This is a genomic window from Paenibacillus sp. JDR-2 (assembly GCF_000023585.1).
GTDB lineage: Bacteria > Bacillota > Bacilli > Paenibacillales > Paenibacillaceae > Pristimantibacillus.
Genome location: NC_012914.1, coordinates 4,967,501 through 5,025,171, shown reverse-complemented (window position 1 = coordinate 5,025,171; position 57,671 = coordinate 4,967,501). Strand labels below are relative to the sequence as shown.

The following is a 57,671-nucleotide window of genomic DNA, read 5'->3' as shown; positions in this document are numbered from 1 at the left end:
GCAGTCATAACGCCTACCGGAACCTCTCGCGGCATTGCAATGTAGCGGGAGCCGATGTCGGCTGCAACCAGCAGCACGCCGCCAAGAACGGCGCAATAAGGGATAACCCAGCGATAATCCGCGCCAACGAAATAACGGACGATATGCGGAATAATGATACCCACGAAAGCGATCGGGCCGGCAACGGCTACCGATGCGCCTGTCAGCAGAACAACCGCCGCGGAAGCGAGCCATTTCACAAACGCGGTCCGCTGGCCCAACGTCTGGGCAATGTCGTCGCCCATGCCAAGGACGTTCAAATGACGGGATAGTGCCATACCAATGACAAGGCCAACCGCCATGTAAGGGAGCACGCTGACGAGCATATGCATGTCACGGCCGGCAACCGAACCCACGAGCCAGACAAGCACCTGGTCGAACATTTTCCCGCTGGAGAGCATAAAGCCTTGGGTGAGCGACGCGAAGAAAGCGGCGATCGAAGCGCCGGCCAACGTGATTTTGACGGGCGTCATACCGTCCCGCCCAATGCTGCCAAGGACGAATACGATAGCGCCGCTGATTGCCGAGCCGAGCAGGGCAAGAAGAGTAAGAGGCTGCATGCCGTTAACGCCAAGCCAGCCGGACGCCACAACAACCATGAAGGAAGCCCCGGAATTGACGCCAAATACGCTTGGCGAAGCAATCGGGTTGCGGGTAACGACCTGCATCAGGGCGCCTGCAACAGCCAAGCTGGCACCGGCAGCAGCTGCGACTAGAGCCCGCGGAACCCTTGCCGTCTGTATGATCAGATGCTCTTGGTTAGTGGGCTGATAATGAAAGATAGCGTCAAAGACCGTTGCAAGCGGGATATCGGTTATGCCGAATGCAACACTGCATATAATCGCTGCTCCAAGGAGCAGGAGGGATAGTATGAATCCTAATAGTCTCATGGCTGTTTGCGAACTCCTTTATCTCGGATGACAACTTATTATATTTATGTACCTAGTGAATTTTAATAGAGGAGTTATAGCCTGTCAATGAATATGAGAATCGTTATCAAAATTATGTTGACTATGTCGCGCTTTTCTTTTATATTGTCCAAGTGAGAAATATTATCATCGGGAGGCACTCATTCACATGAAGAACCGTTTTAACGGAAAGAAAATGATTTGGCTGATGCTTTGTACAATGATTATCGCTGTTCTGGCAGCAGGCTGCGGATCGAATTCCAAAAATAATGCAGGATCGGATACATCCAATAACCAAGCAGGAAATTCGGAGCAGGCCGCTTCGAACGAGACTCGCATCGTGAAGCACGCAATGGGCGAGACCGAGATTAAAGGCACTCCGAAGCGGGTTGTTGTTCTTACGAATGAAGGGACGGAAGCCGTATTGGCGCTTGGCGTGAAGCCGGTTGGCGCAGTTAAATCATTCACGGGCAATCCGTGGTACGACCATATCGCGGCGGACATGGAAGGCGTGCAAGTAGTAGGCGAAGAAGGTCAGCCGAATCTGGAGCTTATCGCCGGACTGCAGCCGGATCTAATTCTCGCGAACAAAATGAGACATGAGGAAATCTATGAGCAGCTGAAAGCTATTGCGCCAACGGTGGAAGCTGAAACGCTTCGCGGCGCATGGAAGGATAACTTCAAGCTGTATGCGGAAGCGCTAGGCAAAACCGAAGAGGGCAACAAGCTGATTGCCGACTTTGACGCCCGCATTGAAGATTTCAAATCGCAAGCTGGAGACAAATTGAAGGAAACCGTATCGTTTGTCCGTTTCATGGGCGGAAAAACGCGGGTCTATCACACGGATACCTTCTCCGGTGTTATCGCGGCTCAGCTTGGACTGGCGCGTAACGAGATGACGCTGAATTCGAAAGAAACGTTTGCCGACGAAATTACGAAGGAACGCCTGCCGGAAGCGGATGCGGACCGGATCTTCTACTTCACTTACGATACGGGTGACGGCAAAGGCTCCGCTCAAGAGCAGGAGTGGACAAACGATCCGATCTGGAAAGGTCTCAGCGCGGTAAAAGCAGGCCATGCCTACCGGGTAGACGACGCGATCTGGAATACGGCTGGCGGCATCAAGGCGGCTAACCTGATGCTTGATCAGCTTGCTGAAAACTATGGCATTAAGCTCTCGAAATAGAGCGGATTCATACGCAATAAAAAGAAGCTCTTCATTCACCTTGGTGAACGGGGAGCTTCTTTATTATTTATTCGAATGTAATCACGACTTTGAAATCGCCATGTTTGCCGGATGCGTATTCGAAGGCTTCTTCCCACTGCTCGATTGGGAATTGCCTTGTCACGACACCGCTTGTTTTCAGATTTCCGCTCGCAATGTTTTCAATCACAAAGGGGAAGCAATACGGGCTCAAGTGGGAGCCAAGGATGTCGAGCTCCTTCCGGTCGCCGATAATCGACCAGTCTACCGTGGTAGGAGCGCCGAATACGCTGAACTCAACGAAGCGCCCAAGCTTTCTGATCATGTTAAGTCCTTGCGTAACGCTGGAAGGATGACCCGTAGCCTCGATATAAATATCGCAGCCGTATCCTTCGGTCATGTCCAGGATAATCTGATTAACATCCTGTTTAGTAGGATTAAGAGCGATATCCGCGCCGAACTCCGTGGCTTTATCAAGACGGCTGTCGATCAAATCAAGCACAATCAGCTTTTTCGGATTTTTCATACGCGCGTAAGTAATCATTCCAAGTCCTAAAGGACCTGCGCCCGAAATGACAACGATATCCTCGCAGCCAATCTGCGCCCGGTCAACGGCATGCTTGGAGCAGGCATAGGGTTCGATAAGCACGGCATCCTCCAGCTTCATGGCATGGGGAACCTGGTGAATAACCGAAGTTTTCGGGTAACGCACATATTCTGCCATGCCGCCGTTATTCTCGGTCTGGAAGCCTAGAATATTGTGAGGCTGGCACATCCAATACTGTCCTCTCTTGCAGAACCTGCAAGTTTCGCAAGGTACGATCTGATCGGCCGTTACGCGGTCTCCGACAGCAAATTCACGAACATTCCCGCCAACCTGTACTACCGTGCCAAGAAACTCGTGGCCGGGGATAAAAGGCGTTTTTACCCACGGTGCCTGATTCTCGTCGCCCCAGAACATAGCCGCTCCATGAAGACATTTCAGGTCCGATGCGCATACACCGCAAGCTTCCGTCTTGATAATAATGTCATCGGGACCGCAGATGGGGGTAGGGAAGCTTGGCTCAAAGCGGTAATCATCCTTCCCATAAGCCACCAGAGCTTTCATTGTTGGAGGTACAGTTATTACCGGATTCATGAGTTCATCACCTTTTTTAAGTAGTTTTATAAAACGGTTTTAAAAAACTAATTATGGTAAGTCTAGCGCCATATGCCCTAAGTTGTCAATAAAAAAAGCGCATGGAGCTAGTGCTCCAAACGCTTTAAGAAAACACGGTCAAATTTGATTCATGAACTGGTCAATAAACGGCAGTGCGGCACCGGCGGCGATAGCTTCCGTTTTGTAACGGCAAACACGCAAATATTCGGCCTCGTTCTCGAAGGAATTCCGTGAAATGACGAGTTTTTTCAAGTCATCCATATAATCATCCATGTAAGCTCCGACATATCCTCCGATGATGATGTCACAATCAAACAGCAGGCGGATATTGTTAATGGCAATGGACAGATGATTCAAATAAGCTTTCCATATGTGAACGATTTCTGGCTTCCCGGCCTTAAGAAGCTCGAAAAATTGGGACAGATCGCCGCCTGCCGCTTCCGATAACCGATCGGCGGAGCAATAAGCCTCCAGACAGCCTTTCTGCCCGCAGTAGCAGGGCAGGCCGTCCGGAACAACCGTGACATGCCCGATTTCGGCGCTTTTTTGATTGGATCCGGCAAATACCTGATTGCCGATATAGACAGATCCTCCAATATTATTGCTTAAAGAGATGTAGAAGGCATGATTGATGTCGGGCGTAACCCGTATCTCGGAAAGACCCGCTGCATCGGCATCGTTTATGAGGATAGCAGGGTAAGAAATGTATTTACCGAAATTTTGCGCGGTCTCTCCCGTGAAATCCAGAATTTTGCCGTAAAAGACAGTTTGATGATCCTCCGTAATGAGGCCCGGAACGCCAATTCCGACGCCTAGAACCTTGGAGGAATCCAAATGAGCCGTCCGGATGAGCTCCTGAACAAGCTCTCCTAGAAAACGAAAGTATCGTTCGGATCGTTCGAATGTCTGCTTCGACCTTATCATTTCAAGGATATTGCCGTTTAAATCGACGGCAACCGCAGTTACATGATGTTTGGTTACGTCTAGTCCAATCCCCGCTTTGGCATCGCTAATATAAGAGAAGGCTTGCGCATTGCGCCCTCCCGTATTTCCGATTGTACCCGTATTCTCGATCAAATGCTGCTCAAGCAGGAAGTTTAGATTCTGGGTTACCGTCGGAAGACTTAACTGCAATTGATAGACGATATCCTGCTTGGAGAGGTTTTGTTTCTCTCTCAGCAGCTTATAGATACGATTTCGATTGAAATCTTTAATATTAACTGATTTATCTTCCACCGGAGTCCCACCTTATTGAAACCACTTTTATAAAATTAGTTTCATTTTAACCAATACCGAACATCAGAGCAAAGTAACCAAATACCGTCGTGAGCAGTCCCATAATAAAAGCCGGCAAAATTTTGTTTTCTTTGTACATCTGAATGAGCCCGTAGATCATGACGAGAGCCGCGGCAAGCATAAGAACGCTGTCCAGGCCGATGGAAAGCTTCAGGGACAGATCCGGACTGAAATGCCCGTTGTAGACGGTTGTGAACAGCTTCGAAGGAGATACCGATTGCAGCGTTTCCTTCACGTTATGGGGAGGCGTCTGCTGGCCCAGCACTCCGGTGACGATAAAGAGAAGCAAAGCAATGACACTCTCCGCTTTAAGCCACGGGAGGGGATTAAAGCTGCTGTTCTCCTTAAGCCTGTTCCGGTAGCCAAAACCGTTCGTATAGGCAAATAAAAGCAGCGGCGCAAGGAGCAGATGCTTCAGCAGAAGCATCTGCCCGTAAGGAAGCATCCACGAATTGACATACTGCGGCGTAGTAAAGGTCATAAGCGTAATGCCGGCGACAAAAGTGATCAGCATGCAGCCGATTGCAAGCGGCGAGAACCAGGCCAGGAAAGCCTCCCAGTTGCGACTGCTCGTAGAGAACCAGCTGGCAATCAACAGCACGCCAATCCACACGGTTACGGAAAGGAAATGGGCGGAGTGGACAAGCCAGCCCTTGGTGCCGTAAAGCGAAGTCGCATGGCTGGCATAACCAAGCCAGAGAATTAACAGGAACATGATGAACAGGCTGACCTTCGGCATATGCTTATCGTTGCGGAAGGAGGGCAGGCCAAGCAGGAAAGCAAGGCCAACGGAAGCAACAGCCGACCAGATCCAGGCCTTGCCGTTGTTCAGCTCCAGCAGGATGCTTTTCACCATTTCACCGTACGTAACGTCCGTATCCTTGGCAAACAGCACCGCAGAATCATGTATAGGCACAAATTCGAGTACAGGAATCGCAAGCGCGCAAACGAGCAGAAGCCAGTTCGGCGTATGTATGTCCGGACGTCTATTCTCCGGGACCACCCGCAGAATAAACGTTCCGGTCAGAATGGCGAAGCAGACATAGAGAAGAGCCTCGCTGACATAACTCATTTGCGGCTCCTCCGGATTACGATAACAACCGCTGCAGCTACAATAATGCCGGCAATAACCCAAATCGCGGTATTTACGCCATTGTTCTTGCCGGACTCAGCAATGTCTTCTGCCGGAGCTGCAGGAGCGGGCACCTCGGAGAGGTTATCATCAGCCGATGCGCTTGCATCGGGTGCTTCCGTAACTTCGGCGCTTGGAGAAGGAGACGATTCTGCCGGAGATGCAGCGGCTTCCGGTGTTGGGGAAGGCGTAGCTTCGGCGGCATCAACCGTAAAGGCGTATTCACCGTCAACCGCATGACCGTCAGCCCCGATGATCGTCCATTTTACCGTGTAAGCGCCATTCTTCAGAGGCTCGGTTACCGAACCGCTCATGGTCGCCTTACTTACGGTAATATCACCGGTCTGAACCTGATTGCCGGATTCATCGAGCAGCTTGAATTGACTCAGCTTTTCGATATTGGTATTAAAGGTCATGGTTATCTCGGCGGGAGAAACGGTAACGGTCTCCTCCTTGGCAGGGGTGGATACGGTAATCTTGGAATGGGCCATTGCGATACCCGGCAGCAGGAACAGGGCGGCCAGGCAGATAAAAAGGATACGTTTCATTAGGAAATTCCCCTTTGTTTATTGGATTAATTGATGTCATTATAACAGATCGGGCATTCGTTTCGACTTCGCCTTTTTGAACAATATTCGAAGGCAATAAATCGTCATAATGCAAGGTTTACATGGAATAAACTTGAATTACCGTATCTTTACAGAATCGCAAATTCCCTTCTCGAAGGAGGTGCACCTGCTGCTGTGCAGGTCGCACGGCTGCAGGGGACAGTATTGAGTGATCCGCTTCCGATGGTTATGCAGCTGGTTCTTATTGTTTTTCTGGTGTTTATGAACGGTCTGTTTGTTGCCGCGGAATTCGCCATGGTCAAGGTCCGGGGCACCCGGATTGAAACGCTGGCTGCCGAGGGTCATATGCGGGCGAAGCTTGCCTCGCATTTGACGAGTAATCTTGATGCTTATTTGTCTGCGTGCCAGCTGGGGATTACTCTGGCTTCGCTTGGTCTTGGCTGGATTGGGGAACCGGCGATCAAGGATTTAATCGAGCCGTGGTTTCTTGCGCTTGGCTGGGGCAATCCGGTATGGATTCATTCGATTTCCTTCGTTATCGCCTTTTTATTCATTACCATTCTCCATATTGTCCTCGGTGAACTCGCCCCCAAAACGTTGGCCATTCGCAAAGCAGAAAGCGTAACCCTGCTTACCGCAACGCCTCTTGTTATGTTTCACAAGCTGATGTATCCGTTTATCTGGGTATTAAACGGTCTGGCGAACCAACTCCTGAAGCGGCTGGGCGTCGAGCCGGCATCCGAGCAGCATTCCGCCCATACGGAGGAAGAAATACGCATCCTCATGCAAGAGAGCCACAAGAGCGGATTGATCAACAATACGGAGCTGACTCTTGTCGATAATATTTTTGAATTTGCCGAGACCAATGCCCGAGAGATTATGATTCCGCGTACGGAGATGGTCTGCCTGTATGTCCATCTATCTCTGGAAGACAACAAGGCTATCGCATTAAACGAGATGCATACGAGATATCCCGTCTGCGACCATGACAAGGACAATATAATCGGTTTCGTTCATATAAAAGACTTGCTGAAGGATACGACGCATAGCCTGACCGATATCCGGCAGATTACGCGCGCGATTACAACGGTACCCGATTCGATGCAAATCAGCAATCTTCTCATCCTGATGCAGAAGAGAAAAGCGCAAATCGCTATACTCATCGATGAATACGGAGGCACATCCGGTCTCGTTACGCTGGAAGACATCATGGAAGAAATTGTAGGAGAGATTCAGGACGAATTTGACGAAGAGCGGGCGGAGATCGAGAAGCGGGACGAATCCGTTTACTCCATCAGCGGGATGATGCTGATCGAGGAAGTGAACAGTTATTTCGGCATTGATATCGAAAGCGACAATTACGATACGATTGGCGGCTGGATGTACTCTCAGATCGAGATCCCGCCAACAAGCGAGCAGCGGATTGACTACGGCGGCGAGTATGCGTTTATTATCGAGGAAACGGATCATTTGCGAATTTCCCGCGTTCTGGTCAAGAAGCTGACTATAGAGGCAAAGCAGGGCAATTGGAAAGGGAAACAAGGCCCTGAAGGTATGGCGGAGGGACATTCATGAGGAATAAATAACCCCCCTTGTCCAGTGGCAAGGGGGTATTTATTTATTTATTTATTTATTTGTTTATTTGGCCAACGCTTCAAACGCTGCTTGATCAATTTTATGAACGATATCAATCGTTCCGCCGGCAAGGCAGACATCACCATCGTACAAGACAACAGCTTGCCCCGGCGTAATCGCCTTTTGGGGATAGTCGAATACAACCTCAGCGGTGCCGTCGGTATGCAGCGTTACGCTCACGCCTTGATCCGGCTGGCGGTAACGGAATTTCGCGGTGCAGCGGAAGGTGCCTTCCGGTCTAAGGGGCGCAATCCAGTTCATGCCGCTTGCCGTAAGTCCCGTGGAATACAGGCTTGGATGGGATTCACCCTGAACAACGTAAAGAATGTTGCGCTCCAGATCCTTGTCGGCTACAAACCAAGGCTCGCCGTTGCCGGATCCGCCGATTCCAAGGCCTTGCCGCTGGCCTAGCGTATAATACATGAGGCCGTCATGGCGTCCTTTTACCTCGCCGGAACGGATATCAACCATATCGCCGGGGCGGGCAGGCAGATAACCGCTCAGGAATTCCTTGAAGTTGCGCTCGCCGATAAAGCAAACGCCCGTGCTGTCTTTTTTCTTCGCGGTATATAGACCAGCCTCTTCGGCAATACGGCGAACTTCCGGTTTAGGCAAATGCCCAATCGGGAACATCGCTTTCTCGAGCTGCTTCTGATTCAGCGCGCTCAGGAAGTAAGTTTGATCCTTATTGCCGTCCACGCCGCGGAGCAGCCTGGTCTCGCCGTCTTCGTTCCGCTCAACGCGGGCATAATGGCCGGTTGCCAGATAATCGGCGCCAAGCTCGTTCGCTTTTTTGAGGAAATCGCCGAATTTGATCTCCCGGTTGCACATCACATCCGGATTAGGCGTCCGGCCGCGCTTGTATTCATCGAGGAAATAAGTAAATACTTTATCGAAATACTGCTTCTCAAAGTTTACGGTATAATAAGGGATCCCGATCTGGTCGCAAACCCGGCGTACATCCTCAGCGTCCTCTTCCGCTGTGCAATGACCGAATTCATCGGTGTCATCCCAGTTCTTCATAAATATGCCAACCACGTCATAGCCTTGCTGCTTAAGCAGCAGAGCCGTTACGGAGGAGTCAACTCCGCCGGACATCCCGACAACGACGCGTGTTTCTTGCTTCGATTTAACCATCACGCGCACCACCTTGTTCTTCACACTTCTAAGACCGTTACGTTAGAGTTACTTTCCGCGAACGGACTTCGTACTATTGTAACATAGTCGAGAAACTTTTTCATGAAAAGTCAATCCTTTTCTCGCATGTCGCAAAAGGTTGTGTTAACATAGATATGATATGGGAATACCCGTAATTATAACAAACAATACGCTAACATACGTACTATCGCATGGAACAACTACTACTTAAGAGAGGTGCCCGAATATGAAAATATCGACGAAAGGCCGTTACGGCCTCACCATTATGATGGAGCTTGCGGGAAAATTCGGCGAAGGTCCGATTTCACTTAAGAGCATTGCCGAGCGCAATCAGCTTTCCGAGCATTACCTGGAGCAATTGGTTGCACCACTTCGCAATGCCGGACTTGTAAAAAGTATTCGCGGCGCTTATGGCGGTTATATCTTGTCCAAGGAACCGGAGACCATTACAGCCGGTGACGTGATTCGTATATTGGAAGGCCCGATTTCCCCGGTAGATTTCACGGAAGAGGATGATCCGGCCAAACGCGATTTGTGGCTGCGTATCCGTGACAGTATCGCAAGCGTGCTTGATCAAACAACCTTGGCCGATCTGGTGAACTACCAGGATGCTGGTGTTGCTGACAGTTATATGTTCTATATTTAATGAGGGATTCGTATGCAAAAGTATTATTTTGACCACGCAGCTACAACGCCGATGCATCCGGATGTAGCCGCAGCGATGCTGGAAGTGATGACGGGAGCCGGCGGCAACCCGTCCAGCATGCATGCCTTCGGGCGCGCAGCGAAGCAGAGAGTGAACCGGGCGCGCGATTTGATCGCGGCCGCGCTTGGATGCAAGCCATCCGAGTTGATATTCACCTCCGGCGGAACGGAAAGCGACAATGCAGCTATTATCGGCGCAGCAGCGGCGATGAGGACGAAGGGCAAAACCCATATCATTACATCAAGCGCGGAGCATCATGCCGTACTGCATACCTGCGAGGCTTTAGCTGAAGCAGGCTATGAAGTGACTTACCTTCCGGTAGATCAGACAGGTCGCGTCTCGGTGAGCGAGATTGCCGCAGCGATTCGGCCAACTACGGGGCTTATCAGCATTATGCACGGCAACAACGAAATCGGCACCTTGCAGCCAATCGAAGAGATTGGCGAGCTTGCTCATGCCCACGGCATATTGTTCCATGTAGATGCTGTCCAATCTTTTGGCACGGCTGCATACCGGTTGTCTGAGCTGCCGGTTGATTTGATGAGCTTTTCCGCGCATAAGATAAACGGCCCGCAGGGCGTAGGCGCTTTATACTTGGCAAACGGTACGCCGTTTGAACCCATCGTGCACGGTGGATCGCAGGAGCGAAAGCGGAGACCGGGGACGGAGAATGTCGCCGGCATTACCGGTTTCGCTAAAGCTGTTGAAATTTGTGTGAACGATCTGGGCAACAAGAAACTTTTCCTGGACAAGCTTCGTACAGAATGGGTAGACAAGCTGAATGCCGAGCTATCCGGGATAACGGAGATCGTTATTAACGGGAATGCGGAGCATCATCTTCCGAACATCGTAAATATCAGCTTTATCGGGATTGATACGGAGACGATGCTCATGAACCTCGACATGGAAGGCATTGCCGCAGCAAGCGGCTCTGCCTGTACGTCGGGTTCCCTTGAAAGATCGCATGTGCTGAAGGCAATGAACCTACGGGAGGAACGTTTGAATTCGGCTGTACGATTCAGCTTTGGTTTGGGGAATACTGTGGAGGAACTGGAAGACGCTGCACGCAAAATCGCGACAATCGTGGAGCGGATCCGTACCAATCAGTAGGAGGCCTTGGGCACGCCATGATCAAACTCCAGCAATTAATCGGGCTGCCGGTGCTTGTCATTCATTCCGGCAAGCATGTCGGCTTTGTCAAGGACGCTTGGTTCGATGAACATTGGCGGTTAATTGGTCTTATTGTAGAAGGCGCGAAATGGTTTGCGACATCGGTTAAAACCGTGGAATGGGCAGAGGTATTATCCTGCGGCGAAGACGCCGTATTTATATCAAGGGAATCCGCCGTAAAGCCGGTAAAATCGGCCGAAATCGGACGTTCTTTTGAGACTGGCGTCGTAAAGCTGAAGGAATTGCCTGTTGTCACGGTGCAGGGCATACAGCTCGGACGAGTATCCGATGTTTATTTTTACCCGTTTCAGGGTACACAAATAGTAGGCTATGAGCTTACGGATGGTTTTATATCGGATCTGATGGAAGGGCGCAAATGGCTGAAGGCCCCGGAGGATCCGGACGCCGTGCTGCTCGGGGAAGACGCGATTATCGTTCCTGCTGTCAGTGAAGCGGAATTGGAGCCTGTCGCAGCTTCCAATTCGATAAATAGGGAGAAATGAAATGATGAGATGTCCCAATTGCAATTCAAAGGATATTGGTAAAATCGGTTCCCATCAGTTCTATTGCTGGGGCTGCTTCATAGAGCTGACAGTGAACGGTGAGAAGATGTCGGTCTATCAAGTGGAAGAGGACGGAACGCTGAGTTCGCTCGACGATTTGTTCTTTGAAGAGGAAATGCCGCAAATTCAAATTAATTAGCGGTTTCATAGAGGTTACGACTTCAGGGCGGCTTATGGCCGTCCTTTTTGCTGTCTTTATAAGCTGAAATCCAACAAAAACAAAGGGAATGCAAAGAAGGACACTTATTTAACGTTGCGATAATACCGCTCAAACAGTGAAGGGTTAAGCTGGTTCATGATAGGTGTTTGATTTTAAATGCAACTAAAACCAACTAAAATCAAACAAAAACAATTTATTAATATGGATTTAATACTGATTTTACAATTGGACGTTAAGCTATAAATGTCTTAAACAAGGCGATTACGATGAGGTGGAGGAGAAAGAGATTATGAAAAAGTGGGTAGGAACAGCACTTACGACAGTACTTATCATCTCTGCGTTAACAGCATGTGGCGGTAACAAAAACAATACAAACGCACAGCAAGGGGCTAATGGCAACAAGGCGGCAGCCGAAGCAAACTCGGAGCTTACGGTTTATACCGCGCTCGAGGATGATCAGATCCAAGCTTATCTTGAATCGTACAAAGCCGCTCATCCAAATGTGAAAGTGAACATTGTACGTGATTCGACGGGGGTTATTACGGCAAAGCTTCTGGCGGAAAAAGACAATCCGGTTGCCGACGTTGTATGGGGCACGGCCGCAACAAGCCTGCTTGTCCTCGACCAGAACAATATGCTGGAAGGGTACTCGCCAAAGGGAATTGAGAACATCCAGCCTGAATTCAAGGATACGCAAGAGCCGGCACATTGGGTGGGCATCGATGCCTGGGAAACAGCCTTCGCCGTCAATACGGCAGAGCTTCAGAAGAAGGGACTTGAAATTCCCAAATCGTACGCCGATCTGATCAAACCGGAATACAAAGGCTTGATCGTTATGCCGAATCCGGCTTCCTCCGGTACGGGCTTCCTGACGGTTAGCGGCTTGCAGCAGCTCATGGGCGACAGCGAAGCATGGAGCTACCTGGATAAGTTGGATCAAAATATCGCCGTATACACCGAATCCGGCTCCAAACCGGCGAAGATGGCCGGCACCGGGGAATACCCGATCGGCATTTCCTTTGGTTACCGAGCGATTCAAGAGAAAAAGGGCGGAGCTCCGGTAGAGGTTGTATTTCCGGCAGAAGGCTCGGGCTGGGATGTTGAAGCCAATGCGCTGATGAAGAAAGACAACATCAAGCCGGAAGCAAAAGAGTTCCTCGACTGGGCGATCTCCGAAGAGCCTATGAAGAAATACAACGAGAACTACGCGATTCTCGCGATGAAGACCGATTCTTCCGTTATTCCGGAAGGCTACTCGAAGGATCCGATCAGCCAGCTGGTCAAGCTTGATCTGAACAAAGCTGCGGAGACTCGCGACGCAACGCTTGCGGAATGGTCGAAGCGTTATGAAGCCAAGAGCGAGAAAAAATAAAAGCTGATCCGAAGGAGGACAACGGTTCTATGCCACAGAGCTATTTATCTATAGAAGGCATCCGCAAGACATTCGGATCGTTTACAGCGCTTGAGCCTATTCACATCGAGATTCCAAAAAATGAATTCGTATGCTTGCTGGGTCCAAGCGGCTGCGGCAAGACGACCTTGCTTCGGATGATTGCTGGACTCGAAACGCCGGATAGCGGCCGTATGCTGGTAGAGGGCAAGGATATAACATCCTTGCCTCCCGCCAAGCGTAATGTAGGATTTATGTTCCAATCGTATGCCCTGTTTCCGAATTTAACGGTAGCCCAGAATGTTGCCTACGGACTGAAGGAGAAGAAAATGTCCAAGCAGCAAATGCAGAGCAAGGTAGAGGAAGTGCTCAGCATGGTTGATCTTTGGTCGTCTGCGAAGAAGTACCCCGCCCAACTGTCGGGCGGACAACAGCAGCGGGTAGCGCTGGCCCGTGCGATTGCTCTATCTCCAGATTTCCTGCTTCTCGACGAGCCGTTGTCTGCACTTGACGCCAAGGTGAGAGAAAAGCTCCGCCTGGAGATCCGCAGATTGCATGAGCAGCTTGGCATGACGACGATTATGGTTACTCACGATCAAGAGGAGGCGCTTACGATGGCGGATACCGTAGTTGTGATGAACAACGCCAAGGTTATTCAGTCCGGAGCACCCGAAGAAATTTACGAACGGCCAAACAGCCGGTTTGTCGCCGATTTTATCGGTGCAGTCAATTTTCTTGAACCTATGGACGGCGGAGACACGCTGGCGATTAGACCGGAGCATGTAAGGCTTGGTCTTACGCATGAGACGGGAAGCTATGAGGCAGAGATTGAAAGCCTGGAATTCCGGGGCTCCTTTTACCGTGTAACGATGAAGGTGCGAGGTCCGATGAGCAGTTATTTCCCGAATGGAGTTGCGGCGGACGTGAACCGCTCCATCGTTAAGCAATATCAACTTGAAAAAAACCGCCGCGTCTTTATTCAATTGCCAGAGGAGCATTTGATTCACTTCGGCGCAAACCGCCGGGAGCAACTTGAGGTGGTTGGATGAGACCCGCGAAATGGCATACAGCCATGATCCTTAAACGGGGAAATGGCAGCTGGTTTGAACGTGTTGCAATGCTGCTGATGCTTGCGGGATTATGCGTGATGATTCTGCTTCCGTTATTCTCTCTGTTCAGCAAGGCGGTTACAGACAAACAAGGAGAATATAACGGAGTAGATAACTTTATCGATTATTTTTCCACGCCCGCACTGCTGAGCTCCTTGCAGCACACGGTATACGTTTCTGCATTAACCGCAATCCTGTCCGTTGTACTGGGCTTTTTGTTCGCTTACGCCCTTACCCGTACGAACGTTCCAGGGAAAATGTTTTTCAAAACGGCATCGCTCCTTATGCTCTTCGCTCCAACGATGATGCTTGGGATCGGTTTAACTTACTTATTCGGCAACCAGGGTTTGATTACAACCGGCTTTTTTGACGCGCTGCCCTTCCATTGGGATATTGGTTTGTACGGCCCAACGGGCATTGTTATGGCGGAGGTCATGTACACCTTTCCGCAAGCCTGTCTCATCCTTGTTGTTTCCTTAAGCTTTGCGGATTTCAATCTGTACGAGGCAGCCAAAACGATGGGAGCAGGAAAAGGGAGAATCTTTTTCACCATCACCCTTCCTAACATGAAATACGGTCTTATTTCATCGTTCTTTGTCTGCTTTACGCTAGCCTTTACGGACTTCGGGGCGCCGCAGGTTGTCGGCGGCAGCTACAATGTGCTGGCAACGGAAATCTATAAGCAGGTTATCGGCCAGCAAAATATGGGGATGGGAGCTACGGTTGGCATTATTCTGACTCTTCCCGCCATCCTTGCTTTTATCGTCGACCGGTTTATAACGAGCAGACAGCATGCCATCAGCGCAAGAGCCGTACCGTACCGGATATCGCCTAACCGCAAAAGAGACGGATTTTTCTTAGCCTTTTGCATCGCGGCCTCGGGTATGATCTTGCTATTAATCGGGACGGTATTCGCAGCTTCGTTCATCAAGATATGGCCGTACAATCTTTCGCTATCCTTGAAGCATTACGATTTCAGCAAAGTGGCCGGTGGCAGCTTGCAGCCTTTCTGGACCAGCTTGAGGATGTCCGCCTGGACAGCGGTAATCGGAACGGCCGTTACTTTCGTAGGCGCTTATCTGATTGAGAAGACGAAGGCATTGCCGGTACTCCGGCAGGCGGGTTATTTTCTATCGATCCTTCCGCTGGCGCTGCCGGGTATCGTTCTTGGTCTGTCGTACATCTTTTTCTTCAACAAGGCAAGCAATCCGATGCACGGCATTTACGGAACGATCTGGATTCTGGTGCTGGCAAACATTGCGCATTTCTACTCCGTTGCTTTTGTTACGGCGACAAGCGCGCTGAAGAAGCTGGACCGCGAGATTGAAACGGCCTCCGACTCTTTAGGCGTTCCAAGGTACAAAACCTTGCTCAGAGTGACGCTTCCCTTGTGTCTGCCGGCTGTACTGGAGATGGCGATGTATTTCTTCATCAACTCCATGGTAACCGTGTCGGCGGTCATGTTCCTGTATGCGGCAGATCTGAAGCTGGCTTCCGTATCCATCGTAAATATGGAAGATGCGGGAGATATAGCGCCTGCAGCCGCGATGTCGACCTTAATTGTAATGACGAATATAGGGGTACGGCTGCTCTATGAAGCCGTCACCCATCAAATTAAGAAAAGAACGCAAGCTTGGCAAACGAGAGAACAATAACGAGAAATCAATAAGGAGAGATGAATGATGATTAAAGCAGTCATGCTGGATTGGGCAGGCACCATGGTCGATTTCGGCTGCTTTGCACCGCTTAACGTTTTTGTAGAGGTCTTCGCGCGCAAGGGAGTTCAGGTAACGGTTGAGGAAGCAAGACAGCCGATGGGCATGCTGAAGCGGGATCATATCGCGGCTATGTGCCAAATGGAGAGAATCGCCGGTGTTTGGGAAGGTCTTTACGGAAGAAAGCCAGGCGAAGCAGATATCGATGAGTTGTACGCGGACTTTGAACCGCTGTTGTTCAGCACTTTAAAGGACTATGCGAAGCCAGTCCCGGGAGCGGTTGAGCTTGCGGACAGATTGCGCAGCCAAGGAATCGCCATTGGTTCTACGACCGGTTATACAAGAGCGATGATGGATGTGGTTTGCAAAGGAGCCAAGGAACAAGGCTATGAGCCGGATACTCTCGTTACGCCTACGGAAGTATCTGCCGGAAGACCGTATCCTTGGATGATCTACCGGAACGCGGAGATGCTTGGCGTATATCCGATGCATCACATTGTCAAAGCCGGCGATACCGTAAGCGATATGTTGGAAGGCGTAAACGCGGGCTGCTGGACGGTTGGCGTAATTGTAGGCAGCAGCGAGCTTGGCATGACGGAAGAAGAAGTGAACGGATGCGAAGATGCGGAGCTCTCTGAACGCAAAGCAGCCGTTGCGGCTAGGCTTCAAGCCGCGGGCGCCCATTATGTCATTGACCGAATTGGACAGCTGGATAGCCTCATCGCGCAAATCAACGCTCGTATGGAGAGAGGGGAACGTCCATGAACCGACCATATTTGCTGCTGACTCCCGGACCGCTCACGACTTCGGACACCGTAAAAGAAGCGATGCTTCGAGACTGGTGTACTTGGGACAAGGATTATAACGGATTGGTGCAAAGCATTCGAACCCGTCTGGTGAAGCTGGCGACATCATCGCCCGAGTCCTATACTTCGGTGCTGATGCAGGGCAGCGGCACCTTCAGCGTGGAGTCCGTCATTGGTACGGTTGTTCCGCAAGACGGTAAGCTGCTGGTTCTTACCAACGGGGCTTATGGCAACCGGATTGCCCAAATGGCCGCTGTGTATGGCATTTCTACCTCCGTGCTGGACTTCGGCGAGACGGAATGCGTGAAAGCTCCCGCAGTTGAGGAACGACTAAAGGCTGAGCCGGATATTACCCACGTCGCCATGGTGCATTGCGAGACAACAACGGGCATGTTGAACCCGATCGCTGACGTATCGAAAATCGTTAAAAGCCGCAATAAAAACTTTATTGTGGATGCAATGAGCAGCTTTGGCGGTATCCCGATCGACGTAGCGGAGCTGGGGATTGATTTTCTAATCAGCAGCGCAAACAAATGCATTCAAGGCGTTCCCGGCTTTGGATTTGTCATTGCGCGAACGGAAGCGCTTCTCGCTTGCGAAGGCCAAGCAAGATCATTATCGCTCGACCTTTATGACCAGTGGGCCGTGATGGAAAAGGGCGGAGGCAAATGGCGCTTTACCTCTCCGACCCATGTGGTGCGGGCGTTTGACCAGGCTTTAGTCGAGCTGGAGGCGGAGGGTGGCATAACAGCGCGCCATCAACGGTATAAGTCGAACCAGCAGCTGCTAGCAGAAGGAATGGCTCAGCTAGGCTTCTGCGCCCTGCTTCCGAAGGAGCTTCATTCTCCGATTATTACGTCCTTCTATTATCCGTCCAGCAAGCGCTTCAGCTTCGAAGAGCTTTATGACAAATTAAAAGCAGCCGGCTTTGTAGTTTATCCCGGCAAAATCAGCTCGGCTGACACGTTCAGGATCGGCAATATCGGCGAGATCTATAAAGATGATATCGTGAAGCTGCTGCAGGTGATCAATAACGAGATGTTCTGGTAAGCCGTTTTTTTTACCCTATAGAACCAATCAAATCCACAAACTAACAAGAAGTCGGTCCTGCAATGGGAGGAGTTTGTCCGTTAGCGGGGAAAAAGTAGAAATGGATTTCGTATAGAGAATCGGAAGAAGGGGGCGCCCGTTATGTCGCTAATCGGAGAAGAGCGAAAAAGAGAGATACTGGACATCATTAATGATGCGGGAAAAGTCCAAACGAATGATCTGGTGAAACGTTTCAGCGTTTCATCGGAAACAATCCGGCGATACCTGGAAGAGCTGGAGTCGGAGAACCGGCTTAAGCGCGTATACGGCGGGGCAGTAAAGATGACTCTTGTCTACGAGGAACTCTCCCATCTGAAACGCGAGGTATTAAGGGTAGAGGAGAAGCAGCGGGTCGGCAGGGCTGCTGCCGCTCTGGTAGAAGACTATGACGTGATCGTTATCGATGACGGCTCAACAACGCTGCAGATGATTCCCTATCTTCTATACAAGAAAAATCTGACGATCATAACCAATTCCATTTCCGGTTTGAATATGATTCTGGACTATCAGAATAAAGAAATGTTCTCGGGCGACGTCTTTTTTATCGGCGGCAAAATCGATCCGCGTCATTACCGGATATCCGGTTCTTTGGCAGAGAAGTTTATGGAAAATTTTTTTGTGAACAAAGCTTTTATTTCCATTGACGGCATCTCTCCGGAGCAGGGAATAACAAGCTTTGACTCCAGCCGGGCGCTTCTCGTTCAGACCATGATGCAAAAGAGCGAACAAAGCATCATTCTTACGGATAGCAGCAAGTTCGGTACAAACCGGCTGTACAAGATTGCGGATTTGGCGCAGCTTGATACGGTTGTCTGCGAGGAGCCTCTTCCCGCGGAATGGTCGGAATACATGGATAAGAAGATGAACTGGATCGTAGCGGAATAAATACGAATTAGGCATTCATGGATGAAATGGACCGCTTGTACATATACTGAAGCAGATTGCTCTGTCAATCTTTTGGCTTACGGTGATGAAACAAGCGGGGGTGAAGACGGTGGAACGGTTGACGAAGAGCCGTCTGTTTGCGTGGCTGGTCTATATCATTATGGGGCTGCTAGCCCTGTATCTGCTGCTGTTGGTAAAACCTATTTTTATTCATCTTTACGTGTTTCTAAGGTCGATTCTCGCCCCGTTTATTATCGCAATGATCGTATCTTACGTGCTGAATCCGGTTGTGACGATGCTGCATCAGCGGAAGGTTCCGCGGACGGCAGCGGTGCTGCTGATTTATGCCGTGTTCTGCGCGGCGCTGGCCGTTATTTTAGTTAATGTGATCCCGATGTTCAAGGAACAGATGGACGAGTTGAATCGCCATGTTCCGGATCTGACCTATCGCGCGGAAAGTCTCGTGACCGATTTGAACAATACTTCCTTTTTGCCGGACAGTATCCGGGACGGGATGAACAAGTCCATTTATCAGATGGAGAAGAAGCTGTCGGATACCGTATCCCATTTCATTAACAATATCGGGTCTGTCGTGAATGCGGTATTTATCGCCTTTATCATCCCTTTCCTGGCTTTTTTATATTTTGAAGGATTTCGATTTGTTCGAGCGGACGGTTATTACCTACGTTCCGAAGTCGCACCGCAAGCACGCCGTCAGGCTCCTCAAGGATATTGACACGGCGCTGGGAAGCTACATTCGGGGGCAGTTTATCGTCTGTATCATCGTTGGCATACTCGCTTATATCGGGTATATCATCATTGGGCTTCCGTATCCGCTGCTGCTCGCCAGCATTGTGTCCGTTACGAACATTATCCCGTATTTGGGTCCATTCTTTGGCGCGGCTCCGGCCCTTCTCGTTGCATCAACGATTTCTATGAAAATGGTGCTGTTTGTCGCTATCGTCAACATGGCGTGCCAGGTGCTTGAAGGCAATGTCGTGTCCCCGCAAGTGGTTGGGCGCACGCTCCATATTCATCCGCTGGCGATCATCTTCGCCTTGCTCGTCGGAGGGGAGATTGCCGGCATTGTCGGGATGATTCTGGCGGTTCCGATCTTTGCGGCGCTTAAAGTGATCGTCCAGCATATCTTCGCTTATTACGTCAGGCGAAAGACCATTTGACAGACGTCACATTGGCCGATATACTTTAGACAGTTGCAGCAACTAACACATGCAAAGCGTTGATGGAAGGAAGTACGCCATAGCCCGTCAATCAGAGAGAGAGCTTCTTCGCCTTTGGGCGTTGGCTGTAAGAGCTCTTCGGACGAAGAATGGCCGAAAGCTACTTTCGGAGTGTGAACGAACTTCACCGGGAGGACCCGTTATCGTCCATACGAGGAGATTGCTTTTGAGTGCGGTGTATATTGCATTCGGCAATAACCAGGGTGGTACCGCGATATTAAATTCGTCCCTGTCTAATGACAGGGACTTTTTTATGTTTCAAAACAGACTATTAAAGGTTTGAAGAAGTGAGCGGCGTTGGAGCACGGAGAGAAAAGTTGAAGCTTTTGGAGCGGTAGCGTCCGCCTTTGTTTTTGAATTTCAACCTTGTACATATCGTTCAAGAAATTCAAAAACAACAGCGGCCAAAGGCTCAACCTTTCTCGTAGTGCCCGTCATGCTGATCTCAACTCAAATTTTAACGGAGGTTATTAACAATGAAAGCAAGTGAAATTCGTTCCAAATGGCTTTCCTTCTTCGAAAGCAAAAGACATCATATCGAGCCAAGCGCATCGCTAGTCCCTCACAACGATCCGTCGTTGCTCTGGATCAATGCGGGCATGGCTCCGCTCAAGCCTTATTTCGACGGACGCGTCATCCCTGACAATCCGCGCATTACGAACTCGCAAAAATGCATTCGTACGAACGATATCGAGAATGTCGGCAAAACCCGCCGCCACCATACGTTCTTCGAGATGCTGGGCAACTTCTCCATCGGCGACTACTTCAAAGAAGAAGTCATTACTTGGGCTTGGGAGTTCCTGACGAGCAAAGAATGGATCGGCTTCGATCCCGATCGCCTCTCCGTTACGGTATATCCGGAAGACGAAGAAGCATACAAGTACTGGAACGAGAAGATCGGCCTTCCGGCTGAGCGCATCTACAAGCTGGATGAAAATTTCTGGGATATCGGCGAGGGCCCTTGCGGACCTTGTACCGAAATTTTCTATGACCGCGGCGAGAAGTACGGCGATCTGAACGATCCGGAATGCTGGCCTGGCGGCGAGAATGAACGTTTCCTCGAAGTATGGAACCTTGTATTCTCCCAGTTCAACCATAATAAAGACGGCAGCTACACGCCGCTTCCGAACAAAAACATCGATACGGGCGCAGGTCTCGAGCGTTTCGCTTCCATCCTGCAGGATGTGGATTCCAACTTCGATACGGATCTGTTCATCCCAATCATTGAACGTACTTGCGAAATCGCAAGCGTGAAATACCATGTGAATGATGAGCATGACGTTGCGCTGAAAGTAATCGCCGACCATATCCGTACGGTTGCCTTTGCGGTAGGCGACGGCGTTATGCCTTCCAATGAAGGCCGCGGCTACATTATCCGCCGTTTGCTCCGCCGTGCCGTTCGTTACGGAAAAACAATCGGCATCGACCGTCCGTTCCTGTATGAACTGACTTCCGTTGTTGGCGAGGTTATGGGCGTCTACTATCCGGAGGTTGTCGACAAACGCGAGTTTATCGAGCGTGTTATCCGTACGGAGGAGGAGCGTTTCCACGAAACCTTGTCCGACGGTCTAGTAATGCTGTCCGATTTGGTAGCAACAGCACGCAAAGCGGGTACAACGGAGATCGGCGGCGAGGACGCATTCCGCCTGTACGATACGTACGGCTTCCCGTTTGACCTGACGGAGGACTTTGCATCCGAGAACGGCATGACCGTTGACCGCGAAGGTTTTGACGCTGCAATGGAAGCGCAGCGCGAGCGTGCGCGTGCAGCCCGTCAGGATACAGGCGGCATGAACGTGCAAGGCGGTCCGCTTGCCGACTTTACGGTTAAAAGTGAATTTGTTGGCTATAATGAACTGGTAACGGAAGCCCAAATCACAGCTATTGTCCATGAAGATTCCCTGGTAGATCTCGTAGGCGAAGGCAGCCGCGTTCTTGTGCTGCTCGACCGCACTCCTTTCTATGCGGAAAGCGGCGGTCAAATCGGCGATAAAGGTACAATCGTAGGCAACGGATTTACGCTGCAGGTTGAAGACGTGACAAAAGCGCCGCATGGCCAAAGCGTGCATCATGCCGTGGTCGCTTCCGGTACCGTTCGTACAGGAGAGACTGTGGAAGCCGTCGTTATCCGTTCGGTACGCGAGGATGTCATCAAGAACCACACGGCAACTCATTTGCTGCACAAAGCACTAAAAGAAGTGCTCGGCGATCATGTTAATCAGGCAGGCTCGCTTGTACAAGCAGACCGACTGCGTTTCGACTTCTCCCATTTCGGCAGCATTACGCCCGAAGAGCTGACGGAAATCGAACGCAAGGTCAACGAGCAAATCTGGATTGGAACTCCTGTTGTTATCGAGAGCAAGCAAATTGCAGAAGCAAAAGCAATGGGCGCTATGGCCTTGTTCGGCGAGAAGTATGGCGACATCGTGCGCGTCGTACAAGTCGGCAATTACAGCATTGAGCTTTGTGGCGGCTGCCATGTAGCGAATACGTCCCAGATCGGTATGTTCAAGCTTGTAAGCGAGAGCGGCATCGGTTCCGGCGTACGCCGTATTGAAGCAGTAACCGGCCGCCATGCCTACAGCTATATGGAAGGTCAGCTTGACCTTTTGAAGCAGGCTTCGGCGCTTCTTAAAGCAAATAACAACGATGTTCCAAAACGGATTGAAGCTTTGTTCGCGCAAGTAAAAGAGCTGGGCCGCGAGAATGAATCGCTGCAGGCGAAGCTGAGCCGTATCGAAGCAGGCTCTCTTGAGCAAAACGCGAAAACCGTTGGCGACGTAACCGTATTGAGCGCGAAGGTCAGCGCCCCTACAATGGATGCTCTCCGCGGCATCGCAGACGAATTGAAAGCGAAGCTGCCTTCGGCGGTTATTATCCTTGGCGCCGTGCAAGAGGACAAAGTGAGCCTCGTTGCAGCCGTATCGGCCGATCTGGTGAAGAAAGGCTTCCATGCCGGCAAGATCGTCAAAGAAGCAGCTGCGCATTGCGGCGGCAGCGGCGGCGGACGTCCGGATATGGCACAAGCCGGCGGCAAAGACGCTTCGAAGCTGGACGAAGCTTTGAAACTTGCCGAAGAACTGGTTCTTAACCAATCAAATGTGATATGATAGCAGTGTAAATGTAATAAACTAGTTAATAAATGCGGTTGGAAAGCGAGGTGCTGGCGATGAATTCCATGGACAACACGATGAAGTTTAATGTGAAGGCGGAAGGCGAATCTTCCTCACAAGACATTTTGCTTACGGTGCATGAGGCGCTTCTGGAGAAAGAGTATAATCCGATCAATCAGATTGTTGGGTATTTGCTGTCCGGAGATCCCGCCTACATTCCACGGCATAACAACGCTAGAAGCTTAATTCGCAAGAAAGAACGTGATGAACTCATTGAAGAGCTTGTCCGGTTTTATCTGAACAACAAGAAATGAGAATTGGGAGCCGGATATGAGGACAATGGGTTTGGATTACGGTGACCGCAACATCGGAGTTGCGGTCAGCGACGCGTTCGGCTGGACCGCGCAGGGACTGGAAACCGTTCACAAGCGCAGGGACGGCGGCGAAATGGATCGGATTGCCGAGCTGGTGAAAGAGCATGAAGTAACGGAAATCGTTGTGGGACTGCCGAAAAATATGAATAATACGATTGGCCCCCGCGGCGAGATAAGTATGGCATTCGCAGAGCAGCTTCAGCAAACACTAAACTTGCCTGTTCACCTTTGGGATGAACGGCTGACAACGGTATCCGCCGAGCGGACTTTGCTAGAGGCGGATGTTAGCCGGAAGAAGCGAAAGCTAGTAATAGACAAAATGGCGGCAACGCTTATTTTGCAAAATTATCTCGATTCTAAAACGAAAAGGTGAGGGTTGCGATGACAAAGGATGACCTGCAGTTCGAAGAACCGGAAATTATTTATATTCCGGATGAAGACGGCAACGAAGAAGAATTCGAAGTCATCATGAAGTTTGAAGTGGATGGCTCTGATTCGAAATATATGATGGTTGTTCCGCTTGCAAGCGAAAATGACGAGGAAGATGAAGTATACGCTTTCCGTTATGAAGAAGAAGGCGACGACCTTAAGCTGTATACGATCGAAGACGAAGAAGAGTGGAACATGGTTGAAGAAACCTTCAACACGCTTCTCGGCGAGATGGAGGAAAATTAATGGCGGATGACGAGCGCATTATTCCGGTTCCGCAAGAGCGGCTTCGGGAATGTAATCGAGCTGGTCTCTGAACATGGGAGTCTCGACAAATTCGAGATCAAGGCGGAGTTTCAGCTTGGCCCGTACGTTTATGCCGCTCTGCAGTCGCCTGACATGAAGAAAGAGCAGGAGGTTGAGCTGTTCCGCGTCATTCTGACCGATAACGGCGAACCCCAGCTTGAAACGATTGAGGACGATGATGAGTGGGAACTTGCGGCGGAAGCTTATGATGATCTTCTGTTCGCAAACGATGAAATGCCTTAATTGCATACGCAAGTTAAAAAGAGCGGCTCCCACCGCTCTTTTTCTCAGGCTTTTGAAGGAAATTATTGTCGGAAAATGGATGAAACTGATGAAATATAGTCTTTTTGATAAATCAAAGTTTATGCTTACGATGCAATGAATCATCACAATGGCCTAAATATGGCCATTAGTGTGATAATTCATTTTAGGAGGAACGCGGTTGGTGCAATCGAGACAGCAGCATTCAAAATCAGGACCCTCGGCAGGCCGTATTGCCATGTGGGTTATTTTATCGCTCCTCGCTCTCCTTATTATTGGAGCAGGGAGTGTCTTTTTGTATGTTTGGAACGGGTTAAAGCCGACAGCTCCTGGCGAACCTGTCCGAATTGAAATCGCAAAAGGCGCTTCGGCATTTACGGTATCCGATACGCTGGAAGAGCACGGCATTATCAAGAACTCTTTTTTGTTTAAATATTACTTGAAGGCGAAGAACGAAGGCTCGCATTTCCAAGCTGGTGTCTATGATCTAAGTCCGGGCATGGAAAATGATGAGATTATCGCTAAGCTGAACAGCGGGGATACCGTAGCCGAGTCCATGATCCGGTTCACGATTCCGGAAGGCTTTACATTGCTTCAGATTGCAGATAAGCTGTCGGAAGAAAAACTCATTGATAAGCATAAATTCCTCACGCTTGCGGATTCCGCCCCAGGCTGGGAAGGCGCGGAGGCCGTTAAATCGATCCCGGCTGACGACAAGCTTCACCACAGGCTGGAAGGGTACTTGTTCCCGGAAACCTACGAGTTGAAGAAGGGGAGTACGGAAGAGGATATCCTCAAGCGGATGATGGCTGAGCTGGATACGAAGCTGGACACTTTGCCCGAGGGCTGGTCGGATGTTCTTGCCGAGCGCAAGCTGACGCTCCATCAGCTGCTTACGATTGCCTCGCTGATCGAGAGAGAGGTTGTTGTGGATGAAGAGCGGCCGGTTGTGGCCGGCGTCATCTATAACCGTCTGGCGAAAGGAATGCCTCTTCAGATCGATGCGACCGTTCAGTATTTGCTGGATAAACCAAAGGAACGCTTATACGAGAAGGATTTGCAGATCGATAGTCCTTATAACACGTACAAGATTGACGGACTGCCGCCGGGACCGATTGCAAGCCCAAGCCTTGCTTCGATTAAAGCGGCCTTATATCCGGAGAAAAATGATTACTTCTATTACGTCACCAAAAAAGACGGCTCGCAGACTCATCTGTTTGCCAAAACGTATAAAGAGCATCTGAAAAATATCGAAACAAGCAATAAAACAGCTGCGAAATAGGGCGGATAATATCGACAAGGAAGGACAAATGTCCTTCCTTGTTTTTTATTGGGAAAAAATAGTTGTTTGAATCTACTAATCAATTGACATTTTCCGACCGATATAAAATAATAGGACTGTACATGCCAATATAGGGTAATAGAACTAGACCGATCCAGTTGACAAACTACATAACGATAAAGAGGCGGTGTCTTGCATGAAGAAAACGGACAAACCTAAAAAAGTTAAAGAGAAACCGCAAAATATGAAAGCGCAATCAAAAGCGCAGGCGGTTACCGCACAAACAACGAAGCAAGTAACGCAGACTTTCACATCCATTTTCTCCAACCCGTTAAAGTCGGTAGGTACAAAGCTGTTCCTGATTATATTCGTCAGTATTATTGCGTGCGTATTGGTTGTGGGTCAAATGGCCTACTCGAAGACGAAAACCATCGTTGAGGATAAAGTATCAAGCGCAAGCTTCGAGACGATTGTACAAGCTTCGGCGAACCTGGATATTATTCTGAAGACTTATGAGGATCTGTCCATGCAGATCATGATCGATAAAGAATTCCATAAGCTTGTTTCTACTCTGGAAGACAGTACGGAAGCTTTCGATTTGTTTGAAGCACAGAAGGATTTGGGAGAACGCCTGCAAAATGCGGTGATGAGCAACAAAGCCGTTATCGGTGCCTATTTGCTGCCGCTGGACGATAAACTTCCGACCATCACATACGGGACGGCCTCTGTTGCCGTAGCACCCGATCTGATGAAATCGGACTGGTTCGAGAAAACCAAAACTTCAAAAGGCGGCGTTAACTGGATTGAAACGCAGCCGACCGGTTTCGGCACAAAGGACAAGCTGCCGTCAATAGGTCTCAGCAGACAAATGAACAATACAACAACCAATGCGGCTTCTTATATCCTGTTGATTGAGCTCAACCTCGAGGATATCCAAGAGAAATACGAAGATATTTCGCTTGGCGAAGGCAGCAAAATTTATTTGGTAGACAGCGACAATAAGTACATTTCAGCCCCGGATAACAGCCTTATCGGCAAAGGCAATGTAGTAAAGCTGAATATTGATGAGGAAGGCTCGCTTAAAGAGAAGTCCACTGAAGGGGAAGAGGTTCTGTCCGTATTCAAGACGCTGGATACGGCAGGCTGGAGACTGGTAGGCACAATACCGGTTAACGAGCTTGTGAAAGATGCCGGCGTTATCAACAAGATGACTTGGCTGATAGCCTTGGTTGCGATGTTTATCGCAATTGCTATCGGCATGCTGGTTATCCGCACCATCGCAATGCCGCTAATGGCGATGCGCAATCTGATGAACGAAGGCGAACGCGGCAATTTGACGGTTCGATCGAATATAACGAAGCGCAAGGATGAGATCGGTCAGCTTGGCGAGAGCTTTAACAAAATGATGATTCAGATTACGGCGCTTGCCAAACAAACCACACAGTCCGCTGATGAAGTATTGTCTACAGCCGGCGAGCTGACCGATGTGTCGAAGAAGACGGCCATCTCGGCAAGAGAGATTTCCGTTGCAACGGAAGAGATCGCAAGCGGCGCATCCAGCCTCGCTGTTGAGGCGGAAAGAGGCAGCGATCTGACAGGTAATATCAATCATCAAATGAAGTCGGTTATGGATGCAACCGGCCATATGGTTGAATCTGCCGGCGAAGTGGAGAAGGCCAGCCAGCAAGGTACAGCGTATATGGGTCTTCTTATTCAGAAGACGGGCATGACGGAAGAAATGACCCGTTCCATGGTAGAAAAGGTAGATAGTCTTAAGCTTAGCACTGGGTCCATCGTTAAGATTCTAGACGTACTCAACAATCTGACCAAGCAAACGAACATCCTGTCGCTGAACGCAACTATTGAAGCGGCACGTGCCGGAGCGGCAGGCAAAGGTTTTATGGTCGTAGCCGACGAGATCCGCAAGCTGGCGGATCAATCCCGTCAATCCATTGATGTCGTAGGCCAGATTACGGAGACGATCATGACGCAGATCGAAGAGACGGTTACGGTATTGTCGGATGCGTATCCGCTGTTCCAAGAACAGATTGGTTCGGTTAAAGAAGCGAATCAGCTCTTCCTCACCGTACAGAACCAGATGGGGCAATTCGTACAGAAGCTGGATTCGGTAACGAATTCGATCACCATGCTGGATCAATCGCAAGCAGTGTTAACGGAAGCGATGGGGAATGTAAGCGCCGTTGCGCAGCAGTCATCAGCTACTTCGGAAGAAGTAGCGTCGCTTAGCACCGAGCAGCTTAGCATCAGCAACGGGCTGGTTAACCTGTCCGAGAAGCTGGATGCCGTATCCCGCGGACTTAAAGAATCGTTGTCCCGTTTCAAAATCGATTAATCGTAAGCCGTCCAATTGGATGAAAGATCCTTTTGGACGGTTTTTTTGTGCTTCGGTAAGGTGATAATGTCTAATGACTGGAGGCGCCTTACATGAAAAGACGTATTGCTGTAATCGGGTTATTATTTGTCTTTATTTTGTCCGGGTTTATTGCGAGGCTTGCCTGGTTACAGCTGACGCCCGGCTACGGGCATAAGAACGCAGCCGCTGCGATGAGCCGGACCAGCTGGAAGCGGATGTCGGTTATGCAGCGCGAACGTAATCTTGTGCTGGATTCCGGCCGGGGAGATTTCGTAGACCGGTATAACAGGCCAATTACGGGGGAGACGTATTATACGCTTGCCTTATTTCCCGTGAATATGAAGTTCGGGGATTCTGAAGCGGAGAAAAAGTGGCATCAGAATGTGCAGCAGCTTGCCGCGATGCTGAATGTAACCGAAAGACAGCTCGTAAGCTGGTGGCAGGAGCTGCGGGAGCCGTCCTTCTGGCATAGCGGGAAAGAGAAGCTTCCTTACCGTTTATCGGACAAGCAGCTGCAGAAGCTGGCTTTGCTTCATTTGAACGGTGTACGGGCTTTGCCATACCGGAACCGGTATTTAACCGCATTTGCCGCTAAGCAGGCGCTCGGATATATCAGCCAGCATCCGGAGCATTTAGAGCTGGCGTATGCGAAGGAGCTTGAATCAGGCAAACGGAAAATTAATGAGTTGATAGGCGGTTCGGGTCTTGAAAAGTCTCTGGATGATCTCCTGCATGGTGCCGGCGCTACCTCCGTCTCTTATTTTACAGACGGCAACAAGGGGCCGTTGCTAGGTTTGAATTACCGCGTTACGGGGCCGGGGAATCCGTATTATCCGCTTCAGGTTCAGACCACGCTTGATCTTGAACTGCAGAACAGGCTTGAAGCTTATATCGATGCCAAACCGCTAAGGGAAGGGGCGGTTGTTGTTCTGGATGCGAAGAACGGAGATATTGTGGCGATGATCTCCAGGCCGCAGATGGAGCCGCTGCAGCTGGATAACGAGAAGGAGTGGGCCAATCATGCGATTCAGGCGGCCGTGCCCGGCTCAATCTTTAAGCTGGTTACCGAAGCCGCTGCTCTGGAAGCGGGAGTGACGAACGAAAAGGAGCGTTTTACTTGCAACGGGGAATACGGCAAATACGGCTTGTCCTGCTGGAAAGAGGGCGGGCATGGCACGCTTTCGCTGCAGGAGGGACTCGCCCAATCATGCAACATCGTATTTGCGACCATTGCGGAGCGGTTAAGCGCGCAGCAGCTGCAGCGAACGGCAGCTGCATTAGGGATCGGGAAGCAGGCCGGCTGGCATTCGGAACGGGCCTTTGGACCGTTCCGCCATCCGCTACGGCTGCTTGGCGAAGAGGAAGCCGGGCGGTTATTCCCGGCTGTGGCCGGCGTAAAGACGGATGGCGGCGTAATGGCGCAATCCGCCATTGGGCAGCGTGATGTATTGATGACGCCGCTTCAGGCGGCGAATCTGGTCGTCACGCTGCTGGGCCACGGGCGCGTGATGGAGCCGCGCCTCGTACGGGAAATCCGCTATGCCAACGGCCAGCGGATGGTGACCATGCCCGCGAAGAGCGCTCCTGCGGCGGATGGCCGGATTCGTCCGGCCACCGCGCGTAAGCTGCTTCGCGGCATGGAGGCGGTTGTCGACCATGGAACAGGCCGGTCGATCCGCCAAGGGCTGTGGGCGGTAGCCGGCAAATCCGGCACCGCCGAAATAACAAGGGCCGGAGCGCCTCGCGTGAACCAATGGTTCACGGGATACGGTCCGGCCCAGAAGCCCCGTTATGCGGTTGCGGTGCTGGCGGAGAATCGTCCGCCTGACAGCAGGAACCAGGCAACGGAGCTTTTTCGCGGCGTGATGGATATTCTCGCCTTATACTCCCGTTGAAGGCTGCTTGCCATCGGTTTCTTCCTCTGCGGCAGCCGGGAACGGATGGACGTCAAACTCGCCTTGCGGCGTGCGGATCCAGCGGTGGAAGAAGCCTTGCTCGTACAGCGCTTTGATCAGAATAATGATGATTGGCGATAGAATTACGCCTGCTACGCCAAACAAATGCAGCGATACGATCATGCAGGATAGCATCGTGAAGGCGGATACGCCAAGCGTATCGCCCGTAATTTTGGGCTCTACGATATGGCGCGTCAGAACTACAGCGATCAAGAGAACGGACAGCCAAACGGCAAGCGTGGTTTGGCCAACCAGGAACAAATAAATGATCCAAGGAATAAACAGCGTACTTACGCCAAGAAGCGGCAATACGTCGAAAATCCCCGGCCGTAAAGGAGATGGCGAATGCATTTTCTACTCTCAGAATAAGAAGCGCCGCGAAAATAACGAGGAATGTAATGCTCATCATTTTTGCCTGAGCCTTCACATAAGCTCCAATTCCTTTAAATACATTTTCTCTAAGGAAGAAGAAAGCTTTTTTGAACGTGTTAGGTGTTTTGTCATTGGCGGTTTTCTTCCAAATTTTAATCTCGATGCTGAGGAAGTACGCCAAAATAATCCCGATTACGAAGTTGAACAAAAAAGTAGAAAAAGACGAAATATATCCGATCAAACCGGTGAAAATAATATTGGCTAGCTTCGGCAAATATTCGGTTGCTCCGTTGATGTACTCGGTAATCCTTTCGACCCATTCGGGAGGAAGAGCCTGGAGCTTCTGCTGAAACACACTGGAGTCATCTTGCACTTGCTCCTTGAACAGCTCTTGGTACTGCGGCAATTTCACCTTAATGAAGTCGGCGCCTTGGCTTGTAATGATGTAGGCTAGTCCGGAAAAAAGGCCAATAATAATAAGGGAGAATACCAGGACCGATATGCCGGAAGCGATCGATTTTTTAATCCCGATTTTGTTCAGCCGCTTGGCCAGCGGTTCGATACACAGGTAAATCACAAATGCAAAGAAAATAGGTGTTGCGATTTTGTACAGATAGCTGAAGGCGAACATAACCAGATAGACGGTAAGGGCAATAAGCGCTATGTCGAATGCGGTACGCCAGTATTTCTTGTAAAACGGAAGCATACAATAATCTCCTCTCGTACAGGAATCAAATCCCTGTTGTGATTGTACTATAATTTTTAAAACGATGCCTATAATTAATGCTCATATGGTACAATTAAAGGTATCGTGTTTATAACTTTCATAAACGGTGGGGAATACAAAATGTTACAATTGCTGCTTTGGGCATTTTACTTCTTGTCCTTGTATGCCTTTATCCCTGCGCTAATCAGCCGTGTTTTCGGATTCCGTGTATTCAAGAAAGGCCATGTTGCAAGCGAGATCGCTTTAACCTTCGATGATGGTCCAGATCCTGAATATACGCCCCAGCTGCTTGATCTGCTTGCCCGTTATAAGGCGAAAGCCACTTTTTTTGTAGTAGGCTCACATGCAGAGAAGCATCCGGAAATACTGCGGAGAATGCATGAGGAAGGTCATATAATCGCTATTCATAATTATGTTCATAAGACCAACTGGTTTATGAGGCCAAAGACGGTCCGCAGTCAGATCGATCGTACCTCAGACGTAATACGGGAGGCCGTCGGAATCCGTTCCGCTTTTTATCGGCCGCCATGGGGGATTGTTAACGTATTTGATTTCATGAACCGCAATAAGATGCAAATCATATTGTGGTCGGCTATTTTCGGGGATTGGAACGTTAAGCTTGGCGCCGAGCGTCTTAAGCAGAAAATGATGAAGAAGATGCGTCCCGGAGAGGTACTGCTGCTTCATGATTGCGGCCGTACGCCAGGCGCGGATCCAACAGCACCGGCGAATATGCTGATTGCCCTTAAAGCTTATATGGACGAAGCGACGAAGCGGGGCTTTCGGTTTGTCGGCATAGCGGAGATGATGAAATTGTCAGACAAAACGCCTAAACGTTCCGTGATAAAGAACGCAATGGTTGGAGCATGGCTCCTCTACGAGAAGCTGTACCACGTTGTTTTCCGGCTGAAAACGGTGGGGGGCGAGGATGCGGTATTCCATTACCGTGTTATCAAGTACCACGGGGAGCCCGTTAAGCTGGCGGATAACGGGTACTTAAAGAACGGAGACAAAATTGTAGAGCTGCACTTCGACAACAAGATGCTGTCTTCGATTTCTTTGCAGTCGAGCTCGCCATTATCCACTGGTATTCGGCTGCTCCGGGAGATGGAACAGGCATTGCCGGCTCTGGCGAGAACGCTTGCTAAAGATCCGGATGTAGAGGGAGTACGCGCGATTTATGGCGTGACCATGATCCATCGCGGCGCGGACCGGTTGGGGTTCCAGGTGGAGCCGCTGCCGGATGGTATGTTCGCGCGTGCAACACGGATATACTTGAAGATCCTTACTAGCGTTCTTACCAATAAGCAGCGAAATGCAAGAGGTAAAGCAAAGCGGGATTCCATCAAGCCTCATATGCTGCTGATGCCGCTGGAGCAGCTTCTGATGTTCGCCGTAAACGGCGCACATGCTTCCACGACGAAAGGCGTTAAGCCTCATCAGGAAGTGGCTGCGGCGAAGTCGGCACCTTCCCTTGAAAATTCGGATGCTTCCGAAATGGACAGCAACCCGTCAGTTATCTAAAAAAAGCCTGGCAGTCAACGACTGCCAGGCTTTTTTGTCCCTTTTTCTGCTTCTTAATTCCTTAACGATGTGCCATATCGCTAAGCCACTCATTCGTACCATTTTGAACCATCCTAACGATGCCGCAGGTTGTGTGGGGATTTATCTTGCCCCAATTTGTGTAGCAAAGTGGAGTGAAGATATTTTGTAACGTAGTGCTATAACTTGAACTTAGAAGTCAGGCGCAGTATATTCCTTCTCCCCCCAAGGAGCAGAATGGAGTCAGCGACGTGGCTATTGCTGCTGCAGTTTGCTCCAACGGAGCAGAAGAATATTTCTGGAGAAGCGGAGCGTTCGCTTTTGTGAGCAGATTCCAACCGATATTCATTTGATTCAAGGAATCTGCGAGCAATGGCGATCGGAAGAAATATTCTTCTGTGGAGTGCTGCATGCTACAAACAATCCAAAAAAAGAAAAGCAGCCCCAAAAGGAGCTGCTCAACTCAAATTCTGCGAACTACATCTTCATTACGCCGCCCATACTTGCATTTGTAACCAGGTGGGAGTAACGAGCCAAGTAGCCGCGTTTGATTTTTGGTTCGAAGCCAGGCCATGCGGCGCGACGTTTTTCCATTTCTTCGTCGCTGATCATCAGAGTAATTCCACGATTGTTCATATCCAGCTCAATGATGTCGCCGTCTTGAACAAAGGCGATTGGGCCGCCTTCAGCCGCTTCCGGAGATACGTGACCGATACTGATCCCGCGGGATGCGCCCGAGAAACGTCCGTCAGTGATGAGGCCGACTTTAGTGCCAAGACCCATACCAACGATTTGCGATGTTGGAGCAAGCATCTCCGGCATGCCAGGACCGCCTTTAGGTCCTTCGTAGCGAATAACGACAACATGGCCTTCTTTTACTTTGCCGCTCGAGATGCCTGCAAGAGCATCGTCTTGGGAATCGAAGCAAATAGCAGGTCCTTTATGGTAGCCGCCAACCACTTTGTCGATAGCACCGACTTTAACGATCGAGCCGCCTGGAGCCAGATTGCCGAACAATACAGCCAGACCGCCTCGTTCGCTATGCGGGTTGTCGATCGTACGGAGAACATCTGTATCTAGGATTTCACAGCCTTCAACATTCTCGCGAAGTGTTTTACCGGTAACAGTTATACGTGTACCATCCATTGCGCCATCTTTTTTGAGCAGCTCATTAATAACGGCGCTTACGCCGCCTGCAACATGAACATCTTCGATGTGGTAATCGGATGCTGGAGCGATTTTCGCAAGATGCGGAACGCGTTCTGCGATTTCATTGATACGTTCGATTGGGTATTCGATACCAGCTTCATGCGCAATAGCAAGCGTGTGCAGAACGGTATTTGTTGAACCGCCCAAAGCCATATCAAGAGCAAATGCGTTGTCGATTGTTTCTTTTGTCACGATATCACGTGGTTTGATGCCAAGTTCGATCAGTTTCATCAGCTGGCGAGCCGATTCTTTAACGAACTCTTTACGCTCGGGCGATACAGCAAGAATCGTACCGTTACCTGGCATTGCAAGGCCAAGACCTTCTGCCAGACAGTTCATCGAGTTTGCAGTAAACATGCCGGAGCAAGATCCGCAAGTCGGACAACCGAATTGTTCCAATTCAGTAAGACCTACTTCATCAATTGTGCCAGCGATATATTGGCCTACGCCTTCAAATACGCTAGTCAGGGAGATTGCACGGCCGTCGGATGTTCTGCCGGCTTTCATTGGTCCGCCGCTTACGAGCATGGTTGGGATGTTAACACGAAGGGCACCCATCATCATGCCTGGCGTAATTTTGTCGCAGTTAGGAATGCAGACCATACCGTCGAACCAGTGTGCGTTAACTACTGTTTCTATGGAGTCCGCAATAATTTCACGGCTGGCAAGCGAGTAACGCATCCCGATGTGACCCATCGCGATACCGTCGTCTACGCCGATTGTATTGAATTCGAACGGCACGCCGCCTGCTTCGCGAATTGCTTCTTTAACCAATTTGCCGAACTCCTGCAAATGAACATGACCTGGAATAATATCGATATAAGAGTTGCAAACCGCGATAAACGGTTTACCGAAATCTTCTTCTTTTACGCCTGCTGCCCGCAAAAGACTGCGGTGTGGTGCGCGGTCAAATCCTTTTTTGATCATGTCTGATCTCATTTTCTTAGGCGCCATGCTAGTCCCTCCCATGTAATGTCATACCTTTGAGTTTATCATATCGGACAAACCTTGGCTACAAGAGCAGAAGCCGTGAACGGTCGTAAATGCTTGTAAAACAGAGCAAATTAGGCTTATTATGGTCATTACGCTTTAACAGTCTACAATTTTCGACAAATTTAATGTTATCGTCTTTTTATTTGTGGCAAAATGAGTACTGGTTTGATGAAGGAGGAAACAGACGTCATGTATAAACTTCTGCTTGTTGATGACGAACCGGAAGTAACGGAAGGCCTCATGATGGAGATTGACTGGGAGAGCTGCGGCTTCTCTGAGGTGAAGACCGCCGGGAACGGGAAAGAAGCGACAGAGCTTATTGAAAAAATGGAGCCGGATGTGCTCATTACCGATATTAGCATGCCCTATATGAACGGCCTCGAGCTTGCCGATTGGGTGAAAAAAATGTATCCCATTACCCGTGTCGTCATTCTGACCGGGCATGATGAATTCGAATACGCCAAGCAGGCGATTAATTTGCAGGTAGAAAACTACCTGCTGAAGCCATTTTCGGGAAGTCAATTAACGGAAACGGTGCTTCAGGTAAAGCAGAGGATGGATGAAGAAAGGGAGACGCGGAACAACGTCGAGCTTCTGCAGGAGCATTACCGCATGACTTTGCCTATTGTCCGCGAAAAGTTCCTCTCTTCCTTAATCACCCGCCATCAGTCGTTAGCAAGCATCCGAGAAAAAGCGGAGAAATACGGTATGGAGCTCGATGGTGAAGGTTATGTCGTATCCGTAATTTCCGTTCTCCATTCGGACAAGCCGGAGGAAGAGCTAGATCCTCTTCACGCGGTCTCCTCGATCAAGGACCTTGATTTGAAATTGTTCTCCATAACGAACATTGCGGGAGAGATTTGGACCAGACACCAGCTAGGCAAAGTATTTATCCATCAGGATCAAGTTGTCCTGTTCACGGTTAGTCCGGATGGCCGGGACGAAGAGGTGATGGAGGCAACCCAGGATGCGCTGAAGGAAATTTTGCAGAGCATCGAAAGATTTCTGAAGCTGCCCGTCATGATTGGAGTCGGGACTTTCACCAGAGATATTCGCAGCCTGAAGTATTCGTACGAGGCGGCAGAGGTAGCGCTTGATTACCGCAGAATTCTCGGGATTAACCAAATTATTTGCATCGACGATATGGAAGAGCGCGTGCAGGAGAAGCTGATCTTTGACGAATGGAAGGAGCAAAACCTGGTCCGGTCCATTAAGGTGGGGACTGAGCTGGAGCTGGCCGAAGTCATTGACGAGCTGTTTGATGATCTCGCGCGCGTGCAGGCTCCAGTGCAGGTTCATAACTTCGAGCATTATTTGCTCGAGATGGTAACGGCTATTATCAAGTTGTCCAAAATGATCGACGACGGGAAAGACAAAGACCCTATCTTTGCGGTTGGCATATTGGATCAATACCAGAAGCTAAATACGCTTAATGAAACCAAAGCTTGGTTCACCGATCTTTGCGGCAAAGTAAGGAGTCGTATTGCGAGCCGCAGGCAGCATTCGTATAAGCATATCGTAGAGGAAGCTATTCAATTTACGAAAAGCAATTTCAATGACAGCGAGCTCTCTATAAACGTAGTCTGCGCGCATCTTCATATTAGCACGGGTTATTTCAGCAGCCTGTTCAAAAAAGAAGTGAAGATGACCTACGGCGCATACCTGCTGCAGCTGCGCATGGAAGCGGCGAAGGAATATCTAAGGACAACGGAACTGAAAACCTTCGAGATAGCCGACAAGGTTGGATTTGCCGACCCGAACTATTTCAGTCTGTGCTTTAAGAAATACGCAGGAGTGTCCGCGAAGGAATACCGAAGCGGCTTAACGGAGTTTTCCAAATGAACAGCGGGAACAGCAGAAGCATCCAATACATTTTGTCCGTCTCCTTAATCCTGTTCTCGGTCTTTATTATTGTCGTTGTAAGTACAGTGCTGTACAGCCGGTTTGCCGCTACGGCGGAGGAGAACGCCTTCCGCAATTCGCAGCAGATTGTCGATCAGGTCAGCTACAGTCTGGAAAATAACGTGCAGGCGACATCCGATCTGTTCAATATGATGTACCACACGATCACGCAAAGCGGCGATGTGGACTCGGAGAGTCTTCACCGCCAGCTGGCAACGATGATGTCTACCCGCGCGGATACGGTATCTCTTGCTTTATTCGACGACAAAGGGCAGCTCGTCATGGACCTGCCCGACGTTACGATGAAGAACGCTCTGGATGTCACCTCGGAAAGCTGGTTCCAGAGCGCGCTGGATACGCCAAGCCATTTGTCCATCTCGCTGCCGCATGTGCAAAATCTGTATAAGGAGCAGTTCAGATGGGTCGTTTCGCTTAGCAAAAGTATTACGATGATTCATAACGGCAAGCCCATCCAAGGCGTTCTGCTGCTTGACGTCAACTTCAACACGATTGATGAACTATCCGACAGAGTTAGCCTCGGCGAGAAAGGTTATGTCTACATTCTTGATGAATCGGCGGGCAACATCGTTTATCACCCCCAACTGCAGCTTATTTATGCCGGACTGAAAAACGAGAACGTTGAGCTTGCGCTCAAACATACTTATGGCAGCTATATCGACAAAACCTCCAGCGCTACCAAAATCATCAGTGTTCAAACAATCGGCAACGTAGGCTGGAAGGTTGTAGGCGTGTCCTACAGGGATGAAGCCATGACCTCCATTTCGGAGCTGAACAGATCCATGTTTCAGCTCCTTCTTGCTTTAATATTGATTGTTGTGCTGCTCTCGAGCATCGTCTCGCGGCGGATATCGAAGCCCATAAAGCAGCTGGAGCTGTCCATGAAAAATGTAGAGCACGGCAATTTCGAGCAGACGGCTATTGGAGAAGGGCCTCTCGAAGTCCGGCAGCTGGCCGACCGCTTTAATATTATGATCAGCACGATCAAGAAGCTGATGAGGCAGATCGTAACGGAGCAGGAAAGCAAACGGACGTATGAGCTTGAAGCTTTGCAGGCCCAGATTAATCCTCATTTCCTGTACAATACGCTCAATTCGGTTGTTCGCATGGTAGGGATGAACAAGAACGAGGAAGTTACCACGATGATCACTTCTTTATCGAAGCTGTTTCGGATCAGTCTCGGCAAAGGGAAAAGCATCATTACGATTGCCGATGAGCTTGAGCATGCCCGGAACTACCTCGTCATCCAGCAAATGAGGTTTAAGAACAAGTTCGATTTTTCGATTAAGGCAGACGGGGAGGTCTTGAATTACGCCACTCTGAAACTAATCGTACAACCGCTCATTGAGAACGCTCTTGTTCACGGCATCGAACCTTCGGTAGACAAAGGTCATATTTGGGTCGAGGCCAAGGTTGATTGCGACGATATCGTTATTGAAGTAAGAGACAATGGTCTAGGCATGAGCGAGGAGCGGCTGAAGCAGGTAACGGCCGGTCAAGTGACCAGCTCCAAGGGCTCGGGTGTAGGCGTCATGAACGTTCAGGAGCGGATTCGGTTATTTTACGGTCAGGCGTATGGTCTTCATTTCGCAAGCGAGCTTGAAGAAGGAACAACCGTTACGATCCGATTCCCGGCCATGGAACTGAAGCAGGCGGAAGGGAGGGAGCAGGGAGAATGAACCGGAGACAACGGATGATAGTAAGTGTATTACTTGCTGGGACAGCCCTCGTTCTGCTTATTTCCGCTTTCAACCCGGGAATCCTGGAGCGGAAACAGAAACCTTCGGATATAACGATTCAAGTTATTTTACGGTCAAGCGAGGGCGATTACTGGCAAAATGTCATGCTTGGCGCACAGGCGGCGGTTAAGGAATTTGGCATTACGATGTACACCACCGCTTCGTATGATGAAACGGATGCGGACGGGCAGATGCAGGCCGCAAGGCAGGCGCTTGCAACGAAACCCGATGCGATTGTGCTTGCCGCAAGTGATGATGAGATATTTGCCCCATTCCTGAAGGAGGCGGCAGAGCGGCAAATTCCGGTTATTGCAATCGACAGCGTGCTTACCTCGGGGAAGACGAGATCGTATATCGGTATGGATAACTACGAAGCAGGCGGACAAGCGCTCCGCGAATTAGCTGATCAGCTCGGACGGCAAGGCCAAATCGCGATTATCGCCCATGCAGCAGGGGGGATTAACGGCAGGCTAAGAGCACAAGGTATTCTTGATGCTGCCTCCAGATACCCGAATATCCGTATCGTTGACCAGGTGACTTGCAGCGGCGAACAAGATATTTGCAGCCAGACGGTAGCTGAGGAGCTGCATAAGCGGCAGCTGGATGGCATTATCGCTTTGAACACGGAGGCCTCGATTGGTGCGGCAATGGAGCTGAGGAACGAGCAGGCAGGGAATCTTGTTAAGCTTATCGGCTTTGACAGCTCGCCGGAGCTGCTGGAGTTATTGCAAGAGAATCAGCTGCAAAAACTTATCGTGCAAAATCCGTTTAGCATGGGGTACCTCGGAATGAAATATGCAATGGAGGCCGCGCTTGGCCATAAAGTCCCATCCCGGGTCGAGATTCAAAACAAGCTGATCGACAAGAAAAACATGTTCTGGAAAGATAACCAGAAGCTGCTATTCCCTGTCGTTCAGTGATTAGAAACTGATGAGAATATTAATAAAAAAGATGAGAATATTAGATTCGAATCCATTTCAAATTTCGACATAATAAGGATGCAGCAAGCAAGCAATACGGCAAGCTCGCATTACTTAATTCACTCGGGGGGTAATACAGAGATGAAAAAATGGACAGTGGCTCTCGTAGCGGGAGCAATGGCACTTACGGCAGCAGGTTGCTCGAACTCGAATAACGGTGGCACCGGCGGCGGAAGCCTTCCTAAAACAGGCGTAGCGATTTACAAATTTGACGACACATTTATGAGCGGTGTGCGGAACTCGATCAGCAAAGCAGCTGAGGGCAACGTTAAGGTTGATATCGTTGACAGCCAAAACTCCCAGCCGACTCAAAACGATAAAGTTGACTTGTTCATCACGAAAAAAGTAAAAGCAATGGCGATTAACCCGGTTGACCGTACGGCAGCAGGCGTTATTATCGACAAAGCTCAAAAAGCGGACATTCCAGTCGTGTTCATTAACCGCGAACCGCTCGCTGATGACCTTGCGAAATGGGACAAAGCGTTCTTCGTAGGCGCAAAAGCGGAAGAGTCCGGCACAATGGAAGGCGAAATCATCGCCGACTACTGGAAGTCGCATCCTGAAGCGGACAAAAACGGCGACGGCGTTCTTCAATACGTGATGCTGAAGGGCGAACCGGGTCACCAAGACGCTGAGCTTCGCACGAAGTTCTCCGTTCAAGCGATCGAAGATGCAGGCATCAAGGTTCAAAAGCTGGCTGAAGATACGGCAATGTGGGACCGCGTTAAAGGCCAAGAGAAAATGGCAGCCTTCTTAGGTTCCCATGGCGACAAGATCGAAGCGGTTCTCGCAAACAACGATGACATGGCACTCGGCGCAATCGAAGCTCTGAAAGCAGCAGGCTACTTCAAAGGCGACAAAAAAATGCCGGTTGTAGGCGTTGACGCAACGGACCCAGCTATGCAAGCACTGAAAGACGGCACGATGCTTGGTACGGTTCTGAACGATGCTGATAACCAAGGTAAAGCTACGGTTATGCTGATGAAGGTTCTGGCAGCAGGCGAAACTCCTACTAAAGAAAACACGGGCTATGACATTACGGACGGCAAATACGTTTGGATCCCTTACCAAAAGGTAACGCAAGAGTCCGCTAAGTAATTGCTTAGACAATAACAAGCTTTTAGAAAAATAAAAATAACGAAACGAAAACAGGGAGCGACAACCGCACTTCCGTCGCCCCCTGTTTTTTTGTACCTTGCTTCTTGGATGGGAGCCGGATTAAAGGAGGCTATATTAATGGCAGAGCAGCATCCTTATTTGCTTGAGATGAACAATATTACGAAGACGTTCCCTGGCGTTAAAGCACTGGATAACGTAACGCTGAAAGTTCGGCCGGGTACGGTTCATGCCTTGATGGGCGAGAACGGCGCGGGCAAATCAACACTGATGAAATGCTTGTTCGGGATTTATCATCCGGATGCGGGCGAGATTTTCCTCAATGGACAAAAAGCAGATATCAAAAACTCGAAGGACGCTTTGAACAGCGGCGTATCCATGATTCACCAGGAGCTTCATCCGGTGCCGCAGCGCAGCGTAATGGAGAACATTTGGCTTGGCAGATTTCCGATGACGGGCGTTCGTCCGTTACGGTTTATTGACCATAAAAAGATGTACAAAGACACAGCTCAATTGTTTGAAGATTTGAACATGGACATTGATCCGAACCAGCTTGTCGGCGAATTGTCGGTGTCCAAAATTCAATCGCTTGAAATTGCTAAAGCCGTGTCGTTCAACTCGAGAATTATCGTCATGGACGAACCTACTTCTTCCCTGACTGGCAACGAGGTTGAGCATTTGTTCGCGATTATCAACAAGCTGCGTGCACGCGGCGTAGCCATCATTTATATTTCGCACAAAATGGAAGAGATTTTGCGTATCTCCGACGACGTAACAATCATGCGTGACGGTAAATACATCGGAACCTGGGAATCCAAAGAGCTGACCATCGACATGATCATCCAGCGCATGGTAGGCCGCGATTTGTCGGAGCGTTTCCCGGAACGCACGAACGTACCGGGAGAGGTTATGCTCAAGGTTGAAGGCCTTACTTCCATACTCCCCCATTCTTTCAAAGACGTATCCTTTGAACTTCGCAAAGGCGAAATTCTTGGTGTTGGCGGCCTTGTCGGCGCACAGCGTACCGAGTTGATGGAAGCCTTGTTTGGACTTCGTTCCGTGAAATCCGGCGCGATCTACAAAGACGGCAAGCAAATTACGATCAAATCCCCGATCGATGCGAAAAAGCATAAAATCGCGCTACTGACGGAGGAACGCCGCGTAACCGGTATTTTCCCGGTGCTCAACATCACCGAGAATACGGCGATCGCCAACCTGGGCCTGTACAAAGGACCGTTTGGTTTCTTGAATGAATCGAAGATGCGCGTTGAAGCGAAGAAAGGCGTAGAGAAGTTCAGAACCAAGACGCCGTCGGTTAACCAACTGATCCGCAACCTGTCTGGCGGTAACCAGCAAAAGGTGCTTCTAGCACGCTGGCTGCTGACGGATCCGGACATTCTGCTCTTGGACGAGCCGACCCGCGGTATCGACATCGGCGCCAAATACGAGATTTACCAGATCATTATCGAACTTGCGAAGCAAGGAAAGAGCATCATTATGATTTCGTCTGAAATGCCTGAGCTTATTGGTATGTCCGACCGGATTATGGTTATGTCGGAGGGCCGCGCAACGGGTATCCTCGATGGCAAAGACGCGACAGAACAAAGCATTATGAGGCTGGCCGCTCAGACGGGCTAATGATGAGGATTTGAAGGAGGATTAACACTCATGGAAGCTACAAAAGGTTCAAGAGCTAGGAGTATATTTTCACAAAACGCGATCTGGATCGTTCTGATCCTTCTCATCGCTGCCATTACGATTATGGACACGAACTTCCTGTCCATTACGACATTCCGGGATATGCTCGTTCAATCGTCCACGCGTCTTATCATCGCGCTAGGCGCAGCGTTTGTCCTGATTACAGCCGGAACGGACTTGTCGGCCGGCCGCGTAGTAGGCCTTACTGCTGTCGTATCCGCATCGCTGCTGCAAAAAGCGGAATATGCGAATCGGTTTTTCCCTGATCTGCCGCATCTGCCAATGATTCTTCCGATCATTATCGCGGTCGTTGTAGGTCTCATTGTCGGTTTGATCAACGGTGTTATCGTATCGAAATTTAATGTTCCGCCATTTATCGCAACGCTGGGTACAATGGTTGCCGTATATGGTGCGAACTCCCTGTATTTCGATATGCCGCCTAACCAATCGCAGCCAATCGGCGGACTTCGCAATGACTTCAGCGAACTCGGCACGGGTTCGATCGGCAGCGGTGACTGGTCTCTGCCTTACATCGTATTGATCGCGATCTTCGTAGCGTTTATCGTATGGGTTGTCTTCAACAAAACGACGCTTGGCAAAAACATGTACGCGATCGGCGGCAACATCCAAGCCGCTCACGTATCCGGTATTAATGTAGCAAAATGCCTCATGTGGATCTACGGTATTGCCGGCGCTTTGTATGGTATGGCTGGTGTTCTGGAAGCAGCGCGTACCGGCGGCGCAACAAACAACTATGGCAATATGTACGAGCTTGATGCGATCGCGGCCTGCGTAGTTGGCGGCGTATCGACAACAGGCGGCGTTGGCCGCGTGAAAGGCGTTATCGCAGGCGTATTGATCTTTACCGTAATCAACTACGGTTTGACATACATCGGCGTGAGCCCTTACTGGCAGCTGATCATCAAAGGTGCAATTATCGTTGTTGCGGTAGCATTCGACATCCGTAAATATGTAGCAAAGAAATAGTTCTGACTTCTGCGGTGAAGAACCTGCAGGAAACGTGCTTGGATAAAGCGCGTATCCTGCGGGTTCTTTGTTATTTTGACACGAAAACCGTAAATACGACATGATTATGTCAAATAAAGGTGAGATATGTCGATGGTTACTAGATGGGCTAGTTGTAGGTGATCACATTTATGTCATATTACCTAACATAATTCCATTTACTTCAAACAGGACGCTGTCTATAATAAAACTAATACACTTGGGAGAGGTGGTAGCATGCAACTCACTGAACGCGAGAAGGAGAAGCTTCTAATTACAATTGCAGCCGATTTGGCTAGAAGACGGTTGAACCGGGGAGTAAAGCTGAATTATCCGGAAAGCGTGGCGCTCATTACCTCCGAGATTATGGAGGGTGCCCGTGACGGCAAGACCGTAGCGGAGTTAATGGAATACGGAACCAAGGTTTTAAAGCGTGAAGATGTCATGAGCGGAATTCCGGAAATGATCCACGAGGTCCAGGTGGAAGCTACGTTCCCGGACGGAACAAAGCTGGTTACGATTCACCACCCCATATCCAGCTAAGCCGACGCTGCCAAGGAGGGAAGCTTGAATGATACCGGGAGAATACAGGATTACGCCTGGCTCCATTGTACTCAATGCCGGACGCCGGACGGTGAAAGCGATCGTTGTGAATACAGGCGACCGCCCCGTTCAGGTAGGCTCTCATTTTCATTTTTTCGAAGTGAACCGGGCATTATCGTTTGACCGTGAAGCGGCTTTTGGCATGAGGCTTCATATTCCTGCCGGTACGGCGATCCGGTTCGAGCCGGGGGAAGAAAAACCGGTCACGCTGGTTGAGCTTGGCGGTTCCAAGCTGTCCCACGGGTTAAACGGATTATCCCGGGGCAAAGCCGAAGCGGGCAAGCTGCCGGAGGAAGTGCGCGCGCGTCTCAACGCATGGGAAGGAGAAGGCGGATGAGCGTCATTGACAGGCATAGATACGCGGCCATGTTTGGACCAACGACAGGGGATGCGGTTCGGCTGGCGGATACCGAGCTATGGGCCGAGATCGAGAAGGATTATACCGTTCACGGCGATGAGTGCAAGTTTGGCGGCGGTAAAGTCATCCGTGACGGCATGGGGCAATCAAGCGGCGCTCTTCGGGGTGAAGGGGTGCTTGATACTCTTATTACGAACGCCGTTATTATTGACCATTGGGGAATTGTTAAGGCCGATATAGGGATTAAAGACGGCTTTATTGTCGGGATTGGCAAAGCAGGCAACCCGGACATTATGGACGGAGTTACGCCCGGCATGATAGCAGGCGCAAGTACCGAGGTTATTGCTGGCGAAGGAAAGATCATTACGGCTGGCGGCATAGATGCGCATATTCATTTTATATGTCCCCAACAGATCGAGACGGCTCTCTCTTCCGGCGTCACTACGATGATTGGCGGCGGCACCGGGCCTGCGACGGGAACCAACGCAACAACCGTTACCCCGGGTGCCTGGCATATGCGCAGAATGCTGGAGGCGGCTGAGCAGTTTCCCATGAACCTGGGTTTTACGGGCAAAGGAAATGCTTCGTTTACGGCCCCTTTAATAGAACAGATTGAGGCGGGAGCGATTGGGCTGAAGCTTCATGAAGACTGGGGGACCACGCCCGCGGCAATTGATGCTTGCCTGAAGGCTGCCGATCAATACGACATTCAGGTTGCGATTCATACGGATACGCTGAACGAAGCGGGATTTGTGGAGGATACGCTTAGAGCGATTGGCGGCCGCACGATTCATACATACCATACGGAAGGCGCGGGCGGCGGCCATGCGCCGGATATTATCGTAGCGGCAGGGGAATTGAACGTACTCCCTTCCTCCACCAACCCAACAAGGCCTTTTACGATTAATACGATAGAAGAGCATCTGGATATGCTTATGGTCTGCCATCATCTGGACAGCCGTATACCGGAGGATGTGGCTTTTGCGGATTCCCGGATCCGGCCGGAGACGATAGCGGCGGAAGATATTCTTCATGATATCGGCGTCTTCAGCATGATCAGCTCGGATTCCCAGGCTATGGGGAGAGTTGGGGAAGTGATTATCCGTACGTGGCAGACGGCGGATAAAATGAAGCGGCAGCGCGGACCGCTGTCGCCCGATACCGTAAGCGATAACTTTCGCGTCAAGCGTTATGTGGCGAAGTATACGATCAACCCGGCCATCACGCATGGCATTTCGCATCTGGTAGGTTCTGTGGAGGTCGGCAAATTCGCGGATCTGGTCCTCTGGCAGCCGATGTTTTTCGGAGTGAAGCCGGATTTGGTGTTGAAGGGCGGCAGTATTGCCTATGCTCAAATGGGCGATCCGAATGCCTCCATTCCAACTCCTCAGCCGGTGTTTGGCCGGCCGATGTTTGCTGCCTTTGGCAAAGCTGTGCACGGCAGCTCGATTACGTTTGTCTCGCAGGCGGCGTTTGACAATGGCATTGATCGGCAGCTTGGTCTTCAGAAACGGATCGAGCCGGTGAAGGGCTGCCGCTCGGTAACGAAGAAGGACATGATTCATAATGACGCAACACCGTTGATTGAGGTTGATCCGGAGACCTACAGGGTAACCGTGGATGGAGAGCTTGTGACCTGCGAGCCGGCGAAGTCGCTGCCGATGGCTCAGCGCTACTTTTTATTCTAAAGGAAGGGCGGTTAACTGATGGGTGCTTCTGCAGCTTGGCTCGCCATGCAGCAGCTATTGGACTCTGCCCTTCCGATCGGCGGGTTTTCCCACTCGTTTGGTCTCGAGACGATGGTACAGGAAGGGCGGATCGTTCGTAGCGCGCAGCTGTATGAATATGCGTCGGCTATGATGAGGCAAAGCTGGGCGACTTCGGATGCGATGATTATCCGGGCCGTTTACAGGGATGCTCCGCAAGAGGATTGGAACAGTCTGTTTGCGGTCGAACGGCTTGTGCATGTGCAGCGGATTGCGGTAGAGACCAGGGTTGGCTTGGAGAAGATGGGGCGCCGATTGCTGCAACTTGCCGCTGCCCTTCATCCTCAGCTTGATTGGACGCTATTAAATGAAGCTTTGCGGTACAGGAAATGTCAGGCTACCCATCCGCTAGTATACGGTTATATATGCTATCGGCTTGGCGTAGAGGAGGAACGGGCTATCCAAGGCTATTTGTACGCTTGCGTGGTTACTTGCGTGAATAGCGCCCTAAGGCTTATGTCCATCGGTCAGACCGAAGGTCAATCGCTTATCGCAAGGTTGTCGTTAGGGATAGACGAAGCAACGGAGCTGGCCATGTCGATGCTGCCTGAGGAGGCCTATTCGAATATGCCAATGGCAGAGCTGGCCATGATCCGGCATGAAGGTTTGTATTCGCGTTTATTTATGTCATAACCATAATGAGAAAGCGGGGAATTGCAATGTGCCAAGGTCAAGGTCATACGCATAAAGAATGGGAGAAGCCTGTTATCGACGTTTCGCGTCCGGTCCGGATCGGAATCGGAGGTCCGGTTGGTTCGGGCAAAACCGCGCTGGTGGAGCGGCTGTCGCGCGAGCTTTGCGATAAATACAGCTTAGCCGTTATTACGAATGATATTTACACCAAGGAAGACGCAAGAATTCTCGTGAATACGGGTGTGCTTCCCGAGGAACGGATTCTCGGAGTAGAGACGGGCGGCTGCCCGCATACCGCTATCCGGGAGGATGCGTCGATGAACTTCGAAGCCATTGAAGAGCTGCAGAGCAGATTCGAGAAGCTGGATCTGATCTTTATCGAGAGCGGCGGCGACAATCTGGCTGCTGCCTTTAGCCCGGAGCTGGTGGATCTCTTCATCTATATTATAGACGTTGCCCAAGGGGAAAAAATTCCGCGCAAAGGCGGCCCGGGCATTATGCGTTCGGATCTGCTCGTGATTAACAAGATCGACCTTGCCCCGTATGTCGGTGCGAGCCTCGAAGTGATGGATGCGGATTCGAAGCGGATGCGGGGCGATCGTCCGTTTGTCTTCTCCAATATGTTTGGCGGCGACGGGGTAGCCGAAATCGTTGGTTGGCTGGAGCATGAGCTTGCGCATGCGCGGGGTGAGGCGCATACCCATATCGTGCAGCTTGGCTCCATGCCTCATAAGCATTAGGAATGGCGGCAGATATACGGGGAGAGCGCGCGGCGGTACGGAACTCTGTGCTGCGCGCTTCCTTTCATTTTACAGATGGCGCGACAAGGCTTGCGGATAAGTATCATACCTCGCCCATTAAGATCGCAAAGAGCTTTCCGCTTCAAGAGCAGCTGGCTGTAATCATTATGGATTGTTCTCCCGGTCTGCTGGCCGGGGACCGATATGAACTGGAATGGCAGGCGCACGGCTCCTCGCATGCTTATATCACAAACCAGTCTTATATGAAGGTTCATCCCAGTCCGCTTGAAGGCGTGGCGGTGGGATCTTCGATTTCTCAGACCTTCCGGCTTGGTCATCATGCGGTTATTGAACATATGCCGGAGCCGGTTATGCTGTATAAGGACGCCAAGCTGCGCAGCGAAACCAATGTCTATCTGGAATCAGGAGCCGTATGGATGCAGGCGGATATTCTTTGTCCGGGACGTACGCTGCGCCAAGAGAAGTTCCGATACGCAGAGTTTCGGAACAGCTTGTCCGTTTACTACGAGGATGAGCTGATATTCGCCCAGCGGCAGCGGATTGTGCCTAGCGACCATAAGCTTGCGGCTCCCGGTTGTTGGGAGGAGATGACGCATATGGCGACCTTTTGTCTGTTTACCGATCAATTAACGGGTTCGCGGATTGAGTCCATGAAAGAGCTTGTTCAGGAATTGCCTGAATACGGCTCTCATCCGGTTATGATAGGACTGTCCGATACGCACCGTTACGGCCTTGTCGCTGCAGCTGCGTCTACCGCGGCATGGCCGCTGCAAGAGGCTATGCGCTTTCTCTGGCACGGCGCTAGAAAGATTGTACTCGGCAAAGAACCGGTAGATTTGCTTAATTCTTAGGGCTGGACTTGGCTATGCGTTCAAAACACGTTATATTTATAGATATGAATGTATTAGCGAGGGTGAATGGATGAACCTGGATCAGGAGAAGCTTCTTAAACTAAGAGAGATGGATGACGTATTCCGCAAGCTGCGCAGGTTGATTAACGCGGAATATAACCGGTTTAATGTTCACGGACTTGGGATGACGGAAGGCAAGATGGTTATTATTCTTGCGCAGCATGGACCTCAGAAGGCATCTGCAATGGCAGAATGGCTCCGTATTACAAGCGGTGCCGTAACGGGGATTTCGGATCGCTTGATCGACCTTGGCTATGTAGAGCGTTCGCGGAGCGAGTACGACCGGCGTATCGTTATGCTAAGCGTAACCGACGAAGGCCGCAAGCTGGTGGATCATGTTATGGAAATGCGCGAGCGTATTATGTTGAAACTGTATGACGGCTTTGAGCTTAATGATATAGACAAAGCAACGGATATCTTCATCCGGATGGCAGCGAATCTGGATCCGAAGAGCGAAGCAACGGAAGAGTAGCACCTGTAAGGAGGCTGTCCCATTATCTTAATGATAATGGGATAGTCTTTTTTTATTTTTATTTTATTGTCGAATTTTGCAGGATTATCCGTTACAACCAGAGAACTTATTGATAATAGGTAAATATACCTATTTAATAGATAGGTCTTTTGGACTGTTTGATAGTTGGGGCAGGCAGGAGTTAATCAAAACGACATCATGGGAGGAATCGAATTGAGAGCTTTAATTAGAAAAATGACCGGCATGACGGTTGCGCTTGCGCTTGTTATTGGTTGTCTTACGCTAAGCAGCGCTACCGTGTATGCGGATTCGTGGAGCTTTGTTGACGGCAATGGAACAAACGGATTGAACTACAATCCTGCTAATGCTGCGTCAACGCCAAGAATGGCGGAGCTCAACGGCGTATTATATGCGGTTTGGTCAGAATCCAATGGCAGCGTAACGCAAATTCATGCGAAAAAATATGAAAACGGAGAATGGACAACGGCAGACAATAACGCGAGTTTGAACCAGAACGCTGCTAAAAACGCGCAAAATCCCGTGCTTGAGGTACATAACAACGAGCTGTACGCGGCATGGCAAGAGACAGGAACGACTTACTGGCAGGTCCGGGTCAAGAAGTTCAACGGCACTTCCTGGGTATCGGCAGACGGCAATGACGCAAGCAACGGCATTAACTTGAACAACAGCAACAATGCCCGCAACCCTAGATTGATCAGCTATAACGGCAACCTGTATGCGATGTGGGATGAGGCGCTGGGATCCGGGATCAATCAGGCACGCGTAAAAAAGTATAATGGTTCCGCTTGGATCTCCGTGGATGGAGGAACGGCTTCGGCTGGAATGAACAAGGATTCCGCGCTTGCAGCGCAATTGCTGTACCCTGCCGTCTACAATAATAAGCTCTATGTAATCTGGAGCGAGGGGACATCGTCCATTCAGACGAGGGTCAAAGCGTATGACGGCACCTCGTGGACCTTTGTTGACGGCGGCGGTGCCAACGGTTTGAACAAGGATGCAACCAGGTGGGCGCAAAATGCCTCGCTTGTCGTATACAACAATGAATTATACGCATCTTGGTCAGAGACAAGCTCCGGCCAGAATCAAATCCGGGTCAAAAAATAACAACGGGACTGCCTGGAGTTTTGTAGATGGGGACGGCCCGACGGGGATTAACTACAATACTTCGAATTCGGCCTACATTCCGCGGCTTACCGTATTTGACGGCAATTTGTACGCGGTCTGGTATGAAGGCACGCCGAATTTTAAAATTCGCGTAAAAAAGTACGACGGTTCTGCATGGTCCTTCGTTGACGGCAATGGTACGTCGGGTATTAATAAAAGCGCCTCTGCCGGCGCGCAGTACGGGTTCCCGACCGTCTATAACAATAGTCTCTATGTAATCTGGCAGGAAACGAACGGAACCGCCAATCAGATACGCGTCGCTTTGATGGGTCCGTCCAATACGGCGCCAACGGCAACGAACGTTACGTTCACCGGCAATCTGAAGCAAGGGAATACCCTTACGGGCACCTATGCATACGTTGACGCTGAGAACGATCCGGAAGGGACGCCAACGTATAAATGGTATGCGGCGGAAGACAACGCGGGTACGGGCAAAACGCTAATCGCATCGGCAACGACCGATACTCTCACGCTTACAAACGCCGAAGTGGGAAAATATATCGTGTTCGAGGTGACGCCGGCTGCAACTTCCGGTACGCCAACGGGCGCGCCATCGTCCTATACTAGCGCGGTTGCGGTACAAGCGAATGCGGCGCCAACGGCAACCGATGTTTCATTTGACGGCACGTTGAAGCAAGGCGGTACGCTTACGGGCAGCTACGCTTACGCCGATGAGGAAAATGATCCGGAAGGCACCCCGACGTACAAGTGGTATACGGCGGAAGACAACGCGGGTACGGGGAAAACGCTAATCGCATCGGCAACGGCCAATACTCTTGCGCTTACAAGCGCGGAAGCCGGAAAATATATCGTCTTTGAGGTGACGCCGTCTGCAACTGCGGGGACGCCAACAGGTGCTCCATCGTCCTACACGAGCGCCGGCGCGGTCTTGAACAATTCGGCGCCAACGGTAAGCCATGTACAGATTTCGGGCAGTCTGAAGCTTAACCAGACGCTGACGGGAACCTATCTCTATAATGATGACGATCAGGATGCGGAAGACGGGACAACGTTCCAGTGGTATACAGCAGACGATGCGCTTGGGACTAACAAAACGCCGATAGCAGGCGCGTCCGGTAAAACTCTAGTATTGAAGGCTGATCAGAACAATAAGCACATTCTATTCGAGGTAACGCCTCATGCGGCTGCCGGCTCGACATCCGGTAATTCGGTCGCTTCCCCGGCTGTTGGACCGGTGGGGATGCTGAAAGGCGATGCTAACGGCGACGGTTATGTAACGCCTGCCGATGCTTTGCTCGCCAACAAATATATTCAGGGCAAAATCACCCTGACCGCCGAACAGAAGCTCGCGCTGGACATGGATAACGACAATGATGTCGATGCGGTTGATGCTCAACTTATCTTAAACGTGTATCTTGGGATTGGAGGTTGAATGCGGTGACGAACTTGAAAAACGCAACCCGGGTGCGTTCCCTTCGCTGGCTGCTGGTATTGTGCTTAACCCTTTATTCGACTCTAAGTCTTGCGCCGCAAGCCAAAGCAGGCGCCGGTTCGCCGTTTCAAGCGGAAATAATCAGCGCTACCGGGCATGCGGGAGAAACGGTATCAATGGCCGTTTATTTGCAGCCTGACGTTATAGAGGGTGATGACAGTTACTGGAAGTATACGCTTCAAGTGGATTACGATCCTAATGTGCTGGCATTGGATGGCGAAATAACGGACGAGGCTTCGTCTGAGATCTTCGACACCGGCGGTTCGGTAGCGGGCAGTATCCAAGTAGAAGCCTCAGCCTTTGGCGACTTGCTCTTCATTTCCGAGCGGCAGAAGGTAATGACTCTTCGTTTCAAGATTAATCCGGAGGCTGCGGCTGGCGACACGAATGTGACTTTAACCGGAGGTTCTTTTACCGCCGACCAATCGCCAACCGAAATAAACAGCTTTGTTTCGGGCACGGTAACGGTTCTAGAACATGAGAAGAAGGCAGAGGTCACGATTGGCTCAAAAGCTGGAGAACCGGGGACGCTTGTGCAGGTTCCGGTTAAGCTGAGCGATGCAACGACAGGTGTCGGCTCGTACGGAGTTGCGCTTCGCTTTGACAAGGACGCGCTTGAAGTCAACCGCGTGGATGGGCCGCCACAAAGCGGATTCGCCAGCAATTTCGATAACGAAGCGGGCATCGTGCAAGCGGGTTGGGCTGATCTATCCGGCGGTGACAATCCAATCTTGGCGGGCCAAGATTTGTTTACGGTGACGTTCAAAATTAAAAATGAAGCGCAGCTTGGGGACAAGGCTGTTAACGTCGCCGATCCCGAGAACATCGAACAGTTTACGCTGACGGATGCCGATGCGGAGGAAATGGTCAAATCGCTGCATGCCGGCAACGTGAACGTCTACCGTCATGTTTCCTCCCCGGTACCGCCGAAGGAGATCATCGCGGTGGATGTCAAAGGTTCGGGATCCGATGCGGTTGCCGCCAAAGCGGAAATCGAGCGGACGACAAAAAGCGATGGCACAAAAAGCGATAAAGTCGTGCTGACATCCGCTCAGGCGAAAACGGCGATCGCCGCGATTGCGGCGAACAAACTCGGTGCGGCAAATATTATGATTCCGGATGCCAAGGATGAAGTATCGGAAGTTAACGTTACGGTGCCGAAGGAAGCAAAAGGCCTGCTTGCAGATGCAAAGCTGGGACTTGGCATTGTAACGGATAATGTTCAGCTCATCGTTCCTAGCAGTTCATTGGAGGGCTTCGCCGATGACGTGCACTTCCGGTTCGTACCGATTAAGAAAGACGAGGAGAAGAAAGAAATAAAAGCTCGGGCGGATAAGGATACGATCGTGCAAGCGATAGCAAGCGACGGCGTGACGGTAATAGGGCGTCCGATGACGATAGAAACCAATCTGCAAAACCGGGAAGTTACGTTGATTATGCCTTTGAAGGAAATGCCGTTAAGCAAGGATGAGCTGGAGGGCCTGCGCGTGTATATCGAACACGGAGACGGAACCAGAGAACTGCTGCAAGGGAAGCTTGTTCCATATCCCGGCGCGGACGGGGTACAGGGTATCCAGTTCACGGTTACGAAGTTCAGTACATTCACCCTTGTTTATGCAAAACCCAAGCTTGAGGAGCATCATGCCTATGTGAACGGCTATCAAGACGGCAAGTTCCGTCCGGAGCAGACGATTACGCGGGCGGAAATGGCCGCCATGCTCTCCCGCGTAATTACGAAGGATGTTAATGAAGACGCCGCAACGTACGCCGACGTGCCGACGTCGCATTGGGCGGCACCGGCTATCGCGAAAGTGTCGGCCATGCAAGTAATGAGCGGCTACCCTAACAACAGATTTGGACCGGAGAAGCCGATTACCCGGGCGGAGCTCGCAGCAATAGCAGCGGGGCTCGACGCTGAAGGTATATCGGGATCCGGCTTCAAGGATATTGCCGGACATTGGGCGGAAAACTCCATTCGCAAAGCGCAGGGAGCGGGACTTCTGCAGGGATATCCGGACGGCAGCTTCAAACCGGAGAAGACAGTGACCCGCGCGGAAGCAGTTACGGTTCTGAATAGGGTATTGGGCAGAGGACCGGCCGCAGCAACGGACAAAGAATCGCCATGGCGCGATGTGGCGGTTGATTACTGGGCGTATGCAGACATTGCGGAGGCTTCTGTCGAGCATAGCTTTACGCATCAAGCGGACGGGACGGAAAGCTGGAAGCATTAGAATTTTAAAGGTATTGAAAAAACGCTTGGCTGCCTGTTGCAGCTAAGCGTTTTTCCTGTTTTGCGTGAACCCTGCGTTTACACGGATTCGCCATTTAAGTAGTTGAAGAATGGTTTATCGACCCAGATCGGATAGGATTGGATGTCGAGTCCGGTGCCAAGCTTTTTGAATCCTTCGGCAATAGCGGCGGAAGGCTCGTTTAACGAGAAGGATTGCGCGTAATAGTGGCCGGCGCCAGTAATTTTGTTGTTTGTGATTTGGATATAATCATCCAGCTTGGTCGCGGAATAATAAAGCGGCTGCCACCAGGAGCTGGCGATAAGGCCGGTCTGGTTCTCGCTGTTTTTCTTCGCGTATTGCAGAATAACCGGTTGGAAGCGGGCTTTGTCCGCGGCATTCGCGAATTCGAATTTCAGATCGTATTCTTTGGCATAAGCGATATAATTGCCGTTTTCGATTTGGACGACCTTATAATTTTCCGTTTGAACAGGCTCGCCCCACTCCTTCAAATAAATGAATGCGGAAGTTTTAGGCTCGAACTGCACTTTGGCTTTGATTCCTTCGCTGCGGAGCAAGCCGATCAGCTGAACCGCATGCTTCAGGTTATCGTGACCGTATGTCAGAGACAACGAATCGACGAAGTTGGCGTCAAAACGGTTGTCCTTCAGGTTGTAGCCGGTAACGAGATTTTGCTTCAGGGCCGTGTCAACTACCGTTTGAAGCTCAGGCGACTGAATGATATCGGAGGTGTTGTAGGCATCCGCAAGCTTTCCGTAGATATCGGCATCGGAAGTATAACCGATATAATGCTTATACTCTCCTTTAATGGAAAGAATCTGTACGAGAAGGGCTTCCGCCAGATCAGCCGAAGCGGCTTTTCCTTTTACTTCTTTATAGAAGGAAGAAGGGAGCAGTCCGCTATGTACGGCAGCCGCAAGTTCTTGTGCGGCGGACAGGCTTAATCCAGCAGGCGAGTAGCCGATTTGCTTCAGCGCATCGGTTGTTTTGCTTTGCGGGTAAGAATGGGCGAGCTCAGCCAGGCCGGCTGCTTTTACGGCGATATAAAGCGCGCTAGTTGCTTGAAGCGGCTTGTCGGCCTCTATTTTTAATGAAGTGATGATACCCTGCTCATATAATGCCGCAGCGGACGAATAATAAGGACTATCGGCTCCAAGATCGTTAAAGACCGGTTGGGTCTCGGCGGACCCGAGATGAAGAACCTTGGCTACCTGCTGAAGGAATTGGCCCTTGGTAACCGTCCCTTGCTGGAAAGTGATGCCGTATTTCTCTTGCAAGAACTGCTCATATTCTGTTATAGATGAGGAAGAAGCTTGCAAGACTGCGGAAGTTGGCACTACTGCAGCTGCGGACAGTGGCAAAGCGGCAGAGAAAACTAGGGATAAAGCCAGCGATCCGGAAAGGAGCCATTTGTTACGTGAATTCATCATTCAAAACCTCCAATGATATAAAAAGATATAAAAAGATTGACTAATACGATTAATCCACTCGGAATTGTATGGAAATATTATCATTGTTACAAATTGGTGTCAATAGCCGAAAGGCGCAAGTCTTGTTATACATGCTATAGTAGAATGGAAGTAGATAAGCTTATGCTTACGAAGCAAGAATCATCACGAACAATCTAATCCTAGCTGTTTGTGTGATCATTCTTTTCAGGAGGCTTGGAACAACATGAACACAAGCAAGAAAGCTGAACGTTTGAAGAAAGCTCCTGCCCTCAAGGCGAATGTCGCTCCTGAGCTGGCGCATCGAGTTCCGCCCGGACAGACAACTACGGACCGTTTCCCGATTCTTCACGAAGGGGAAGTGCCGGAGTACGATATGTCCACATGGACTTTGCGTGTATTTGGCGAAGTGGAAGAGGAAAAAGTTTTTACATACGAGCAAATTATGGCTCTTCCTCAAATCAAACAAATGAACGATATTCATTGCGTTACCCGATGGTCGAAGCTTGATACCGAATGGGAAGGCATTCGATTCTCTGATCTGATGAAGCTGGTTAATGTGAGCCCGGAAGCTAAGTATGTGATGATTCATGCCGATCAAGATTACGAGACGAATCTTCCGCTCGAGGATCTGCTGCATGAGAACATCCTGCTGGCGCACAGCTTCGATGGTGAACAGCTTACTGCCAAGCATGGCTGGCCGCTGCGGCTGCTTGTCCCGCATTTGTATTTCTGGAAGAGCGCCAAGTGGATCAGAGGAATTGAATTTATGAAGGAAGACCGCCCGGGCTTCTGGGAGAGAAACGGCTTCCACAATTATGCCGATCCGTTCCGCGAACAGCGGTTCTCAGGAGAAGATCTAGGGCTTCCGGAAGACGAATGGTATCACAAGGATTTCGATTAATTGGCATATAGCCGGATAACTAGAGATATGGTATAGTACGTAGGTACATTCGAATAAATGCTGAAGCGGATGCTTCAGGAGAGGTTCGCGAACTCCCTCTATAAAAAACTAAGAACTGGAATCTATTCTGATTCCATTTTTTTCGTTTTGAGACATGTGTACAGGGTTTTGTTCGAAGGGTCTCTCCCTCATTATGGGAGGAGAAGGAAGATGAAAAAAGGAAAAGCGGTAGTTGTATTCAGCGGCGGGCAAGACAGCACAACTTGTCTGTTCTGGGCGCTGGAACGCTACGAAGAGGTGGAAGCGGTCACCTTCAATTACGGGCAGCGTCATGCGCTCGAACTGGAATGCGCCGCGCAGATTGCCGAAGAGCTTGGGGTAAGGCATCATGTGCTTGACATGTCGCTTCTCAATCAGTTGGCACCTAACGCACTGACGCGGCCCGATATCGAGATCGAGCAGCAGGAAGGCGGCTTACCGACTACGTTTGTAGACGGCCGAAATTTATTGTTCCTGTCCTTTGCGGCGGTGCTCGCGAAGCAGATCGGAGCAAGAGCTATCGTAACCGGCGTATGCGAGACGGATTTCAGCGGTTATCCGGATTGCCGGGATATTTTTATCAAATCGCTTAATGTAACGCTTAATCTATCGATGGACTATCCGTTTGTTATCGAGACGCCTCTTATGTGGCTGGATAAAGCCGAGACATGGGGCCTGGCTGACCAGCTTGGCGCTTTTGAATATGTGCGGACCAAGACTTTAACCTGCTATAACGGCGTAATTGCGGATGGATGCGGAGAATGCCCGGCCTGCAAGCTGCGGAGCCAGGGGCTGAACCGTTACTTGGCCACCAAAGAAGGGGGCAAAGCGGAATGATTCAGCAAATTTATCCAAGCGTCCAGCATTCCTTTCAATATGAATTAAACAAAGACATGCAGTTTGCCGCAGCGCATTCCATTCCTTCCGAGGAAGCGGGCCATTGCTCGCGCGTGCACGGGCATACGTATTTTGCAAACGTGACGATTGCCGGCGATGAGCTGGATGCGTCCGGATTCCTGGTGAATTTCGCAGCGGTGAAAAAGCTTATTCACAACCGCTTTGACCATACGTATTTGAACGATCATACAGACGTATTTGATAATAACGACCCGAACCGTTTTCCAACCACTGAGGTTGTCGCCCGAACGATTTACGAGATTGTCCAAGCTTTTCTCGACGAAACGCCGAATAAGGCGACCTGTGTACAGGTCTTCTTGAGAGAGACGCCAACAAGCTACTGCATTTTCCGTCCGAAGAAGGCTCTAAGCCATGGCTGATAAACGAATTCCGGTCATGGAAATATTCGGGCCAACCGTGCAGGGCGAAGGAATGGTTATCGGGCAAAAGACGATGTTCGTCCGTACGGCAGGCTGTGATTACTCCTGCTCGTGGTGCGATTCCGCATTTACCTGGGACGGAACGGGGAAAGACGATACCCGCATGCTGACAGCAAGCGAGATTGTAGGCGAGCTTCGGGAGCTTGGGGGGAATACCTTCTCCCATGTGACCTTGTCGGGCGGCAATCCGGCTTTGCTGAAAAATGCGGATGAGCTGGTGGAC

50 protein-coding genes, 2 pseudogenes and 1 riboswitch (2 of these 53 running past the window's edge) are annotated in these 57,671 nt (G+C 50.3%); of the genes and pseudogenes, 42 read left to right on the top strand and 10 right to left on the bottom strand.

Annotated features, from left to right (window positions below; genetic code table 11):
• Nucleotides 1–929, bottom strand: partial view of a FecCD family ABC transporter permease gene (locus tag PJDR2_RS21990; protein WP_015845927.1) — the 5' portion only. 58 nt of this gene lie to the left of the window's left edge; 929 of the gene's 987 nt are visible here — the first part of the coding sequence; its start codon is at nucleotides 927–929; its stop codon lies off the left edge, out of view.
• A 187-nt stretch (nucleotides 930–1,116) separates the two neighbouring features.
• On the opposite strand from PJDR2_RS21990, the gene PJDR2_RS21985 reads away from it, so the two are divergent.
• Complete coding sequence (locus PJDR2_RS21985) at nucleotides 1,117–2,133, top strand: ABC transporter substrate-binding protein (RefSeq protein ID WP_015845926.1); 1,017 nt, start codon at nucleotides 1,117–1,119, stop codon at nucleotides 2,131–2,133.
• Nucleotides 2,134–2,200: 67 nt separating this feature from the next.
• On the opposite strand, the gene PJDR2_RS21980 is transcribed toward PJDR2_RS21985, so the two are convergent.
• The 4 genes from PJDR2_RS21980 to PJDR2_RS32040 all read right to left on the bottom strand — a co-directional run bounded on the left by PJDR2_RS21980 (nucleotide 2,201) and on the right by PJDR2_RS32040 (nucleotide 6,286).
• Complete coding sequence (locus tag PJDR2_RS21980; protein ID WP_015845925.1) at nucleotides 2,201–3,289, bottom strand: erythritol/L-threitol dehydrogenase; 1,089 nt, start codon at nucleotides 3,287–3,289, stop codon at nucleotides 2,201–2,203.
• A gap of 138 nt (nucleotides 3,290–3,427) precedes the next feature.
• A complete protein-coding gene (locus PJDR2_RS21975; RefSeq protein ID WP_015845924.1) occupies nucleotides 3,428–4,546 on the bottom strand; it encodes an ROK family protein in 1,119 nt (372 codons plus the stop codon).
• A 46-nt stretch (nucleotides 4,547–4,592) separates the two neighbouring features.
• Nucleotides 4,593–5,678: a copper resistance D family protein gene (locus PJDR2_RS21970; RefSeq protein WP_015845923.1), complete on the bottom strand. Its 1,086-nt coding sequence runs from the start codon at nucleotides 5,676–5,678 to the stop codon at nucleotides 4,593–4,595.
• Nucleotides 5,675–6,286, bottom strand: a complete 612-nt coding sequence (locus tag PJDR2_RS32040; protein WP_015845922.1) for a copper resistance CopC family protein — start codon at nucleotides 6,284–6,286, stop codon at nucleotides 5,675–5,677. The genes PJDR2_RS21970 and PJDR2_RS32040 overlap by 4 nt, the downstream gene beginning before the upstream one ends.
• A 243-nt stretch (nucleotides 6,287–6,529) precedes the next feature.
• Here PJDR2_RS32040 and PJDR2_RS21960 point away from each other — a divergent pair, with 243 nt between their 5' ends.
• Nucleotides 6,530–7,882: a hemolysin family protein gene (locus PJDR2_RS21960; RefSeq protein ID WP_049790168.1), complete on the top strand. Its 1,353-nt coding sequence runs from the start codon at nucleotides 6,530–6,532 to the stop codon at nucleotides 7,880–7,882.
• Nucleotides 7,883–7,945: 63 nt separating this feature from the next.
• On the opposite strand, the gene mnmA is transcribed toward PJDR2_RS21960, so the two are convergent.
• Nucleotides 7,946–9,082 carry a tRNA 2-thiouridine(34) synthase MnmA gene (gene mnmA, locus PJDR2_RS21955; protein WP_265525068.1) on the bottom strand — a complete coding sequence of 379 codons (1,137 nt, stop codon included), beginning with the start codon at nucleotides 9,080–9,082 and terminating at the stop codon, nucleotides 7,946–7,948.
• A gap of 244 nt (nucleotides 9,083–9,326) precedes the next feature.
• Between mnmA and cymR the strand changes: the two genes are divergently transcribed.
• The 19 genes and pseudogenes from cymR (at nucleotide 9,327) to PJDR2_RS21860 (ending at nucleotide 29,968) form a co-directional block, all read left to right on the top strand.
• Nucleotides 9,327–9,746, top strand: coding sequence for a cysteine metabolism transcriptional regulator CymR (cymR, locus tag PJDR2_RS21950; protein WP_015845919.1), 420 nt, complete (start codon nucleotides 9,327–9,329; stop codon nucleotides 9,744–9,746).
• Nucleotides 9,747–9,758: 12 nt separating this feature from the next.
• Entirely contained in the window at nucleotides 9,759–10,916 is a 1,158-nt protein-coding gene (locus PJDR2_RS21945) for a cysteine desulfurase family protein (protein WP_015845918.1), read from the top strand.
• Nucleotides 10,917–10,933: 17 nt separating this feature from the next.
• The gene (locus PJDR2_RS21940) at nucleotides 10,934–11,479 is read left to right on the top strand and encodes a PRC-barrel domain-containing protein (protein ID WP_015845917.1); all 546 of its coding nucleotides are present in this window, start codon (nucleotides 10,934–10,936) and stop codon (nucleotides 11,477–11,479) included.
• A gap of 1 nt (nucleotide 11,480) precedes the next feature.
• Nucleotides 11,481–11,678, top strand: a complete 198-nt coding sequence (locus PJDR2_RS21935) for a hypothetical protein (RefSeq protein WP_015845916.1) — start codon at nucleotides 11,481–11,483, stop codon at nucleotides 11,676–11,678.
• Between the two features lie 310 nt (nucleotides 11,679–11,988).
• Entirely contained in the window at nucleotides 11,989–13,071 is a 1,083-nt protein-coding gene (locus PJDR2_RS21930) for a putative 2-aminoethylphosphonate ABC transporter substrate-binding protein (RefSeq protein ID WP_015845915.1), read from the top strand.
• Nucleotides 13,072–13,100: 29 nt separating this feature from the next.
• A complete protein-coding gene (locus PJDR2_RS21925) occupies nucleotides 13,101–14,138 on the top strand; it encodes an ABC transporter ATP-binding protein (protein ID WP_015845914.1) in 1,038 nt (345 codons plus the stop codon).
• Nucleotides 14,135–15,853 carry a putative 2-aminoethylphosphonate ABC transporter permease subunit gene (locus tag PJDR2_RS21920; RefSeq protein WP_015845913.1) on the top strand — a complete coding sequence of 573 codons (1,719 nt, stop codon included), beginning with the start codon at nucleotides 14,135–14,137 and terminating at the stop codon, nucleotides 15,851–15,853. The genes PJDR2_RS21925 and PJDR2_RS21920 overlap by 4 nt, the downstream gene beginning before the upstream one ends.
• A 24-nt stretch (nucleotides 15,854–15,877) precedes the next feature.
• Nucleotides 15,878–16,678 carry a phosphonoacetaldehyde hydrolase gene (gene phnX / locus PJDR2_RS21915; protein WP_015845912.1) on the top strand — a complete coding sequence of 267 codons (801 nt, stop codon included), beginning with the start codon at nucleotides 15,878–15,880 and terminating at the stop codon, nucleotides 16,676–16,678.
• Complete coding sequence (phnW, locus tag PJDR2_RS21910; protein ID WP_015845911.1) at nucleotides 16,675–17,769, top strand: 2-aminoethylphosphonate--pyruvate transaminase; 1,095 nt, start codon at nucleotides 16,675–16,677, stop codon at nucleotides 17,767–17,769. The genes phnX and phnW overlap by 4 nt, the downstream gene beginning before the upstream one ends.
• 141 nt (nucleotides 17,770–17,910) lie before the next feature.
• Nucleotides 17,911–18,693, top strand: a complete 783-nt coding sequence (locus tag PJDR2_RS21905; RefSeq protein ID WP_015845910.1) for a DeoR/GlpR family DNA-binding transcription regulator — start codon at nucleotides 17,911–17,913, stop codon at nucleotides 18,691–18,693.
• 109 nt (nucleotides 18,694–18,802) lie between these two features.
• Nucleotides 18,803–19,874, top strand: a pseudogene (locus tag PJDR2_RS21900) (AI-2E family transporter).
• A 536-nt stretch (nucleotides 19,875–20,410) separates the two neighbouring features.
• Nucleotides 20,411–23,044: an alanine--tRNA ligase gene (gene alaS, locus PJDR2_RS21895; protein WP_015845908.1), complete on the top strand. Its 2,634-nt coding sequence runs from the start codon at nucleotides 20,411–20,413 to the stop codon at nucleotides 23,042–23,044.
• A gap of 59 nt (nucleotides 23,045–23,103) precedes the next feature.
• Nucleotides 23,104–23,361, top strand: coding sequence for an IreB family regulatory phosphoprotein (locus tag PJDR2_RS21890; protein ID WP_015845907.1), 258 nt, complete (start codon nucleotides 23,104–23,106; stop codon nucleotides 23,359–23,361).
• A 16-nt stretch (nucleotides 23,362–23,377) separates the two neighbouring features.
• Nucleotides 23,378–23,794: a Holliday junction resolvase RuvX gene (gene ruvX, locus PJDR2_RS21885; RefSeq protein ID WP_015845906.1), complete on the top strand. Its 417-nt coding sequence runs from the start codon at nucleotides 23,378–23,380 to the stop codon at nucleotides 23,792–23,794.
• 8 nt (nucleotides 23,795–23,802) lie between these two features.
• Nucleotides 23,803–24,096 carry a DUF1292 domain-containing protein gene (locus tag PJDR2_RS21880; protein WP_015845905.1) on the top strand — a complete coding sequence of 98 codons (294 nt, stop codon included), beginning with the start codon at nucleotides 23,803–23,805 and terminating at the stop codon, nucleotides 24,094–24,096.
• Between the two features lie 6 nt (nucleotides 24,097–24,102).
• Nucleotides 24,103–24,399 carry a DUF1292 domain-containing protein gene (locus tag PJDR2_RS21875; RefSeq protein WP_015845904.1) on the top strand — a complete coding sequence of 99 codons (297 nt, stop codon included), beginning with the start codon at nucleotides 24,103–24,105 and terminating at the stop codon, nucleotides 24,397–24,399.
• A gap of 202 nt (nucleotides 24,400–24,601) precedes the next feature.
• Nucleotides 24,602–25,699: an endolytic transglycosylase MltG gene (mltG, locus tag PJDR2_RS21870; RefSeq protein ID WP_015845902.1), complete on the top strand. Its 1,098-nt coding sequence runs from the start codon at nucleotides 24,602–24,604 to the stop codon at nucleotides 25,697–25,699.
• Between the two features lie 196 nt (nucleotides 25,700–25,895).
• Nucleotides 25,896–28,052, top strand: a complete 2,157-nt coding sequence (locus PJDR2_RS21865; protein ID WP_083778178.1) for a methyl-accepting chemotaxis protein — start codon at nucleotides 25,896–25,898, stop codon at nucleotides 28,050–28,052.
• Nucleotides 28,053–28,144: 92 nt separating this feature from the next.
• Nucleotides 28,145–29,968, top strand: a complete 1,824-nt coding sequence (locus PJDR2_RS21860) for a peptidoglycan D,D-transpeptidase FtsI family protein (RefSeq protein WP_015845900.1) — start codon at nucleotides 28,145–28,147, stop codon at nucleotides 29,966–29,968.
• Here the strand turns inward: PJDR2_RS21860 and PJDR2_RS33765 are convergent.
• Both PJDR2_RS33765 and PJDR2_RS33760 read right to left on the bottom strand, forming a co-directional pair.
• Nucleotides 29,954–30,379: an AI-2E family transporter gene (locus tag PJDR2_RS33765; protein ID WP_322597421.1), complete on the bottom strand. Its 426-nt coding sequence runs from the start codon at nucleotides 30,377–30,379 to the stop codon at nucleotides 29,954–29,956. The two genes, PJDR2_RS21860 and PJDR2_RS33765, sit on opposite strands and share 15 nt — an antisense overlap.
• A gap of 34 nt (nucleotides 30,380–30,413) precedes the next feature.
• A pseudogene (locus PJDR2_RS33760) lies at nucleotides 30,414–31,031 on the bottom strand (AI-2E family transporter); the annotation flags it as partial.
• A gap of 216 nt (nucleotides 31,032–31,247) precedes the next feature.
• Between PJDR2_RS33760 and PJDR2_RS21850 the strand changes: the two are divergent.
• A complete protein-coding gene (locus PJDR2_RS21850; protein WP_015845898.1) occupies nucleotides 31,248–32,651 on the top strand; it encodes a polysaccharide deacetylase family protein in 1,404 nt (467 codons plus the stop codon).
• A gap of 495 nt (nucleotides 32,652–33,146) precedes the next feature.
• Here PJDR2_RS21850 and ilvD read toward each other — a convergent pair whose 3' ends face one another.
• Nucleotides 33,147–34,832, bottom strand: a complete 1,686-nt coding sequence (ilvD, locus tag PJDR2_RS21845) for a dihydroxy-acid dehydratase (protein ID WP_015845897.1) — start codon at nucleotides 34,830–34,832, stop codon at nucleotides 33,147–33,149.
• 228 nt (nucleotides 34,833–35,060) lie between these two features.
• On the opposite strand from ilvD, the gene PJDR2_RS21840 reads away from it, so the two are divergent.
• The 16 genes from PJDR2_RS21840 (at nucleotide 35,061) to PJDR2_RS32035 (ending at nucleotide 53,702) form a co-directional block, all read left to right on the top strand.
• A complete protein-coding gene (locus PJDR2_RS21840; RefSeq protein WP_015845896.1) occupies nucleotides 35,061–36,713 on the top strand; it encodes a response regulator in 1,653 nt (550 codons plus the stop codon).
• Complete coding sequence (locus PJDR2_RS21835) at nucleotides 36,710–38,470, top strand: cache domain-containing sensor histidine kinase (protein WP_015845895.1); 1,761 nt, start codon at nucleotides 36,710–36,712, stop codon at nucleotides 38,468–38,470. Before PJDR2_RS21840 ends, PJDR2_RS21835 begins: the two co-directional genes overlap by 4 nt.
• A complete protein-coding gene (locus PJDR2_RS21830; RefSeq protein ID WP_015845894.1) occupies nucleotides 38,467–39,450 on the top strand; it encodes a substrate-binding domain-containing protein in 984 nt (327 codons plus the stop codon). The genes PJDR2_RS21835 and PJDR2_RS21830 overlap by 4 nt, the downstream gene beginning before the upstream one ends.
• Nucleotides 39,451–39,591: 141 nt before the next feature.
• A complete protein-coding gene (locus PJDR2_RS21825; RefSeq protein ID WP_015845893.1) occupies nucleotides 39,592–40,608 on the top strand; it encodes a galactose ABC transporter substrate-binding protein in 1,017 nt (338 codons plus the stop codon).
• A 138-nt stretch (nucleotides 40,609–40,746) separates the two neighbouring features.
• Nucleotides 40,747–42,264, top strand: coding sequence for a sugar ABC transporter ATP-binding protein (locus PJDR2_RS21820; RefSeq protein ID WP_015845892.1), 1,518 nt, complete (start codon nucleotides 40,747–40,749; stop codon nucleotides 42,262–42,264).
• A 30-nt stretch (nucleotides 42,265–42,294) separates the two neighbouring features.
• The gene (gene mglC / locus PJDR2_RS21815) at nucleotides 42,295–43,311 is read left to right on the top strand and encodes a galactose/methyl galactoside ABC transporter permease MglC (RefSeq protein WP_015845891.1); all 1,017 of its coding nucleotides are present in this window, start codon (nucleotides 42,295–42,297) and stop codon (nucleotides 43,309–43,311) included.
• 255 nt (nucleotides 43,312–43,566) lie between these two features.
• Complete coding sequence (locus tag PJDR2_RS21810; RefSeq protein WP_015845890.1) at nucleotides 43,567–43,872, top strand: urease subunit gamma; 306 nt, start codon at nucleotides 43,567–43,569, stop codon at nucleotides 43,870–43,872.
• 28 nt (nucleotides 43,873–43,900) lie between these two features.
• On the top strand, nucleotides 43,901–44,269 hold the full coding sequence (locus PJDR2_RS21805) for an urease subunit beta (RefSeq protein WP_015845889.1): 369 nt from the start codon (nucleotides 43,901–43,903) through the stop codon (nucleotides 44,267–44,269).
• On the top strand, nucleotides 44,266–45,978 hold the full coding sequence (gene ureC, locus PJDR2_RS21800) for an urease subunit alpha (protein WP_015845888.1): 1,713 nt from the start codon (nucleotides 44,266–44,268) through the stop codon (nucleotides 45,976–45,978). The genes PJDR2_RS21805 and ureC overlap by 4 nt, the downstream gene beginning before the upstream one ends.
• Nucleotides 45,979–45,996: 18 nt before the next feature.
• Entirely contained in the window at nucleotides 45,997–46,689 is a 693-nt protein-coding gene (locus PJDR2_RS21795) for an urease accessory protein UreF (protein ID WP_015845887.1), read from the top strand.
• 26 nt (nucleotides 46,690–46,715) lie between these two features.
• Nucleotides 46,716–47,429, top strand: a complete 714-nt coding sequence (gene ureG, locus PJDR2_RS21790; RefSeq protein ID WP_015845886.1) for an urease accessory protein UreG — start codon at nucleotides 46,716–46,718, stop codon at nucleotides 47,427–47,429.
• Nucleotides 47,430–47,431: 2 nt separating this feature from the next.
• Complete coding sequence (locus PJDR2_RS21785) at nucleotides 47,432–48,301, top strand: urease accessory protein UreD (RefSeq protein WP_150106545.1); 870 nt, start codon at nucleotides 47,432–47,434, stop codon at nucleotides 48,299–48,301.
• A 70-nt stretch (nucleotides 48,302–48,371) separates the two neighbouring features.
• Nucleotides 48,372–48,833, top strand: coding sequence for a MarR family winged helix-turn-helix transcriptional regulator (locus tag PJDR2_RS21780; RefSeq protein ID WP_015845884.1), 462 nt, complete (start codon nucleotides 48,372–48,374; stop codon nucleotides 48,831–48,833).
• 213 nt (nucleotides 48,834–49,046) lie between these two features.
• A complete protein-coding gene (locus PJDR2_RS21775) occupies nucleotides 49,047–49,958 on the top strand; it encodes a hypothetical protein (protein WP_015845883.1) in 912 nt (303 codons plus the stop codon).
• Nucleotides 49,870–51,411 carry a dockerin type I domain-containing protein gene (locus PJDR2_RS21770; protein ID WP_190276164.1) on the top strand — a complete coding sequence of 514 codons (1,542 nt, stop codon included), beginning with the start codon at nucleotides 49,870–49,872 and terminating at the stop codon, nucleotides 51,409–51,411. The genes PJDR2_RS21775 and PJDR2_RS21770 overlap by 89 nt, the downstream gene beginning before the upstream one ends.
• Before the next feature lie 5 nt (nucleotides 51,412–51,416).
• Entirely contained in the window at nucleotides 51,417–53,702 is a 2,286-nt protein-coding gene (locus tag PJDR2_RS32035) for an S-layer homology domain-containing protein (protein ID WP_015845881.1), read from the top strand.
• Nucleotides 53,703–53,779: 77 nt separating this feature from the next.
• On the opposite strand, the gene PJDR2_RS21760 is transcribed toward PJDR2_RS32035, so the two are convergent.
• Nucleotides 53,780–55,150, bottom strand: a complete 1,371-nt coding sequence (locus tag PJDR2_RS21760) for a hypothetical protein (RefSeq protein WP_015845880.1) — start codon at nucleotides 55,148–55,150, stop codon at nucleotides 53,780–53,782.
• A 244-nt stretch (nucleotides 55,151–55,394) separates the two neighbouring features.
• Between PJDR2_RS21760 and PJDR2_RS21755 the strand changes: the two genes are divergently transcribed.
• The 4 genes from PJDR2_RS21755 to queE all read left to right on the top strand — a co-directional run.
• On the top strand, nucleotides 55,395–56,072 hold the full coding sequence (locus tag PJDR2_RS21755) for a sulfite oxidase-like oxidoreductase (protein WP_015845879.1): 678 nt from the start codon (nucleotides 55,395–55,397) through the stop codon (nucleotides 56,070–56,072).
• A 74-nt stretch (nucleotides 56,073–56,146) separates the two neighbouring features.
• A riboswitch (PreQ1 riboswitch) is annotated at nucleotides 56,147–56,190 on the top strand.
• A 92-nt stretch (nucleotides 56,191–56,282) separates the two neighbouring features.
• Nucleotides 56,283–56,948, top strand: coding sequence for a 7-cyano-7-deazaguanine synthase QueC (gene queC / locus PJDR2_RS21750; protein ID WP_015845878.1), 666 nt, complete (start codon nucleotides 56,283–56,285; stop codon nucleotides 56,946–56,948).
• Nucleotides 56,945–57,388 (top strand): 6-carboxytetrahydropterin synthase QueD, encoded by a 444-nt coding sequence (queD, locus tag PJDR2_RS21745; RefSeq protein WP_015845877.1) that lies wholly within the window; start codon nucleotides 56,945–56,947, stop codon nucleotides 57,386–57,388. The genes queC and queD overlap by 4 nt, the downstream gene beginning before the upstream one ends.
• Nucleotides 57,381–57,671 carry the beginning of a 7-carboxy-7-deazaguanine synthase QueE gene (gene queE, locus PJDR2_RS21740; RefSeq protein WP_015845876.1) on the top strand. It continues 438 nt past the right edge of the window, so only the first 291 of its 729 coding nucleotides appear in the window; its start codon is at nucleotides 57,381–57,383; its stop codon lies off the right edge, out of view. The genes queD and queE overlap by 8 nt, the downstream gene beginning before the upstream one ends.

Excerpts from the sequence above, each read along its gene's own strand:
- PJDR2_RS21985 (WP_015845926.1), top strand. The coding sequence starts at position 1,117 with ATGAAGAACCGTTTTAACGGAAAGAAAATGATTTGGCTGATGCTTTGT.
- PJDR2_RS21980 (WP_015845925.1), bottom strand. The coding sequence starts at position 3,289 with ATGAATCCGGTAATAACTGTACCTCCAACAATGAAAGCTCTGGTGGCT.
- PJDR2_RS21970 (WP_015845923.1), bottom strand. The coding sequence starts at position 5,678 with ATGAGTTATGTCAGCGAGGCTCTTCTCTATGTCTGCTTCGCCATTCTG.
- PJDR2_RS32040 (WP_015845922.1), bottom strand. The coding sequence starts at position 6,286 with ATGAAACGTATCCTTTTTATCTGCCTGGCCGCCCTGTTCCTGCTGCCG.
- PJDR2_RS21960 (WP_049790168.1), top strand. The coding sequence starts at position 6,530 with ATGGTTATGCAGCTGGTTCTTATTGTTTTTCTGGTGTTTATGAACGGT.
- cymR (WP_015845919.1), top strand. The coding sequence starts at position 9,327 with ATGAAAATATCGACGAAAGGCCGTTACGGCCTCACCATTATGATGGAG.
- PJDR2_RS21945 (WP_015845918.1), top strand. The coding sequence starts at position 9,759 with ATGCAAAAGTATTATTTTGACCACGCAGCTACAACGCCGATGCATCCG.
- PJDR2_RS21940 (WP_015845917.1), top strand. The coding sequence starts at position 10,934 with ATGATCAAACTCCAGCAATTAATCGGGCTGCCGGTGCTTGTCATTCAT.
- PJDR2_RS21935 (WP_015845916.1), top strand. The coding sequence starts at position 11,481 with ATGATGAGATGTCCCAATTGCAATTCAAAGGATATTGGTAAAATCGGT.
- PJDR2_RS21930 (WP_015845915.1), top strand. The coding sequence starts at position 11,989 with ATGAAAAAGTGGGTAGGAACAGCACTTACGACAGTACTTATCATCTCT.
- PJDR2_RS21925 (WP_015845914.1), top strand. The coding sequence starts at position 13,101 with ATGCCACAGAGCTATTTATCTATAGAAGGCATCCGCAAGACATTCGGA.
- PJDR2_RS21920 (WP_015845913.1), top strand. The coding sequence starts at position 14,135 with ATGAGACCCGCGAAATGGCATACAGCCATGATCCTTAAACGGGGAAAT.
- phnX (WP_015845912.1), top strand. The coding sequence starts at position 15,878 with ATGATGATTAAAGCAGTCATGCTGGATTGGGCAGGCACCATGGTCGAT.
- phnW (WP_015845911.1), top strand. The coding sequence starts at position 16,675 with ATGAACCGACCATATTTGCTGCTGACTCCCGGACCGCTCACGACTTCG.
- PJDR2_RS21905 (WP_015845910.1), top strand. The coding sequence starts at position 17,911 with ATGTCGCTAATCGGAGAAGAGCGAAAAAGAGAGATACTGGACATCATT.
- alaS (WP_015845908.1), top strand. The coding sequence starts at position 20,411 with ATGAAAGCAAGTGAAATTCGTTCCAAATGGCTTTCCTTCTTCGAAAGC.
- PJDR2_RS21890 (WP_015845907.1), top strand. The coding sequence starts at position 23,104 with ATGAATTCCATGGACAACACGATGAAGTTTAATGTGAAGGCGGAAGGC.
- ruvX (WP_015845906.1), top strand. The coding sequence starts at position 23,378 with ATGAGGACAATGGGTTTGGATTACGGTGACCGCAACATCGGAGTTGCG.
- PJDR2_RS21880 (WP_015845905.1), top strand. The coding sequence starts at position 23,803 with ATGACAAAGGATGACCTGCAGTTCGAAGAACCGGAAATTATTTATATT.
- PJDR2_RS21875 (WP_015845904.1), top strand. The coding sequence starts at position 24,103 with ATGACGAGCGCATTATTCCGGTTCCGCAAGAGCGGCTTCGGGAATGTA.
- PJDR2_RS21865 (WP_083778178.1), top strand. The coding sequence starts at position 25,896 with ATGAAGAAAACGGACAAACCTAAAAAAGTTAAAGAGAAACCGCAAAAT.
- PJDR2_RS21860 (WP_015845900.1), top strand. The coding sequence starts at position 28,145 with ATGAAAAGACGTATTGCTGTAATCGGGTTATTATTTGTCTTTATTTTG.
- PJDR2_RS33765 (WP_322597421.1), bottom strand. The coding sequence starts at position 30,379 with ATGCATTCGCCATCTCCTTTACGGCCGGGGATTTTCGACGTATTGCCG.
- PJDR2_RS21850 (WP_015845898.1), top strand. The coding sequence starts at position 31,248 with ATGTTACAATTGCTGCTTTGGGCATTTTACTTCTTGTCCTTGTATGCC.
- ilvD (WP_015845897.1), bottom strand. The coding sequence starts at position 34,832 with ATGGCGCCTAAGAAAATGAGATCAGACATGATCAAAAAAGGATTTGAC.
- PJDR2_RS21840 (WP_015845896.1), top strand. The coding sequence starts at position 35,061 with ATGTATAAACTTCTGCTTGTTGATGACGAACCGGAAGTAACGGAAGGC.
- PJDR2_RS21835 (WP_015845895.1), top strand. The coding sequence starts at position 36,710 with ATGAACAGCGGGAACAGCAGAAGCATCCAATACATTTTGTCCGTCTCC.
- PJDR2_RS21830 (WP_015845894.1), top strand. The coding sequence starts at position 38,467 with ATGAACCGGAGACAACGGATGATAGTAAGTGTATTACTTGCTGGGACA.
- PJDR2_RS21825 (WP_015845893.1), top strand. The coding sequence starts at position 39,592 with ATGAAAAAATGGACAGTGGCTCTCGTAGCGGGAGCAATGGCACTTACG.
- PJDR2_RS21820 (WP_015845892.1), top strand. The coding sequence starts at position 40,747 with ATGGCAGAGCAGCATCCTTATTTGCTTGAGATGAACAATATTACGAAG.
- mglC (WP_015845891.1), top strand. The coding sequence starts at position 42,295 with ATGGAAGCTACAAAAGGTTCAAGAGCTAGGAGTATATTTTCACAAAAC.
- PJDR2_RS21810 (WP_015845890.1), top strand. The coding sequence starts at position 43,567 with ATGCAACTCACTGAACGCGAGAAGGAGAAGCTTCTAATTACAATTGCA.
- PJDR2_RS21805 (WP_015845889.1), top strand. The coding sequence starts at position 43,901 with ATGATACCGGGAGAATACAGGATTACGCCTGGCTCCATTGTACTCAAT.
- ureC (WP_015845888.1), top strand. The coding sequence starts at position 44,266 with ATGAGCGTCATTGACAGGCATAGATACGCGGCCATGTTTGGACCAACG.
- PJDR2_RS21795 (WP_015845887.1), top strand. The coding sequence starts at position 45,997 with ATGGGTGCTTCTGCAGCTTGGCTCGCCATGCAGCAGCTATTGGACTCT.
- ureG (WP_015845886.1), top strand. The coding sequence starts at position 46,716 with ATGTGCCAAGGTCAAGGTCATACGCATAAAGAATGGGAGAAGCCTGTT.
- PJDR2_RS21785 (WP_150106545.1), top strand. The coding sequence starts at position 47,432 with ATGGCGGCAGATATACGGGGAGAGCGCGCGGCGGTACGGAACTCTGTG.
- PJDR2_RS21780 (WP_015845884.1), top strand. The coding sequence starts at position 48,372 with ATGAACCTGGATCAGGAGAAGCTTCTTAAACTAAGAGAGATGGATGAC.
- PJDR2_RS21770 (WP_190276164.1), top strand. The coding sequence starts at position 49,870 with ATGCCTCGCTTGTCGTATACAACAATGAATTATACGCATCTTGGTCAG.
- PJDR2_RS21760 (WP_015845880.1), bottom strand. The coding sequence starts at position 55,150 with ATGATGAATTCACGTAACAAATGGCTCCTTTCCGGATCGCTGGCTTTA.
- PJDR2_RS21755 (WP_015845879.1), top strand. The coding sequence starts at position 55,395 with ATGAACACAAGCAAGAAAGCTGAACGTTTGAAGAAAGCTCCTGCCCTC.
- queC (WP_015845878.1), top strand. The coding sequence starts at position 56,283 with ATGAAAAAAGGAAAAGCGGTAGTTGTATTCAGCGGCGGGCAAGACAGC.
- queD (WP_015845877.1), top strand. The coding sequence starts at position 56,945 with ATGATTCAGCAAATTTATCCAAGCGTCCAGCATTCCTTTCAATATGAA.